This window comes from Herbaspirillum robiniae (assembly GCF_002213415.1).
Classification (GTDB): Bacteria; Pseudomonadota; Gammaproteobacteria; order Burkholderiales; family Burkholderiaceae_D; genus Herbaspirillum; species Herbaspirillum robiniae.
On sequence record NZ_NJGU01000011.1, the window covers coordinates 226,625 to 276,736 of the forward strand.

The 50,112-nt window shown below is 61.8% G+C and carries 48 protein-coding genes and 2 pseudogenes (1 of these 50 running past the window's edge); 18 read left to right on the top strand and 32 right to left on the bottom strand.

Going from position 1 to position 50,112, the window contains the following annotated elements:
• Together CEJ42_RS20235 and CEJ42_RS20240 are read right to left on the bottom strand one after the other, a co-directional pair.
• On the bottom strand, window positions 1–128 hold the start of the coding sequence (locus tag CEJ42_RS20235; protein ID WP_088752313.1) for an NAD-dependent succinate-semialdehyde dehydrogenase. It extends 1,279 nt beyond the left edge of the window; only the first 128 of its 1,407 coding nucleotides appear in the window; it begins with the start codon at window positions 126–128; the stop codon falls past the left edge of the window.
• A gap of 93 nt (window positions 129–221) precedes the next feature.
• Window positions 222–1,028, bottom strand: a complete 807-nt coding sequence (locus tag CEJ42_RS20240; RefSeq protein ID WP_079216874.1) for a helix-turn-helix transcriptional regulator — start codon at window positions 1,026–1,028, stop codon at window positions 222–224.
• A 663-nt stretch (window positions 1,029–1,691) separates the two neighbouring features.
• On the opposite strand from CEJ42_RS20240, the gene aspT reads away from it, so the two are divergent.
• The 4 genes from aspT to CEJ42_RS20260 all read left to right on the top strand — a co-directional run bounded on the left by aspT (window position 1,692) and on the right by CEJ42_RS20260 (window position 6,855).
• Window positions 1,692–3,380 (top strand): aspartate-alanine antiporter, encoded by a 1,689-nt coding sequence (gene aspT, locus CEJ42_RS20245; protein WP_079216873.1) that lies wholly within the window; start codon window positions 1,692–1,694, stop codon window positions 3,378–3,380.
• A 78-nt stretch (window positions 3,381–3,458) separates the two neighbouring features.
• On the top strand, window positions 3,459–5,114 hold the full coding sequence (locus CEJ42_RS20250; RefSeq protein ID WP_088752314.1) for a bifunctional aspartate transaminase/aspartate 4-decarboxylase: 1,656 nt from the start codon (window positions 3,459–3,461) through the stop codon (window positions 5,112–5,114).
• A gap of 120 nt (window positions 5,115–5,234) precedes the next feature.
• A complete protein-coding gene (locus CEJ42_RS20255; RefSeq protein ID WP_079219210.1) occupies window positions 5,235–5,483 on the top strand; it encodes a DUF3297 family protein in 249 nt (82 codons plus the stop codon).
• A gap of 229 nt (window positions 5,484–5,712) precedes the next feature.
• Window positions 5,713–6,855, top strand: coding sequence for a PEP-CTERM sorting domain-containing protein (locus CEJ42_RS20260; RefSeq protein WP_243397909.1), 1,143 nt, complete (start codon window positions 5,713–5,715; stop codon window positions 6,853–6,855).
• Between the two features lie 91 nt (window positions 6,856–6,946).
• On the opposite strand, the gene CEJ42_RS20265 is transcribed toward CEJ42_RS20260, so the two are convergent.
• Window positions 6,947–7,690 (bottom strand): IclR family transcriptional regulator, encoded by a 744-nt coding sequence (locus CEJ42_RS20265; protein WP_088752316.1) that lies wholly within the window; start codon window positions 7,688–7,690, stop codon window positions 6,947–6,949.
• Between the two features lie 77 nt (window positions 7,691–7,767).
• Here CEJ42_RS20265 and CEJ42_RS20270 point away from each other — a divergent pair, with 77 nt between their 5' ends.
• The 3 genes and pseudogenes from CEJ42_RS20270 to CEJ42_RS20285 all read left to right on the top strand — a co-directional run bounded on the left by CEJ42_RS20270 (window position 7,768) and on the right by CEJ42_RS20285 (window position 11,271).
• A complete protein-coding gene (locus CEJ42_RS20270) occupies window positions 7,768–8,979 on the top strand; it encodes a multidrug effflux MFS transporter (protein WP_088752317.1) in 1,212 nt (403 codons plus the stop codon).
• A 240-nt stretch (window positions 8,980–9,219) separates the two neighbouring features.
• A pseudogene (locus CEJ42_RS25310) lies at window positions 9,220–10,320 on the top strand (branched-chain amino acid ABC transporter substrate-binding protein).
• 63 nt (window positions 10,321–10,383) lie between these two features.
• On the top strand, window positions 10,384–11,271 hold the full coding sequence (locus CEJ42_RS20285; protein ID WP_088752320.1) for a GNAT family N-acetyltransferase: 888 nt from the start codon (window positions 10,384–10,386) through the stop codon (window positions 11,269–11,271).
• 110 nt (window positions 11,272–11,381) lie between these two features.
• Here the strand turns inward: CEJ42_RS20285 and CEJ42_RS24770 are convergent, their stop codons facing one another.
• From CEJ42_RS24770 to CEJ42_RS24780, 4 genes are all read right to left on the bottom strand, one after another.
• The gene (locus CEJ42_RS24770; protein ID WP_129587789.1) at window positions 11,382–11,987 is read right to left on the bottom strand and encodes a hypothetical protein; all 606 of its coding nucleotides are present in this window, start codon (window positions 11,985–11,987) and stop codon (window positions 11,382–11,384) included.
• Entirely contained in the window at window positions 11,980–12,210 is a 231-nt protein-coding gene (locus CEJ42_RS20290) for a hypothetical protein (RefSeq protein ID WP_088752321.1), read from the bottom strand. Before CEJ42_RS20290 ends, CEJ42_RS24770 begins: the two co-directional genes overlap by 8 nt.
• 44 nt (window positions 12,211–12,254) lie before the next feature.
• Window positions 12,255–13,211 (bottom strand): hypothetical protein, encoded by a 957-nt coding sequence (locus CEJ42_RS24775; RefSeq protein WP_129587790.1) that lies wholly within the window; start codon window positions 13,209–13,211, stop codon window positions 12,255–12,257.
• Window positions 13,212–13,794: 583 nt separating this feature from the next.
• The gene (locus CEJ42_RS24780) at window positions 13,795–14,154 is read right to left on the bottom strand and encodes a hypothetical protein (protein WP_129587791.1); all 360 of its coding nucleotides are present in this window, start codon (window positions 14,152–14,154) and stop codon (window positions 13,795–13,797) included.
• Between the two features lie 374 nt (window positions 14,155–14,528).
• Between CEJ42_RS24780 and CEJ42_RS20300 the strand changes: the two genes are divergently transcribed.
• Genes CEJ42_RS20300 through CEJ42_RS20320 form a run of 5 tightly spaced genes read left to right on the top strand, consistent with a single transcriptional unit; the run spans window position 14,529 to window position 17,177 of the window.
• Complete coding sequence (locus CEJ42_RS20300) at window positions 14,529–14,954, top strand: PAAR domain-containing protein (protein ID WP_088752355.1); 426 nt, start codon at window positions 14,529–14,531, stop codon at window positions 14,952–14,954.
• Window positions 14,954–15,466 carry a DUF4123 domain-containing protein gene (locus tag CEJ42_RS20305; RefSeq protein WP_088752323.1) on the top strand — a complete coding sequence of 171 codons (513 nt, stop codon included), beginning with the start codon at window positions 14,954–14,956 and terminating at the stop codon, window positions 15,464–15,466. Before CEJ42_RS20300 ends, CEJ42_RS20305 begins: the two co-directional genes overlap by 1 nt.
• Window positions 15,450–15,806 (top strand): hypothetical protein, encoded by a 357-nt coding sequence (locus tag CEJ42_RS20310; protein ID WP_088752324.1) that lies wholly within the window; start codon window positions 15,450–15,452, stop codon window positions 15,804–15,806. Before CEJ42_RS20305 ends, CEJ42_RS20310 begins: the two co-directional genes overlap by 17 nt.
• Window positions 15,806–16,525 carry a Tox-REase-5 domain-containing protein gene (locus CEJ42_RS20315; protein ID WP_243397910.1) on the top strand — a complete coding sequence of 240 codons (720 nt, stop codon included), beginning with the start codon at window positions 15,806–15,808 and terminating at the stop codon, window positions 16,523–16,525. The genes CEJ42_RS20310 and CEJ42_RS20315 overlap by 1 nt, the downstream gene beginning before the upstream one ends.
• Window positions 16,443–17,177 (top strand): Imm52 family immunity protein, encoded by a 735-nt coding sequence (locus CEJ42_RS20320; RefSeq protein ID WP_088752325.1) that lies wholly within the window; start codon window positions 16,443–16,445, stop codon window positions 17,175–17,177. Before CEJ42_RS20315 ends, CEJ42_RS20320 begins: the two co-directional genes overlap by 83 nt.
• Before the next feature lie 694 nt (window positions 17,178–17,871).
• On the opposite strand, the gene CEJ42_RS24785 is transcribed toward CEJ42_RS20320, so the two are convergent.
• The 3 genes from CEJ42_RS24785 to CEJ42_RS20330 all read right to left on the bottom strand — a co-directional run bounded on the left by CEJ42_RS24785 (window position 17,872) and on the right by CEJ42_RS20330 (window position 20,489).
• A complete protein-coding gene (locus tag CEJ42_RS24785) occupies window positions 17,872–18,306 on the bottom strand; it encodes a hypothetical protein (protein WP_129587792.1) in 435 nt (144 codons plus the stop codon).
• A 337-nt stretch (window positions 18,307–18,643) separates the two neighbouring features.
• A complete protein-coding gene (locus CEJ42_RS20325) occupies window positions 18,644–19,723 on the bottom strand; it encodes an ATP-binding protein (protein WP_088752326.1) in 1,080 nt (359 codons plus the stop codon).
• 10 nt (window positions 19,724–19,733) lie between these two features.
• Window positions 19,734–20,489, bottom strand: a complete 756-nt coding sequence (locus tag CEJ42_RS20330; protein ID WP_175354742.1) for a response regulator — start codon at window positions 20,487–20,489, stop codon at window positions 19,734–19,736.
• Between the two features lie 156 nt (window positions 20,490–20,645).
• On the opposite strand from CEJ42_RS20330, the gene CEJ42_RS20335 reads away from it, so the two are divergent.
• Both CEJ42_RS20335 and CEJ42_RS20340 read left to right on the top strand, forming a co-directional pair.
• The gene (locus CEJ42_RS20335) at window positions 20,646–23,750 is read left to right on the top strand and encodes an efflux RND transporter permease subunit (RefSeq protein WP_088752327.1); all 3,105 of its coding nucleotides are present in this window, start codon (window positions 20,646–20,648) and stop codon (window positions 23,748–23,750) included.
• Window positions 23,750–24,055, top strand: a complete 306-nt coding sequence (locus CEJ42_RS20340; RefSeq protein ID WP_088752328.1) for a hypothetical protein — start codon at window positions 23,750–23,752, stop codon at window positions 24,053–24,055. The genes CEJ42_RS20335 and CEJ42_RS20340 overlap by 1 nt, the downstream gene beginning before the upstream one ends.
• Window positions 24,056–24,335: 280 nt before the next feature.
• On the opposite strand, the gene CEJ42_RS20345 is transcribed toward CEJ42_RS20340, so the two are convergent.
• Complete coding sequence (locus tag CEJ42_RS20345; RefSeq protein ID WP_088752329.1) at window positions 24,336–25,202, bottom strand: serine hydrolase domain-containing protein; 867 nt, start codon at window positions 25,200–25,202, stop codon at window positions 24,336–24,338.
• A 97-nt stretch (window positions 25,203–25,299) separates the two neighbouring features.
• Between CEJ42_RS20345 and CEJ42_RS20350 the strand changes: the two are divergent.
• Together CEJ42_RS20350 and CEJ42_RS24790 are read left to right on the top strand one after the other, a co-directional pair.
• Window positions 25,300–25,755: pseudogene (locus tag CEJ42_RS20350) on the top strand (transposase); the annotation flags it as partial.
• 114 nt (window positions 25,756–25,869) lie between these two features.
• On the top strand, window positions 25,870–26,235 hold the full coding sequence (locus CEJ42_RS24790) for a winged helix-turn-helix transcriptional regulator (RefSeq protein ID WP_420840789.1): 366 nt from the start codon (window positions 25,870–25,872) through the stop codon (window positions 26,233–26,235).
• A 204-nt stretch (window positions 26,236–26,439) separates the two neighbouring features.
• Here the strand turns inward: CEJ42_RS24790 and CEJ42_RS20355 are convergent, their stop codons facing one another.
• The 4 genes from CEJ42_RS20355 to CEJ42_RS20370 all read right to left on the bottom strand — a co-directional run bounded on the left by CEJ42_RS20355 (window position 26,440) and on the right by CEJ42_RS20370 (window position 31,112).
• Window positions 26,440–27,480 carry a hypothetical protein gene (locus CEJ42_RS20355; protein WP_088752330.1) on the bottom strand — a complete coding sequence of 347 codons (1,041 nt, stop codon included), beginning with the start codon at window positions 27,478–27,480 and terminating at the stop codon, window positions 26,440–26,442.
• Between the two features lie 106 nt (window positions 27,481–27,586).
• Window positions 27,587–28,669, bottom strand: a complete 1,083-nt coding sequence (locus CEJ42_RS20360; RefSeq protein WP_243397911.1) for an alpha/beta fold hydrolase — start codon at window positions 28,667–28,669, stop codon at window positions 27,587–27,589.
• A gap of 1 nt (window position 28,670) precedes the next feature.
• Window positions 28,671–29,090, bottom strand: coding sequence for a lysozyme inhibitor LprI family protein (locus CEJ42_RS20365; RefSeq protein ID WP_165774475.1), 420 nt, complete (start codon window positions 29,088–29,090; stop codon window positions 28,671–28,673).
• Window positions 29,091–29,909: 819 nt separating this feature from the next.
• Window positions 29,910–31,112 carry an ammonium transporter gene (locus CEJ42_RS20370; RefSeq protein ID WP_088752332.1) on the bottom strand — a complete coding sequence of 401 codons (1,203 nt, stop codon included), beginning with the start codon at window positions 31,110–31,112 and terminating at the stop codon, window positions 29,910–29,912.
• A gap of 324 nt (window positions 31,113–31,436) precedes the next feature.
• On the opposite strand from CEJ42_RS20370, the gene CEJ42_RS20375 reads away from it, so the two are divergent.
• Window positions 31,437–33,062, top strand: coding sequence for an alkaline phosphatase D family protein (locus CEJ42_RS20375; RefSeq protein ID WP_088752333.1), 1,626 nt, complete (start codon window positions 31,437–31,439; stop codon window positions 33,060–33,062).
• A gap of 27 nt (window positions 33,063–33,089) precedes the next feature.
• Here CEJ42_RS20375 and CEJ42_RS20380 read toward each other — a convergent pair whose 3' ends face one another.
• The 4 genes from CEJ42_RS20380 to CEJ42_RS20395 form a co-directional block, all read right to left on the bottom strand.
• Window positions 33,090–33,644: a hypothetical protein gene (locus tag CEJ42_RS20380; protein WP_088752334.1), complete on the bottom strand. Its 555-nt coding sequence runs from the start codon at window positions 33,642–33,644 to the stop codon at window positions 33,090–33,092.
• Between the two features lie 223 nt (window positions 33,645–33,867).
• Window positions 33,868–34,665, bottom strand: a complete 798-nt coding sequence (locus CEJ42_RS20385) for an IclR family transcriptional regulator (RefSeq protein WP_079216848.1) — start codon at window positions 34,663–34,665, stop codon at window positions 33,868–33,870.
• A 141-nt stretch (window positions 34,666–34,806) separates the two neighbouring features.
• Window positions 34,807–35,532: an SDR family NAD(P)-dependent oxidoreductase gene (locus CEJ42_RS20390; protein ID WP_088752335.1), complete on the bottom strand. Its 726-nt coding sequence runs from the start codon at window positions 35,530–35,532 to the stop codon at window positions 34,807–34,809.
• Window positions 35,533–35,644: 112 nt separating this feature from the next.
• Entirely contained in the window at window positions 35,645–36,949 is a 1,305-nt protein-coding gene (locus CEJ42_RS20395; protein ID WP_079216846.1) for an MFS transporter, read from the bottom strand.
• Window positions 36,950–36,969: 20 nt separating this feature from the next.
• Between CEJ42_RS20395 and CEJ42_RS24795 the strand changes: the two genes are divergently transcribed.
• Window positions 36,970–37,248: a hypothetical protein gene (locus CEJ42_RS24795; protein ID WP_129587794.1), complete on the top strand. Its 279-nt coding sequence runs from the start codon at window positions 36,970–36,972 to the stop codon at window positions 37,246–37,248.
• Window positions 37,249–37,251: 3 nt separating this feature from the next.
• Here CEJ42_RS24795 and CEJ42_RS20400 read toward each other — a convergent pair whose 3' ends face one another.
• The 13 genes from CEJ42_RS20400 to leuS form a co-directional block, all read right to left on the bottom strand.
• Window positions 37,252–37,986, bottom strand: a complete 735-nt coding sequence (locus CEJ42_RS20400) for an SDR family NAD(P)-dependent oxidoreductase (protein WP_079216845.1) — start codon at window positions 37,984–37,986, stop codon at window positions 37,252–37,254.
• Window positions 37,987–37,989: 3 nt separating this feature from the next.
• Complete coding sequence (locus CEJ42_RS20405) at window positions 37,990–38,520, bottom strand: 2,4'-dihydroxyacetophenone dioxygenase family protein (protein WP_088752336.1); 531 nt, start codon at window positions 38,518–38,520, stop codon at window positions 37,990–37,992.
• A gap of 155 nt (window positions 38,521–38,675) precedes the next feature.
• On the bottom strand, window positions 38,676–38,816 hold the full coding sequence (locus CEJ42_RS25085; RefSeq protein ID WP_165774476.1) for a hypothetical protein: 141 nt from the start codon (window positions 38,814–38,816) through the stop codon (window positions 38,676–38,678).
• 150 nt (window positions 38,817–38,966) lie between these two features.
• Window positions 38,967–39,866: a LysR family transcriptional regulator gene (locus CEJ42_RS20410; RefSeq protein ID WP_088752337.1), complete on the bottom strand. Its 900-nt coding sequence runs from the start codon at window positions 39,864–39,866 to the stop codon at window positions 38,967–38,969.
• A gap of 80 nt (window positions 39,867–39,946) precedes the next feature.
• Window positions 39,947–40,786 (bottom strand): dioxygenase family protein, encoded by an 840-nt coding sequence (locus CEJ42_RS20415; protein WP_088752338.1) that lies wholly within the window; start codon window positions 40,784–40,786, stop codon window positions 39,947–39,949.
• 134 nt (window positions 40,787–40,920) lie between these two features.
• Window positions 40,921–41,334 carry a DoxX family protein gene (locus CEJ42_RS20420; protein WP_079216841.1) on the bottom strand — a complete coding sequence of 138 codons (414 nt, stop codon included), beginning with the start codon at window positions 41,332–41,334 and terminating at the stop codon, window positions 40,921–40,923.
• A gap of 160 nt (window positions 41,335–41,494) precedes the next feature.
• Window positions 41,495–42,754 carry a THUMP domain-containing class I SAM-dependent RNA methyltransferase gene (locus tag CEJ42_RS20425; protein ID WP_079216840.1) on the bottom strand — a complete coding sequence of 420 codons (1,260 nt, stop codon included), beginning with the start codon at window positions 42,752–42,754 and terminating at the stop codon, window positions 41,495–41,497.
• Window positions 42,755–42,855: 101 nt separating this feature from the next.
• The gene (locus CEJ42_RS20430) at window positions 42,856–43,461 is read right to left on the bottom strand and encodes a 2-hydroxychromene-2-carboxylate isomerase (RefSeq protein ID WP_088752339.1); all 606 of its coding nucleotides are present in this window, start codon (window positions 43,459–43,461) and stop codon (window positions 42,856–42,858) included.
• Between the two features lie 76 nt (window positions 43,462–43,537).
• Window positions 43,538–43,969 carry a CopD family protein gene (locus CEJ42_RS20435; protein ID WP_088752340.1) on the bottom strand — a complete coding sequence of 144 codons (432 nt, stop codon included), beginning with the start codon at window positions 43,967–43,969 and terminating at the stop codon, window positions 43,538–43,540.
• A 106-nt stretch (window positions 43,970–44,075) separates the two neighbouring features.
• Complete coding sequence (locus CEJ42_RS20440) at window positions 44,076–45,344, bottom strand: glutamate-5-semialdehyde dehydrogenase (protein ID WP_079216837.1); 1,269 nt, start codon at window positions 45,342–45,344, stop codon at window positions 44,076–44,078.
• A 121-nt stretch (window positions 45,345–45,465) separates the two neighbouring features.
• Window positions 45,466–46,485: a DNA polymerase III subunit delta gene (holA, locus tag CEJ42_RS20445; protein ID WP_088752341.1), complete on the bottom strand. Its 1,020-nt coding sequence runs from the start codon at window positions 46,483–46,485 to the stop codon at window positions 45,466–45,468.
• A gap of 19 nt (window positions 46,486–46,504) precedes the next feature.
• The gene (locus CEJ42_RS20450) at window positions 46,505–47,050 is read right to left on the bottom strand and encodes an LPS-assembly lipoprotein LptE (protein WP_088752342.1); all 546 of its coding nucleotides are present in this window, start codon (window positions 47,048–47,050) and stop codon (window positions 46,505–46,507) included.
• 25 nt (window positions 47,051–47,075) lie between these two features.
• Window positions 47,076–49,724 carry a leucine--tRNA ligase gene (leuS, locus tag CEJ42_RS20455; protein ID WP_079216834.1) on the bottom strand — a complete coding sequence of 883 codons (2,649 nt, stop codon included), beginning with the start codon at window positions 49,722–49,724 and terminating at the stop codon, window positions 47,076–47,078.
• Window positions 49,725–50,112 lie beyond the last annotated feature (388 nt).

Below are 50,112 nucleotides of genomic sequence, written 5' to 3' on the forward strand. Positions count from 1 at the left end.
GAGGCGTTGTCCTGCAGCAGGCGCTCGACTTCAGCCGGGGTCTGGAACGGGTAGGTGGCGATCAGCTCGCCGGTGGCGGGGTTGCGCGAGGTCGCGACGATGACGGGCGAGGATTGCTGGGTGGACATGTTTGCCTCCATGACGGTGAATGACAGTGGAAATGAATTGCACTGGCGTCACTGTAGGCAAATCGGCGCGGCTCAATAAGGCGTCTTGTTATCCTATGAGTGGGAGTCCCCGGCAGCGGGTTTGGGGATGTAGGTCACCAGCGACAGGTCGGGCCTGCCGGTCGGGGTCAGCGCCACGTAGTGGAATTCGATGTGGCCGCCGCCGGGGTGACGCAGCCGTTTTTCGCCTTCGTCGAATCCCTTGACGCTGGTGTCCTGCCACCAGCAGGCGAACTCCGGGCTCAATGCCGACAGCTCCTCCACCATGGCGTCGAACGGCGCCTTGTCCAGCGCCTGCGCGCGGGCGGCGCGGAAGGTGGAAATCATGCCGCGCGCCATCTGCTCCCATTCCAGGATCAGGGTGCGGTAGGGCTGGTAGAGAAACAGCAGGCGCAGCGTATTGCGCTCGTGCGGCTGCAGCGCGCCGTAGTCGACGAACAGTTCGGCGATCGGATCGTTCCAGGCCAGGATGTCCAGCCGCGTGTTGCGGATGTAGGCCGGCAGCGGGATGGCGCGCACCAGCATCTCCAGTCCTTCGCTGACCTCGCCGCCGGAGACCACCGCCGGCGCTTCGCGCAACGACAGCGCGAACAGGTGGTCCGACTCGACCTGGTCCAGCCCGAAGACCCGAGCGATGCGGCGCAGCGCGTCGGCCGAGGGCTGGATGTCGCGTCCCTGTTCCAGCCAGGTGTACCAGCTCACGCTCACGCCTGCCTGCAGCGCCACTTCCTCGCGCCGCAAGCCGGGCGTGCGGCGCGGGCCTTCCGGCAAGCCGAAATCCGCCGGCCGCAGGGCGGCGCGCCGGCTGGAAAGGAAGGCGCCCAGTTCGCGTCGTTCTTCGGGAGTCGGTCTTCTTGGCATGGCGTGCGGGTGGCGGATCTGAACCGGGGACATCGTCGATGAAAGCCCGGGGCTTGTCAAACCTGGCGCGCGTCGCGGCGCCGGTCGGCAAGCGCTGCGCGTCCTCCGTTGTGATCAAAAAGGCAAGTCAGCGCAAGTTCACCTGCGAGCGTGCCGGTTGACGTTCCTGTTTTTATCCAGCATCCTTGCCTCTCGAAATATAACTAGCCACGCGGCAATATTTCTTCTGGGAGATACGATGTCTCGTCCAGTGAGTTCGATCTACTGCCCTAGCAAAATCGCGCGCTTCACCAAAGCAGGCATGCCCGCCGGCGTTCGCCGACCGGTGCTTGCGTGAACCGAATCTGCCACGGGCCGTTCATGACGAATTCAGTTGTCGCTTCCTCTGCAGTCCATCATCGCCAACGCATCGCCAACGCATCGTCACGTGGCGGGCGCACGGGGGCGATGCGCACATCAGGCGCCGTGTTTGCGCGCGCCGACCCGCTGCTGATTTTCTTTCCCTGCGTTTTTCCCGGCGCACCGGCATGGCCGCCTGTGCGATCGCCGGCGCCGCGCCGTCTTTTCCATACCCCCCGTTGCGCATAGAGAATGCAGCAGCGGGCCGGAGGGCAGGGCGCTAGCATCAGTCGAAGGTTTTCACTGTATTGAAAGGTGGTAATCATGGAATGGCTGCACCAGTTATTTTCCCGGTCCCCTGAAATCGCATTGTTCCTGTCGCTTGCGGTCGGCTACTACATCGGCAAGATCCAGTTCGGCAAATTCCAGCTCGGCGGCGTCGCCGGTTCGCTGCTGGTGGCGGTCCTGGTGAGCCAGGTCGGCGTCACCGTCGATCCCGGCGTGAAATCGGTGCTGTTCGCACTGTTCATCTATGCGGTCGGCTATGAGAGCGGCCCGCAGTTCTTCAATTCGCTGGGCCGGCAATCCATCCGCGAGATCATCCTGGCCGCCGTGCTGGCCATCACCGGCCTGGCAACCGTGGTGGTCATGGCCAAGCTGTTCGGCCTGGACAAGGGGCTCGCCGCCGGCGTGGCCGCGGGCGGACTGACCCAGTCGGCCATCATCGGCACCGCCGGCGACGCGATCAACAAGCTGGGCCTGGCCGCGGAAGAGGTGCAGCGGCTGCAGGGCAATGTCGCCGTCGGCTATGCGGTGACGTATGTGTTCGGCTCGTTCGGCGCGATCCTGGTGTGCGTGAACCTGCTGCCGAAGTTCATGGGCCGCAGCATCCGGGACGACGCCGTGCGCGCCGAGACCGCCATGCAGGGCGGCGTGCAGGTGCGCGCGCCCGGACAGGAGGCGGCTGCGCCCGACCTGGTCGGCCGCATCTACCAGATCGGCGAGCATGCCGGCCTGACCATCGGGCAGCTGGAGCAGGAGCATGCCGCCCACGGCATCACCATCGAGCGCCTGAAACGCGACGGCAAGATCATCGAGGTGGCGCCCGAGCTGGCGCTGGAGCCCGGCGACATCGTGCTGGCGGTGGGCCGCCGCCAGGCCATGGTCGGCATCGTGCCGGTGTTCAGCAAGGAGCTCTACGCGGTGGAAGGCATGGAGCTGACCATGGAGCGGCGCGACGTGGTGCTGGCCAACAAGGCCTACCACAACCGCACCGTCGGCGACATCCGCGCCAACACCTCGCAGCAGGTGCGCCACGGCATCTATGTCGTGCAGATCCTGCGCATGGGCAAGGTGCTGCCGATGCTGGACGAGACCGTGGTGCAGTCCGGCGACGTGGTCTCGGTGTACGGCTCCGAGCAGGACGTCAAGCGCATCTCCTCGCTGATCGGCTACGTCGTCGTGCCCAGCGCCAAGACCGATTTCGTCTACCTGGGCGCGGGCCTGGTGGTGGGGCTGCTGGTGGGCCTGCTGACCGCGCGCATCGGCTCCATCCCGCTGACCCTGGGCAGCGGCGGCGGCGCCTTGCTCTCCGGCCTGCTGTTCGGCTGGCTGCGCGCGAAGAAGCAGACCTTCGGCGCCATGCCCAACGGCGCGGTGCAGATCCTGAAGGACCTGGGCCTGGCCGGTTTCGTGGTGGTGGTCGGTCTGTCTTCCGGCCTGCAGGCGGTGCAGACCGTGAAGCAGCAGGGCCTCACGCTGTTCGGCGTGGGCGTGGTGGTCACGGTGCTGCCGCTGATCCTCACCATGCTGATCGGCCGCTACGTGCTGCGCTACGACAACACCGCCGTGTTCGCCGGCGCGCTGTCGGGCTCGCGCAGCGCCAACCCCGCCTTCGGCGAGGTGCTGGACAAGGCCGAAAACGCCATTCCCACCGTGCCCTTCGCCATCACCTATGCCCTGGCCAACGTCTTCCTGACCTTGCTGGGGCCGCTGATCGTCGCGCTCGTGTAAGGCTTTTCCGCGTTGGACTTCCCCCTTTCCGCGCGCGCACCCGCGCGCGGGCATGACACCTAGAAAAGGAGCTGCACCATGGATTTCAGTGATCCCGAGAAGCTGTCCCTGCTGAGCCCGTTCGAACTGAAGGACGCCTTGATCCAGACCGCCGTCCAGAGCAACAAGCTGATGCTCAACGCCGGTCGCGGCAATCCCAACTTCCTCGCCACCACGCCGCGCCACGGCTTCTTCCAGTTCGGCCTGTTCGCCATGGCCGAGGCCGAGCGTTCCTATATCTACATGGACGGCGTGGGCGGCTTCCCCAAGCGCGACGGCATCGAGGCGCGCTTCGAGATCTTCGCCAAGAACAACGCCGGCGTGCCCGGCATCCGCTTCATCGAGGCGGCCGTATCCTATGTGCGCGACCAGCTCGGCATGTCCGCCGGCGACTTCATCTACGAGATGTGCGAGGCCATCCTCGGCTGCAACTATCCGGTGCCGGACCGCATGCTGCGCATGACCGAGCGCATCGTCGGCAACTACCTGCACAAGGAGATGATCGGCACCCATCCCTTCGTCGGGCATTTCGACATGTACGCGGTCGAGGGCGGCACCGCGGCGATGACCTACCTGTTCGGCAGCCTCAAGGCCAACCACGTCATCAAGGAAGGCGACACCATCGCGCTGGGCATGCCGATCTTCACGCCCTACATCGAGATCCCGCACCTGTCGGAATTCAACCTGGTCGAGCTGACCATCGACGCGCCGCAATCCAACAACTGGCAATACACCAGGAAGGAGCTCGACAAGCTGCTCGACCCCAAGGTCAAGGCCTTCTTCCTGGTCAACCCGAGCAACCCGCCCTCGGTGAAGATCGACGACAAGACGCTGGCCTACATCGCCGACATCGTCAAGAAGCGTCCCGACCTGATCATCCTCACCGACGACGTCTACGCCACCTTCGCCGACAACTTCACCTCGCTGTTCGCGATCTGCCCCTACAACACCATCCTGGTCTATTCGTTCTCCAAGTACTTCGGCGCCACCGGCTGGCGCATGGGCGTAGTGGCCACGCACAAGCAGAACGTCATCGACGAGCTGATTTCCAGGCTGCCGGAGAAGACCGCGCGCCAGCTCGACGAGCGCTACAGCTCCATCACCACGGCGCCGCGCACCATCAAGTTCATCGACCGCCTGGTGGCCGACAGCCGCACGGTGGCGCTGAACCATACCGCCGGCCTGTCGACGCCGGTGCAGGCGCAGATGAGCCTGTTCTCGCTGTTCTCCCTGATGGACGAGGCCGGCAGCTACAAGGCCGAGATGAAGCGCATCGTCCTGCGCCGCAAGGAAGCGCTGTACCGCGAACTGGGCCTGCCCATGCCCTACGATGAAAACTCGGTGCGCTACTACCACCTGCTGGACATGGAGTCGCTGGCCGCGCAGATGCACGGCGAGGAGTTCTCGAAGTGGCTGCTCAAGCAGTTGAAGCCCAATGAAGCCTTGTTCCGCCTGGCCGAAGAGACCGGCGTCATCCTGTTGCCCGGCAAGGGCTTCGGCGCCACGCATCCGTCCGGCCGCGTGTCGCTGGCCAACCTCAACGAATACGACTACGCCAACATCGGCCGCGCCATCCGCAAGATGGCGTCCGAGTACTTCGAGCTGTTCACGCAGTCCAAGGCGGGGCGGGTCCAAAAGGGCGGCAAGCAAGCCAAACCGGCCAAGCCTGCCAAAGGCGCCAAGGCCGGGAAATGAGGCGCTGAACACCGGGCGCCCCGATGCGGCGGGCCGCAGTCCGGCGGCCGCATGCGGGGCGGCGCGCCGGGCAGCACGGGGGAATTGTTTTGACCGATTTTATGGCCGATAATGGCGGCCATGAACGATACCGCAAACCGCCCCCAGCTCCCCGATCGCCTCTCGATCGATCCCCGCAGCCCGCACTACAATGCCGCCGTCTTCGAGCACGACGTCGGCATCAGGCTCAACGACAAGGAATTCAACAACGTCGGCGAGTACTGCATCAGCGAAGGATGGATCAAGATTCCCGCCGGCAAGGCGCTGGATCGCAAGGGCAATCCCATGATGACCAAGCTCAAGGGCAAGGTCGAAGCCTTCTATCGGTAAGGCCCGTTCTTCAACCGCAAGCCCCGCACCCGCGGGGCTTTTTTTATTGCCGTAGCGTCTGGAAATCAATGCGTCTTCCCGCCCTGGTCGTGGCGGGAGCGCTCCGGGTTTGCCATTTCCCTGCAGTTTTTCATCCAGGCCTCACTCGGGAATATCCCGATGGGCCACGCGCGATGCTTGCCTTACGATACGCGCGTTCAAGGATGCAGCGCATGAACGCCGATCGGGATTGAAAGCCGATTTCACCGATGGCCAACAGCGGCGCCTCGTCCCTGATATTCACTTCCCCCCGGAACCGCACCATTTGCCAACCGCACAAGCCTTGGCCCGGACGGTTTCGTTTGTCCCGGACGGGAAGCGATGGCCTGAGGCCCGCCTCGTCGCGATGACGCAGCTCAGCCATTGCGCCCATGTTCGTCGCATGAGAAATGCCAGAGAGATGTTTGAAGAACGCCCGAGAAACGATATGCCGAAGCCCAGCAAACCGAGCACCGCCGCAAACAGGTTCATCCAGTGTCTGATCGCCATCTCCTGCATGGCCAGTGCGATCGCTTCGGCCGCGGAGGCGCGCACCATTCTCTTCGTCGGCAACAGCTATACCTATGGACAGAATTCCTCGGTGCGCTACTACAAGGCCGATACCGTCACCGATTTGAACGGCCCGGGCGCCACGGGAAAGACCGTCGGCGGAGTGCCGGCGATCTTCAAGGCGTTCACGGTGCAGGCGGGGCTCGCCTACGCGGTCTCGGTGGAGACCGTCGGCGGCATCGGGCTGGACTATCACTACGCCGAGAAACGGCATGCCCTCGACCAGCCCTGGGACGTGGTGGCGCTGCAAGGCCTGTCGACGCTTGAAGGCAAACAGCCCGGCAATCCGGAAATCCTGAGGGTCTCCAGCAAGAACCTGGTGGACATGTTCAGGGCCAGGAATCCGCGCGGGGAAGTCTGGATGACGGCCGTCTGGAGCCGCCCCGACAAGGTGTATCCGGAAGATGCTCCCTGGCACGGCACCCCGATCGACAGGATGGGAGCGGACATTTCGGTGGCCTACAACGCCGCCGCAAAGAACGCCAACGCCAGCGGCGTGATCGAGATCGGCCTGGCCTGGAACCGTGCCATCGCCACCCGCGTCGCCGGCAGCAATCCCTACCTGGGCATGCCGTCTTCGCAGATCAATCTCTGGTCCTGGGACAATTTCCACCCCAGCGACTACGGCTACTATCTAGAAGCCCTGATGCTCTTCGGAAAAATCACCGGGAAAGACCCGCTGTCCCTGGGCGAAAACGAAGCCGTCGCCGAGGATCTGGGCTTTTCAAAGAGCCATGCGCTTGCCTTGCAGAAGATTGCGCATGACCAGTTGTTGGCCAAATAGCCGATCTCGGCAACGTCTGTAGAAACCGTGTGGCTGGTGATTCGGTGACGCCGGTGCCGGCCACTGGCCGGCGACAGACCCTTCATCAAGATCAGCCCCCAAGCTCCTCCAGCCGGCGTTGGCAATGCCTGACGCACTCGGCCAGCGCCTTCTCCGTCTGGCCGCGTTTTGCGGCGAAGCGCGCAACCGGCAGCACCACCGAAATCGCCAGCTTCACCCCGCGGTAATGGCCGACCGGGAGGCCGACTGCGCAGGTGCCCATCGCATGTTCTTCAAGATCGCAGGAGATGGCGCCGCGGCGGATGGCGTCGACCTGCTTGAGCAGCAGCTCCACCGAACCCAGGGTGTTGGGCGTGAGCCGCTGCAGGTCTGCATTGCCGTAGAGGCTGCGGATCTCCTCGTCGGTGCACAGGGAGAGCAGCGCTTTGCCGTTCGACATCGAATAGGCGGGATAGGCCGCGCCCAGCGCCGGCACTGCGCGGACCGGCTGATCGGAGAGGAAACGGTCCATGAACAGGACCTCGCCGTTGACCAGCGTGGATATGTCGATGGTCTCGTGGGTCGCTTCAAACAGGCCGTACATGTCCGCGCGCAATTCGCGCGCGATGCCCGGGCCGGGCAGTTCGGCCAGGCGACGCAATCCCCAGCCGGGGCGCACGCCACCGGCACCGGCCTGCACCAGGTGTTCCGACTCCAGCGCGTTGACGATGCGTTGCACGGTCGAGCGCGCCAACCCGGTGGCGGCCGCCAGCTGGCCCAGGCTCAGGCCGTCCGGATTGGCCGACACTTCACGCAGGAGCGCCGCCGCGCGAGAGATTACTTGTATGCCTTCCATGTTTGTCCCCGATCGAGTTCAGGTAGATTGTACCGTATTGTGGTACAGTGACTGTATCGCATTGTGGTACATCTCTTATGAAACGTCTTGTCATTCCAGTCACTTCCCCCTTGTTCGTCGTCATGCTCGGCGTGCTCGCGGCCTTGCCGCCGCTGGCCATCGATATCGGCTTGCCGGCGATTCCCAATCTGCAGGCGGGCTTTGGCATCAGCATCGGCGAGGCCACGCAGACGCTGACGGTTTTCCTGTTGGGGTTTTCGATTGGCCCGGTGTTGTTCGGGCCACTGTCCGATCGCTACGGCCGCAAGCCGGTGCTCCTGTTTGGCGTCGGGCTGTTCTCGCTGGCTGCATTCGCCTGCGCGCTGGCCTCGACCATCGGCCAGTTGCTGGCCGTGCGCTTTGCCCAGGGGATCGCCGCCGGCGCCGCGGCTGCGCTGCCTGCTGCGATCGTGCGCGATGTGTTTTCCGGCCGTGAGGCCTTGTCGCGCCAATCCTATGTGGCGCTGGTCATGGGGGTGGCGCCCCTGGTGGCGCCGCTGATGGGGGCGGCCTTGCTGCAGGCGGGCGACTGGAAACTGATCTACGAATCCCTCGGCCTGCTGGGTACCGCCTTGTTCTTCCTCGCCTTTTTCGGCTATGTGGAAACCAAGGACCTGACGGCGAAGGCCAATCAATCCGGCAACGTGCTCAAGGTCGCGGCGGCGGCGTACGCCAGCCTGTTCAGGAACCGGCATTACCTGCTCAACGCCGGCCTCTTGGCGACGACCTTCGGGACAATGTTCGCTTACATCACCGGGTCCTCGGCGGTGTTCATCGACATGCTGGGATTGCCCGGCACCACCTACGGCGCGATCTTCGCGGTGACTGCCGCCGGCACCATTTGCGGTGCTGCCTCCAACGGCCGTCTGGTCAAGGTGCTGGGAGAGGACAAGCTGTTGCGCAGCGGCGTGTGCGGCAGCTTTGCGGTCAACATGCTGCTGCTGGCCTGCGCGCTGTTCGGCGCCCGGTCGCCGGTGCTGATCACGGCGTGTGTATTCGGCAGCAACTTCTTCAGCGGAATCGTGATGCCCAATGCGACCCACCAGGCATTGCACTCGGTGGGCCACATCGCCGGCAGCGCATCGGCGCTGCAACGCTCGCTGCAGTTTCTCTCCGGCGCGGGCGCCGGCGCCTTGGTGGGACTGATCGCGGGGAATCAACTGATGGGGATGGCGATCGTGATGGCGCTGTTCGCCTCTGTCGGCGTCGTGTTGCTGCTCATGAGATCGGGGCGGCAGTTGGCGCACTGAGCTGGCCAGGCAGATGGGCGCGGCCTTGGCGCATCCATGGGGCCGGGTCATTTCCCATGAACCAGGATCGCGTCGCCCTTTCCTGATCCGCGTCGTTCCGATGATCTGCAACAGGTGATCCGCTGCTTTGAGTTAGACTCAAAGCAAGTACCGCTCGCCCCAAGGGTGGACGCTTCGGAGACACCGATGCCGCATGGAAAAACCTTGTGCTCGCGCCTCATCGCCGGTGGCTTGCTGCTGATGGCGTGCTTCACGGCATGTGCCCAGGATGCACGCGTGGCCAGGTTGGGTTACGCCGCGCGACTGAGTGACCCGTTGGCGCAAAGCGCGCAGCAGGGCGTCGAACTGGCGGTGGAGGATGCCAACGCCCAGTCTTTGCGCTCACGCGACAACTGGCGCTTCGAGCTGCTGGCGCAGGATGACCGCAGCAACGCCAACTTCGCCGTCAATGTCGCCAGGTATTTCATCAAGGCGGGCGTCGCCGGCGTCATCGGCCACTGGAGCAGCGACTCGGCACTGGCGGTGGCGCCCTTGTATGAGCAGGCCAACATCCCGCAGATCAATTTCACGTCGACCAACAGCCAGCTCACCGCGCAGGGATACACGCAGATATTCCGCATGGTGGGCGGCAGCGACGACGTTGCCGCAACGATGGCCGATGTTGCGCTCAGCAGCCTGCAGAGCAAGAACCTGGTCGTCATCGGCAATGCCTCATCCTAAAGCCGGGCCTTGAGCAAAGCTTTCCTGGCGCAAGTGGTCGAGCGTAGCGGCCTGGTCGTATCCAGTCTGTTCGTGAGTCGCAACACGGCAGACTTCAACGCAGTCCTCAAGTCCGCCATCGAGCAGAACGCCGACCTGATCGTGTTTTCCGCGCAGTTCACGCAGGCGCATGATTTTCTGAAAAGCGCCAGGCGCCTGGGTGTGAAAACCCGCATCCTGATGGTGGGCGGCGCCAGCAATGTAGACTTCTCGGCCGAAGACAATGGCGGTCTTTATGTTCTCGAATATGACGTCCCACAGGAGAACTGCGCCCGCTGGAAAAGCTTCGAGCAGCGATTTCATACCCGCTTTGGCGCGCCTCCCAGCACCTACGCCCGCTACACTTACGATGCCGCCACCATGCTGGCGCAGGCCGTTCGACTGAACAACTCTACCGACGGCCAGTCGATTGCCGCGGCGTTGCGCAAGATGCACTTTGTCGGCCTGGGCGGCGACATCGAATTCGACGCCGCCGGCAAGCTGCTCAAGCCAACCTATACCCTGTATCACGCGCAGCGGGCGCAATGGCGGGTAGTGCGTTTCTATCCGGCAGAGGCGCATCCGCCGGCACGCTGCAATTAGGCGATGCGTGCCTGCTCGGCATGATGCTCCTGTCGCTCACTCATGTTCAGTTGGAACTGAAGAATGCTGAATCATATTCAAAAAGCGGGCACCAAAGGCCACACCACCTTGCGGCCCATGCGCGCAACTGACCTGGAGGCGTGCCATGGTTTGAGCCAGCATCTGAAATGGCCACATCGGCTGGTCGACTGGCATTTCCATCATGCAGTCAGCCGCGGGTGGGTAGTTGAGCGGGAAGTTGACGATGTGGGCCGAGTGACATCGGGCAGCGGCATGCTTCACCAGTGCGGCCCCGATCACGCTACGCTGGGATTGGTCATCATCAGCGATGCGCTGCAAGGCCAGGGCCTGGGGCGAGCCCTGATGCAGCAACTGCTGGCTGACGCCGGTGAGCGTGGCGTCATCCTCAACGCTACGGCGGCCGGGCGGCCACTCTATGAAAAGCTGGGCTTCCTGGTTGTCGACACGCTGAGTCAGCATCAGAGCGCCACCGCGAAGGCGCCGCAGTTACCACTGGCGCCAGGCAGCCATATCCGGGCGCTGCTGGCCGAGGAAGTGCCGGCGCTGCTGGCCCTGGACCGCCACGCCAGCGGAATGGACCGTAGCGCCCTGCTAACGGCCCTGCTCAAGTTCGCCGAGGTGGCGGTTCTGGAAAGGGATGGCCAGATCGACGGCGTAGCGCTTCTGCGCGCTTTTGGACACGGTCACATGATCGGCCCGGTGATTGCCATCAATCCTGAGGATGCCAGGACATTGATCAGCCATTGGGTCAACGTCCGCCCTGGCGCCTTCCTGCGCATTGATGTTCCGGGCAAGAGCGGCCTGAAGCCTTGGCTGCAAGACATCGGTTTAAGCTGCGTGGACGATGTGGTGACCATGTGCCGAGGTCGCCAGCCTCAGGGCGGCGCACAGTGGCGCACCTATTCCCTCATCAACCAGGCGCTGGGTTGATACGCCGGCCAACCTACCACTGGCATTAAAAAGTGGAGGCTATCCCAATCGAGAAGGTGTGCATGAAGAAGTAGATTACGTCGGTTCCTGGCCGATAGTCGACTCACGATCTACAAATCGGTTTTAGACCTGCTGATACTGCGTCCGATCATATAACCAGCGATAGCCGCCAAGAGAGAGACAAGCCATTGTTCTTTGCTATCGAGATAGTAAGGCGCCAAAACGGTATTTAGTGCTAACCAAGTCCCCCCAAAGGCAATCAGAGCACTGATGACACCATATGTGGTGCGATCGAGCGGCGTCATGTTGGTCTTTGTACTCAAAGACGGTTTCTTATTCAATGGCGAATCTAACTGGCAATTCTTCAACCGGAAATTGAAATGCAATGTCCTGTCCCCCACAAGCCACTTAACAGGAGTTTCTGGTCCGACATTGGCTGCCCAGGTCGGAGGGGAAGATGGATAAACCTCTGCAACTTGGCGATCGTCAATCTCGACGCTTAATCGATCGTTAGTAGATGAATACTGTAGGAAATTTGATTCACATATTGTTAATAGCAGGGTTCCCATCGTAGCTTTTGAGTCAACCTCATAGATGGCTTGAAGCTGGTTTGCCTGGTCATCAGCAGAACAGCAGGCTTGGCGGAGAACGTTGATTCGCATGCTTAAATTAATAAGGTGGTCGGCTTCTGGTCGATCGCAGACATCATTATCCAATCAACTCCAGTTCAATATCCAGCGGTTGAAAAGCTATTAGCCATTGAGTAATTCCGGCATCGTCACTGCATTCCAGCTCATAGCCAGGCGGTTCTGTATAGACCTCGATGATTACTGCAATATCACCTACAACGGGCAAACGCAGATTGAACTGGTCTTCCACCGCCTTAGGCGGCACGTTCCATCCCTTCAGCTTCACCACATCGTATTGTTTGAATTTCATTTTTTCTTTCGAGGCGGATGGCGGCTATTGGCCGGTTGCGGATATCAAGCATCGCTTTCTGGAAACGATATCCACTTCTCCTGTTCGTCGATTCTATAGACCACCGGGTAAGGCGGAATCGAGACGTCGACAATGTTCGGCCACAAGATTTTGACGTTCAAACAATATCGCGGCAGTAGCAAATAGCGCCGATCCGTAAGATCAATGACAATGGTCTCTCGCTCTATAGGTTTGGCCATCCATGAGAACGCAACGTAGCGGGAGTCGGATGAAATATAGATCGGGCTGCCCCATGCCAAGCCAGGGAAAGGTGCTCCGTCAATTCTGATGGAATGATAAGAGTCTCCGTGCGGAGGTTCGCCGACATACAAAAACTCGAACTCATGGCGACCGTCGGGAGTGCTGAGCACAAAATCTCCCATAGAAAATGAGGACTCGAGATTCACCTTGTCGAATGAAATTCTCGTGACCGCCAATCGTCTTTTTTCCAGTTCCTCCAATATGAATTGACCACGTCGTGCCACGGACGCTGAAGCGTCTTTGGAGAAACGAAGAGCCAAAGCCCGGACTGGAAACGCTGGGTCGTTCATTTTCCTGACAAGTGCCTCTGACGCCACGTTTCGCACAGTGGCGGAGCGATCCCGCGCAGCAGTATTCATGTCTGTCATCAACGACCGAGCGATGCTCAGGGACCTCGATTCATGGACATGTTCCATGCGACCTTCGCAGTACCGTATGTCTACCCATTCCCAGCGAGTACCAGCGACCCACGTAGCCTCGCCAGCCAGCAAAGTTCTGTATGCCTTGGCACGTACGGCGGGTTGAACAGCACGTTGCGCAATTTCCTCCAGATCACCGTCTAAAGCGGGCGTTCGTAAAATCTGGCTCAGAATCTTGACCATTGGCCCCGTTGGGGAGGAAATGATCCTATTCCTGAGTTCATCGGCAACTCCTTCCACCGCGATGAGATCAGTGATGGTCTTTTTCGCTAATTCGTCCATTCGTCCCCATGAGGACCATGTGGGGAGTACAGAGCACAACGCATCCGCAATGTGTCGAGGCATGGTGTATTTCGCACAGACCGGTATCATTGCCCGAGCCGCAGACCTGACTTGCTCAACCCAATCGTTCAGGCGTCGAACAGCAAGCGTAAAAAGAAACCCATTTGGCGCAGTTGTATTTAATTTCCACACGGCGTGTTCACGAACATGACCATTGGCGCTGCAGAGGTCTGTCCAGTTCAAAGGCGGTGTGGGAATGGCCTTGTTCTCCTGAAAAAACAGAAATAGTGAGCGTAATCTACCGGTCCTTACACTTGGAGGCGCTTCTCTGACGAACCAGAGTTCCTGGCGAATTATTTGCTCCCAGCGAGCCATGCCTGATAGGGGCAAAAGATTCGTTATGTGAATGAAGTCCGATCTTTCGCTGGCCCCGTCGATTGTAGTTCTTCGTCGTTCTGCCAAGATTGCGACGCTTGCTCGCAGCCGATCTTCTATGGTTGGATTCTTTTTTATAATGATCAGTCCTCAATTCTTCATGTGGAAGGTGCTCAAATTAGAAGAATAGCAAGTCTGCTTCTGGCCGTTAGCCGACCTGCCAATCATAGGTTTCACCTTCATCGCCTACAATTTCTGCCCCCAGTGCGGTAGCGAGTTTGGCTGCTGCAATATGTGCAGGGTCACTCGCCATGCTAATAGTCGCGGTCGCTCTAAATGAAATCTGGCCACGCACGAAATGAAAACATGTCGCCCATTCCCCTGACTCTAAAAGAATCTCTGCGACGCCATCACGGTTGGCCATGGAAATGACTTCCCCAGTTGAAGGATTCACGGCGGACGAGTCATTATTGGCGAGCCTAACGCCATCCAACTGAATCACTGCGGTCTGCCACTCCGCGATGGTCAGTTCATGTGACCTTCGCTCGATGTGAAGTTCGTAAGCCATTTTTCTTCTTTATTTGAGTTGTTATCAATGGATAACCGGCAGCACCGTTTCATGCAGTCTGCTTCTGGCCGATACCGGTCGTTCAATTCTGTGCAGACTACCAAAAGTAAAGCCCACACATGTGGGCCTTTTCACAGTCACCCGAAGAGATCAAGGACCGTAGCTCGCGGCATTACCCATACCACTGGGTGCGACGCTGATAGCTGCGCCGGGCGTCGCGAGGTGGCCACCCGTCTGATAGGCGCCGCCTCTTCCGGCATTCCGATGCACCCAACATTGAATTCCCACAAAATGGGAACCTCGGTCATTCTTCCAAGTCGAATCGCCTCATAGATGCTCTGGTGCAATTGCCTAAATCTGAGTGCGGAGTGAGCGTGAGCCGATCCTTCATTGTTGTTGGTGATAAGACAAGTCACGGCGGTACCGTCATCACCGGCGACCAGTCATTTCTTCTTTATGGCAAGGCGGTTGCCCGTGTGGGCGATCTGACCACATGCCCCAAATGCAAAGGCACCTACCCCATCATCAGTGGGGCCGGCGACATGAATTCGCTCGGACAAGCCCCTGCGCGCGAAGGTGATCGCACGGCCTGTGGAGCGACCTTGATTTCCAGCCAAGTACTGGTCTCCCACGCCGAAAAAACGACCTCGGGCCCCACGGCCCATGCTGACGCCAGCATCGCACCTATGGCCACCGCGGCAGCGGCGCCCTCAGCCGCAGTACTGAAGGATAGCGGAATTTGCCTGAGCTGCATGGCCAAGGCCGCCACAGCCGGTGCATCGATGATCGTGCGCGACTGATGATAGCCGCCGACCTCATAGCTCGCCTGGAAGCGCTGCGCATCGATCTGCCCGACCTTCGTCTGCACGCACTCATCGATGGCCTGCTGTATCACCACAACCCGTCGCATGCTCCCCTTCCTGGCCAGTCAGGCGTCTTGTCGCTGCTGGCTGGCACGATCGACGACATGCTTTCTGAGGCAGGTCCGTGGCTCATCGACCCGCAACATGCCACGCCCGGGCTGTGGAGTGCCGTCGAGCGACTTGAAGCCAAAGCTCCGGCTGTGACATGGATCATTTCGCCAATGGCGATCGATGCCCTTGGCGCCATGTTGGGTGATCGCCTGAACCTGCGATTGCCTGATGATCGGATTGCCATGCTGCGATTCTGGGATCCACGCGTGCTCGCAACGCTTGGTCGAGACCTGAATGAGGCGCAACGCCGCGAATTCTTCGGCGACATCGTCGAGTGGCACCTGCTGCTCGATGGTCGTCGCGTCCATATTGCCCGCCACCATGCTGACGCTCACTGACGCCCAATACCAGACCTTCCTGGCACGTGATACACAGAATTTCGTGGCGGCCGTGGCCGACCAGTTCCTGGTCAAGCGACCGGAGATGCTGGCCGATCCCGGGCGCACCGAAATCATTGCGCGCATGCAGACCGCCTACGACACTGCGCAACAACTCGGCTTCACATCCACGCCCCACATGGTTTACATGATGTATCTCGAGGCCGACGGCCCGGGTATGTTCGCCGACGAGATGATCCGCCATTACCTGACTCGACCAGGCGCCACGCCAGAGCAACGGCTTGACGATTTCGATGCGCTCTTGAAAGAGTATGCACGGCGCCTGAAAGGAGAAAAATAATGGTAGGCATAGCAATCAGAATCGGGACGGTGGTCGCCGAACGTGCCGCTCCCTATATTCTTCGTGCGTTGCCGCCAATTCTCGGTGGAACTGGCGGTGTTATTGTCGGCGATCAGCTATCAAAGGAACTGGAGAATAAGCAAGAAGAAGCAAGCCGGGCAAAATCATCTCCAATCGCCAAGGCCGACGCAAGTGTTCAGTCCAAAGAGAAGTGCGAAGCCTGCCCACCCATGGCGGGCGTACCTATTACCAAGAACTTCAAAGAGCATAGATCCTGGATGGACTACCAGTTGCGCATCACAGGCATGCCATCAGGCCCCGGCTTCTTGACGGAATGGTTGTATGCACGTAGGGAATTCGATGGTTTCAAGCCGGCTGAGTGCTTGCTGATAGAGACGAAAGCTGGTTACGATCAGTTTTTTAATGACGATGAGGAATTCGATTATCCGTTCCAGCGGGGGATCATGAACAAGATGTTGGGGCAGGTACGTGACCAGAACGATGTTGCCGTGCCTCGCCCCCCCCGTACAACTCCGATGGTACTTTATGGAGCCGTCTTCTTATGCTTATATGCGGCCGCTGATCTTGCGTATTTCACCTACTATTCAAGTCGTCTACGAACCCTAAGTGTCCGCTATGAATCGTTATTCCATCGAGATATTTTTTCCTGCGCCAATGCATGCCGTCACGCTGGAGCAGAGGCTACATATTGCCTATGAATTGTTCTCCTGCCTCGGGAGATACGATCCACTTTTATTAGCCAAAGAATGGCTTGTGGCGACAGGAGATAGAGATGGTTCTTTTCGCTATCCTGCATTCGAGAATGACAAACCAAGCACCGCTCTTCTCGCCTACTACAACGAACAGAATCGCGGTAAGGCGGCAGATGATGCACGCCACATTACTTTATGGAATGGACAATTAGAACGAGGTTTGGGGGCGTCTTTCACTGATCAATACAATCATAAACGCAGTGAACCAGAAAATATCAGCTTGGCAGTGCACGACATTGGGCGCTGGAAAAATTGGGAAGCCGCTGCCGACGTCATCAAGACCAGCGTAAATCTGTATAAACCACGTGCCATGTTTATACAGCCGGCGCGTTACGAACCGGTATTCCTCGATAAGCCAAGCGTAGGCTGGATGCTGTATCTGCCTCGCGTATTGACACCAAGCGAGGTACCCGAGGCCCGCCACCTCGAGCCCGTGCTGGATGCTGACGGCAAGCGCCTGGGCACGATCGTGATCAGCATCACCGATGGCATCCTTGACGTGAACAACCCTGAGCACATCAACCTTGCTCATGACATCGAGATCCGCCTCGCCGATCAAGACCTGCTGCCGCGATATCCACTACTGTCAACGCAATGAGACAGGAGCAGCGTTTTCCCGCCCCGGCCGATGGCTGATCGAGATGCCGAATACTTGTGAGAAGCAGCTCTGTTCGGATCATCATTTGGCCTTGGTCACCGGAGACGGCGCGTGCGAGCATCTGAAAGTCTGCTTCTGGCCGATTGCGGACTTCTAGTCCCACCTTTAGGTAAGATACGTTATTAGACGAAACTCTAGAACGGGGGGCGGTCCCTTGGCGTCCCGGGAATACCCCTATATCCGTTTCCCAAAATGGATCTTATCCTGCAATACAGAGGGCATGGGGCCTTTTGATAGACATCGAAGGACAACCAACTCTTAGAGGCGGCAATGACAAAATTTTGGGTTACCTATACGCGTGATGAGCAACCAACAACCCGAGAAATTCAACTCGAAGTTGATGATCGGGCATTGAGCTGCGACATCGTGATGCGCGCGCTGGGAAAGTTCTTGAATCCCTCCGAGCAATGGCCCTTCGCCGTTGATCCAACGGATTGTCTCGACAGCGCGAGTCTCGATGTACGAGCAGTCAGGTTACAAAGATCATCTGGCGCCCGCCGGTACTTGAAGATCACTTCTTTATCGTACCGCCCCGAAGGAACTGTTCTTCAGTTTTCCTGCTGATACTGACGCCCAAAAAGAAAGCCCGCTTCCGCGGGCTTTTTCTTTTCGTGACTTCTGATCATCGGACATTTCAATAGGAGATCGTAATTTCCTTTCGCTGCTCGTCTTTAGTGACAACAGGCTCTATCGCTCTGTACGACGGACTATCGCACGCGCTCGTAATTTTTCCTTTTTCTCCGCGCACCGCGGAAACGAAAATTTTGCACGTCACCACCACAACTGCGGAGATTGCCATTTTCGCGTTAGTCGCCGCATTAATGGAGTGCAGGCAAAAACTTGCAGTCGTGGCCAATAAGGCAGTGGCAATCCATTTGCGTGGGGGCACGATTACTCCAGGAACATCGAATTTGGATATCGTCAGGGCGCGGACGATTAGGCATTCAGCCTCAAACGCGACTACGTCGTTGGAGTGATTTTGTACTTCGTGGATTTTTAGAACTACCCTGGGCAGCAGCGCGAATGGCATTGCGGCGAAAAAAAACAGGGACAACTTATAAATGTGCACCGTAGTCCCTACCTCTAATTTATATCAATTCGTGAGGCATATTAGGGATAACTAACTGGTGCAGATATAGGGATAAACCCTAGAGCGCCCCGCCCTGCACCGATTGTGAACGAGGCGAAACGACATCGCACCTCGCTTTTTTCTTCGAAAATTCCGCTCCGCAATTCCAAATCGAGCCGCGCCCTCATTGGCCTTGCGGGCCGCTATTTTTCTGAATTGCGGAGCGAAATATTGAGTAACCCATTGATTTTTATGGTTTTCCTCGCAGATTCGTAATCAGTTTTCCCTGCACTGGCAATGGCCGCTTTTGGCGGCGGTTTCAACCGGCGAACGAACACTACACCGGCCAGCGTATCGTGAAGCAAGAACCTCCCATAGAAGAGGTCTCGTGGAAAACAGTTCCATTGTGGGCACCGGCGATGGCCCTGACCACGGCAAGGCCCAGTCCGCTACCCTTCTGATGAGCACCTGGCGGCAGGGTGCCACGCTGGAAAGCGTCGAAGATGGTTTGCGCGTCGGCCGGGGCTAGCCCAGGACCGCTGTCCTCGACGCTCAGGCTATGCATGCCCGCATCGGTCAAGGCCCTGACCGTCAACATGCCCGGCGTGGCATGCTGCAGGGTGTTTTCAAGCAGCGCCAGCAAGGCTTGCCGGATGCGCACGGGATCGCATACCGCCTGCTGCGTATCCAGCGCCAGCGACAAACCAAAACCCTTTTCCAGCAGCGCCGATTCGCAGGCTTTGACCACCGTCATCACTTCCTGCCGCAGGTCGGTCTGTTGCAACTGCAATTGCAGGTGCCCGCTGTCGGCCAGGCCGACCACGCGAAGGTCCTCGATCAGCCGGCCCAGGCCTTCGACCTGGGTCAGCAGGCTGGCGAACAGCGCATGCTCGGGCCGGAAAATGCCTTCCGCCAGGCCCTGCAGGCGGCCGCGCAGGATGGTGACCGGGGTGCGCAGTTCATGCGCGATGGCGGCGTTCCAGAAGATGCGCTCCTGCTCCGCGCGCTGCAGCCGTTCGGCCATGGCGTTGAAGTCGCCAACCAGCTGGGCGGCCTCGCCCAGCGAATGATCGTCGGTGGCGGCGCGCGCCGCCAGGTCGCCTTGCGCCACCTGGCGCAGGCTGGTCGCCACCGAGTTCAGCGGCGCCAGGATGCGGCGCGAGAGGCGCACGGCGACCCACACCGCGATGGCCAGGCCGGTCAGCGTGGTGGCGATGATCCAGCCCCATTCCGCCGGCGACGGGAGCCAGCTGTCAGGCGCCGACAGCCCGGCCGGGTAGAACATCCACAGCGTGGCGTAGAAGGCGTAGGAGCCGAGCAGCACCATCATCATGACGGCCAGGACCAGGATGGCGACCGAGCTGACGATCTGGCGGCCCAGGCCCCTGGAGCGGACGACGACGGACAGGAGATTCATGGCGCGCGCCTCAGAGGCCCTGGTGGAAGCGATAGCCGACGCCGCGGATGCTGACCGGCACGCCGGCGATGCCGAGGTCTTCCAGCTTCTTGCGCAGCTTGCTGACGTGGCTGTCGACGGTGCGTTCCAGCGTGTCGCCTTCGGGCAGGCAGGCCGTCAGCAGTTCGGCGCGGCTGAACACGCGCCGCGGCGCGCGCGCCAGTTGCGCCAGCAGCCTGAATTCGGTCAGCGTCAGCGCCAGCGTGTGCGAACGTCCGTCGATCTCGGCCACCGCTTCGTGGTGCTCGAAGTCGATGACGAAGGGGGCGACCCGCAGGATGCGGCGCTCGTCGCGCTGCTGGCGCGGCAGGCTGCGGCGCAGTACCGCCTGTACCCGCGCCACCACTTCGGCCGGGTTGAACGGCTTGACCACGTAGTCGTCGGCGCCGATGCGCAGGCCGGTGAGCTTGTCGACATCCTGGTCCAGCGCGGTCAGCATGATGACCGGCGTGTCGCCGCGCTGGCGGATCTGCGACAGCACCTGCCAGCCGCTGACCTGCGGCATCTGGATGTCGAGCAGCACCAGATCGGGCTTGAGCGCCAGGTGCAGTTCCAGGGCGTGGGCGCCGTCGGCGGCATGCACGCTGCGCATGCCGCTGCGCGCCAGGTAGGCGGCCAGGATCTCGGCGATCTCGGGCGCATCCTCGGCGATGAGCACCAGCACGTTGGCCTCCTGCACGATTCCGGCGGGACCGGCCTCGCCCGGCGCTGCCGCATTCTCTGACATTGTTTTCCTCTCCATCAAAACTCCACAATTGCGCAGCGCAATCCTCATCTTCGCCGGGCAGAATCCGCGCTTGCCTGCGATTGTACTGTCGGGTCGCCGCGCGCAGCAAAGAGACGCTGCCGGCGCCGTATCGCAGGCCGACTCCAGGAGTGTTGCATGCCCCAGTTCTTCATCAGCCGCCCCATTTTTGCCTGGGTGGTTGCCTTGTTCATCATCCTGCTTGGCGTGATTGCCATTCCGCAACTGCCGATTGCGCGCTATCCCTCGGTCGCGCCGCCCACCGTCTCCATCAACGCCAGCTATCCGGGCGCCACGCCGCAGGCGATGAACGACGGCGTGATCGGGCTGATCGAGCGCGAGCTCTCCAGCGTCAAGAACCTGCTGTACTTCGAGTCGTCGGCCGATACCTCCGGCGCCGCGCAAATCACCGTGACCTTCAAGCCCGGCACCGATCCCGAGCTGGCCCAGGTGGACGTGCAGAACCGCCTCAAGGCGATCGAGGCCCGCCTGCCGCAGGCGGTGCGGCAGAACGGCGTGACGGTGGAGTCGGCGGCATCGGGCTTCCTGCTGATGGTCAGCCTGACCTCCTCCGACGGCCGCCTGGACGAGGTCGCGCTGAGCGACTACATGGCGCGCAACATCGTCGAAGAGCTGCGCCGCATCGACGGCGTGGGGCGCGTGCAGCTGTTCGGCGCCGAGCAGGCGATGCGCATCTGGGTCGACCCGTTCCGGCTGAACGCCTACAAATTGTCGATGAGCGACGTCAGCGCCGCCATCACGCAGCAGAACGTGCAGATCGCGCCCGGGCGCCTGGGCGACATGCCGGCGCTGCCCGGCCAGCAGATCGCCGTGCCGCTGACCGTGCAGGGGCAGTTGCAAACGCCGGCGCAGTTCTCCGCCATCGTGCTCAAGGCCAAGGATGACGGATCGCGCGTCACTCTGGGTGACGTCGCGCGCGTCGAGCTGGGCGCGCAGTCCTACGGTTTCTCCAACCGCGAAGACGGCAAGGCCGCCGCGGTGGCGGCCGTGCAGCTGTCGCCGGGCGCCAACGCGGTGCGCACCGCCGAGGGCGTGCAGGCGCGCATGGCCGAGCTGCGCAGCAGCCTGCCATCCGGCGTGCATTATTCCTTGCCGTACAACACCGCGCCCTTCGTCAAGATATCCATCCAGAAGGTGGTGCAGACGCTGATCGAGGCCATGGTGCTGGTGTTCATCGTGATGTACCTGTTCCTGCAGAACATCCGCTACACGCTGATCCCGGCGATCGTGGCGCCGATCGCCCTGCTCGGCACGCTGGCGGTGATGCTGGCGGCCGGCTTCTCGGTCAATGTGCTGACCATGTTCGGCATGGTGCTGGCGATCGGCATCATCGTCGACGACGCCATCGTGGTGGTGGAAAACGTCGAGCGCATCATGGCGCATGAGGGACTGGGGCCGCGCGAGGCCACCCTCAAGGCGATGAAGGAGATCACCGGCGCCATCGTCGGCATCACGCTGGTGCTGACGGCGGTATTCATCCCCATGGCGCTGGCCGGCGGTTCGGTGGGGGTGATCTACCGCCAGTTCACGCTGTCGATGGTGGTGTCCATCCTGTTCTCCGCCTTCCTCGCGCTGAGCCTGACGCCGGCCTTGTGCGCCACGCTGCTCAAACCGGTGGCGCCGGGCCACCATGAGAAGCGCGGCTTCTTCGGCTGGTTCAACCGGGCGTTCGCGCGCATGACGGCGCGCTACGAGTCGCGCCTGGTCGGCCTGGTGACGCGCGGCGCGCGTGTGATGCTGGTGTTCGTGGGCCTCTCGGCCATCCTGTTGTTCGCGCTGCGCTCCTTGCCGTCGGCGTTCTTGCCGGAGGAAGATCAGGGATATTTCATGGCCTCCTTCCAGCTGCCCTCCGACGCCACCGCCGAGCGCACCTCGAAGGTGGTCGAGCAGTACGAGCGTTACCTGAAGACGCGCCCCGACATCGGCGCCAATCTGTCGGTGCTGGGGTTTGGTTTCTCGGGCTCCGGCCCCAACGCGGCGATGGCTTTCACCGAGCTCAAGGACTGGAAGCTGCGCCAGGGATCCAATGCCGCCACCGAAGTCATGCACGCCCAGGCCGCGATGGAGGGCAGCTCGGACGGCGTCGTCATGAGCCTGATGCCGCCGGCCATCGAAGAGCTGGGCAATTCGTCCGGTTTCGCCATGCGCCTGCAGGACCGCGCCAACCAGGGCTATGCCGCATTGAAAGAGGCCGAGGCCAGGCTGCTGGAACTGGCCGCGCACAGCAGCAAGGTCAGCGGGGTCTATCCGGACGGGCTGCCCGCCGGCGCCAGCATCCGGCTGGAGATCGATCGCCAGAAGGCGGCAGCGCTGGGCGTGTCCTTCGGCAGCATCAGCGACACCCTGTCGGCCGCGATGGGCTCCCTCTACGTGAACGATTTCCCCAACGAAGGCCGCATGCAGCAGGTCATCGTGCAGGCCGATGCCGCCTCGCGCATGCAGATTGAGGACGTGATGAAGCTCCACGTGCGCAACGCCGGCGGCGGCATGGTGCCGCTGGCCGAGCTGGTCAGGCCGGCATGGCAGACCTCGCCCACGCAGATGGTGCGCTACCAGGGCCTGCCGTCCGTGCGCATTGCCGGCAACGCCGCGCCCGGTGTGTCGAGCGGCGAGGCCATGGCCGAGATGGAGCGGCTGGCCGGGCAGCTGCCGCCCGGGTTCGCCGTGGCCTGGACCGGACAGTCGCTGCAGGAACGTTTGTCCGCCGCCCAGGCGCCGATGCTGATGGCCCTGTCCATGCTGGTGGTGTTCCTGGTGCTGGCAGCCCTGTATGAGAGCTGGTCGATCCCGCTGTCGGTGATGCTGGTGGTGCCGCTGGGCCTGATCGGCGCGGTCGCGGCGGTGCTGTTGCGCGGCATGCCCAACGACGTGTTCTTCAAGGTCGGCCTGATCACCGTGATCGGCCTGTCGGCCAAGAACGCCATTCTGATCGTGGAGTTCGCCAAGCAGTTGCGGGAAGACGGCATGAGCCTGGTGCAAGCCGCCGTCAAGGCATCCGCCTTGCGCCTGCGGCCTATCCTGATGACCTCCATGGCATTCGCCCTGGGTGTGGTGCCGCTGATGCTGGCCGGCGGCGCCAGCGCCGAGACGCAGCAGGCGATCGGCACCGGCGTCTTTGGCGGCATGGTCAGCGCAACCGTATTGGCGGTGTTCTTTGTGCCCGTGTTCTTCGTATTCGTACTGGGCTGGGCGGAGCGCATGCGCGGCAAGGAGGTGCACTGATGTGTCCACGCGCCGACCTGCGCCTGTACGGAAAAGCGCGCGCCGCGCGAGGTGGGCCGCAATCAATGGTTCACCATGCGCAATACCGGTGCCATGACATCCGCGTCGTCGCCACGCAGAATCCGCACGGCTGGCAGATGACGCTGCACATACTGCACCAGGGCAAGCGCGTCGTCCGCCTTCACGAGCCGGCCCAGTTGTATCTGGACTTTGCGCATGCGCGTATCGCCGGTCTGTTGCTGGCGTATGAGACGCTGGACCTGAGGCTGGGTGAGCAATGTGATCGTCGACCGGAAAGCTCTTGAGGCAAGCCGGGATGCTGCATGCCATTTTCTTCGCATGACCGCTCGCGCCACCGGTTACGGATGTGCGGCGGCAGTCGCGCTCGGAGATTGAAAAAGCCACCTTGAGAGGTGGCCTTTGTATGGTGTTGTCGAGATTCGAGCTCTTATTTTTTTCGCAGGAACAAGTCGTACTAAAGAGAGAGTTGGCAAGGCATTGTGGAGCCGGCCTTTTTGATTGTCGACGAGGTGAAGGTCGGTTAATGGCCGATAACGGACGATTACGTCTAGAAAAAAACGAACACTACCGTGCAAGTTTAGATACGACCATTCTTTCTACATCGATCCCGTCTGCCGAGGTGGAAAACGCAGCACATGTCACTGGCACGGGATCTGTCGTGTGATAAACGGCAATGTCGCTCCCGGGGCCACCACCGCTGTGCCCAATCACAAATAACTTGTTATCGGTTCCGCCGGCCATCACGCCAAGTCCATACCCAGGTGACGTCCATGGTCGGCCAGAAATCGGGCCACCTAATGTTCGTACCTGCAGCATCTCTTTGAGAAGATAATCAGGCACAAGCGAACCACTCATCAATTCTTTCAAAAATACGACTGCATCCGTCAATGGTCCCACTGCTAATCCGTGGTAAACCCATGCAGGATGGTAGCCATGAGTGTCTCCCATGACGACATCTGATAGGTCAGAAGGAAGATTTGCCACCCGAGTTTTGGAAAGTTTTAGTGGGCGAAAAATCAATCGACTTAGTACTGAATCGAGTGTTTCATTTAATTCGTGTTCGATGAGCAGACGTACATGGAAATAGCCAATGTTGGAATAGTTCCATTTGCTGCCGGGTGTCGACGCCGCATTTAATTTTTCGACTCGCGCCAACATTTCATCAATGGCCCAAGGGGGCGTGCCAGCTTTTACAGATGAATGATATTCCGCGAGAGAACCGTAATCAGCGAAACCAGCTTCATGCCGTAGCAGTTGCCGCAGCGTGTAATTTTGCCCGGGACAGAATTCATCGAGTGACAAAACTTTGTCTCTTACCAAAATAAGTGCGGCTGCAGCAATCACGGTTTTCGTAAAACTCCACCAGGGAACAATGGCAGGAGTCTCCTCATCCGAAATGAGTTTATCGTTTAGGATTAATGCATAGGTCATGGAGGAAGTATAGCTGGCCAGCTATGTCTGTTCTTGGCGGCGTTTTCAACCGGTGAATGCAACATACTAAGGCTATGCGAATAGCAGGAGTGTTGCAATGGGACGCCGAACCAGGATCATCTACACCGATAGCCAGAAGGCGCTGATGTGGGATCGTTGGAGGAAGGGAGACTCGCTCCAGCAGATCGCTCAGCTATTTGAACGCAATCATTCCTCGGTTTCCAGAATCCTTGCCGCCAGCGGCGGAATCAGGCCACCTCCGCGCAAACGATCCAGCAATGCCTTGAGCTTGGCCGAACGTGAGGAAATATCTCGTGCCATGGTTGCGGGTCAGTCGATACGGGCTATCGCCAGGGACTTAGGGCGTTCGCCCTCAACGATCAGCCGGGAGCTAAGTCGCAATGGTGGCTCCGATCACTACCGCGCATCAGACGCCGACCAAGCGGCCTGGGATCGCGCGCATCGACCTAAACCTTGTAAGCTAGTGGAGCATCGCCATCTGGCCCGGCTCGTTGCCATCAAGCTGCGCCAGCAATGGTCTCCCCAACAGATTGTTGAATTGCATCCAATATTGACCCATTTACCCCAGAAATTTGCATCCTAAGTTGACCCATGTTTAGACCACAATCCTGCTCATGACAGCGAGCGGGAGAACGGAGTGATAAACGTGGCCCTACTTGGAATTATTCGTCGCTGGTATATCCGCGACCACATCTCGATCAGAGAAATCTCTCGCCGGCTAGATATATCCCGAAACACTGTCCGTCGCTACATACGGTCTGGAGCAATTGAGCCCGCCTATCCGCCCAGGAAATCATCAAGTGCTCTAGATGAATTCGTGCCCCGACTCTCTGCTTGGCTCAGCGCCGAGGCTGTCAAATCTCGTAAGCAAAGACGAACTCTAAAACAGATGTTCCTCGACTTAAAAGAACTGGGATATGAAGGGTCGTATGACCGAGTAGCAGCCTTCGGAAGGCAATGGAAAGTGGGTCAAATGGAGAGGGTCAATTCTGCGAGCAAATCAACATCGTAATGACTATTTCTTGATTCACGGTACTGGTTAGAGAAATCCAGCCCATAGTCACCATGTCTGTATCGCCGGAGAAAAGCACAGTTGGAAATTTTTTACCGGTCTTTTCCGAGGTTAACCAAAGAATGGTTTCGTGCATTGATGTCATTTGAAATTTCTATTCACTTTTAGATCCATATGCAAAACGTGCGCTCCTGGCCGATGGATCTACTTACTTCCAGCTTGTGTTGGCTCTTGGCTTTGTATTTCTAGACTACGCTGAGCTTGAGCTTTGCGGGCTAGCCCCTCCATATCTGGATAGTCGTTGGCCACGCCACTGTACGTCTTGAAAATGTACGAGGTAGATAGACCGATCATGCAGTCTTCGACAACCCGATTCCCGACGCCGACGGTACCGTGATGTGACAGGCCGCTGCCGTGGACCAAGATATGCGTGACCGGCAATCCGCGTTTTTGCGCTTCTCTTACGTAGTACGCCTGTGAGCTATATCCCACTTCAGCATCAGTTGGGTCAGTGGTGACGAACATGCGGAAGCCAGGCATCGGATGCACACGATCAAGCTGTTCCACCGGATCCCATATTTCAGCCATAGACTTGCCCGTGTAGTCACTGGTCCGGCCTGCGGCGACGACACGATGCTTGACTGCCGTGGCCCCCGAAGAGGGCACGGCACACAATACATCTCTGCGCTCAGCAATTAAGGCCGCGACTAAGCCACCACCTCCCGACTGGCCCACCAAACCGTATTCTTCGATTCCATATTTGGATTTGATCGCATCTAGCGCAGCATTGACCACCAAAGTCTCATATTGAGTGCGCCTGTTGTGTTGGCTACCACTACTTCCTTCCGTGCCAGGCCTTCCAAGTACGAGATATGGGGTTCCTCCACGGTTCTGTTCGCGCTCAGCTCGCGCAATGCGCTTGCCCGGCGTGAGATCTGCATACGTGGGATAGGCGCCACTAGTAGAAAGAAAGTCTCCTTCCATGTACACGATCGCTCTTCGTACTACACCTTTACGAAATTCTTGGGATGGGTAGTAACGAATGCATTCTCGGAAAGAGGGCCCGGTAACCCATACTGCATCAGTAGTACGGGTGCACTGTTCGGGGGTGGATGTTGATCCTGAGGTCGCTTCCAATCCAGAAAAATGGTCGTCTAAGCCGTAGTTCTTAACTGTGGACGAACATCCACATAAAAGTGCAGCCGCCGCCACAAAGAAATGACCTGCCCCTAATTTTGTTTTCATCGCTCAACAATTAATACGGTGAGAAAGCATGCATCGCTGTAGAAATGCGTCACCACACACGGCCCCCGCATTTAGTTGCCGTTATGCGGGGAACGGCTTTTGAATATCACCTCGGCATACGCTGGGCTCGTGCTTTGCGCGCAAGATCGTCCATATTCGGATTGTCGTTAGCCATGCCACTGTAAGTGCTGGAAATGTAGTTAGTGGACAGTCCTAGCATGCAGTCCTCAACAACCCGGTTACCAATGCTGTATGTTTGATGATGTACAGGCCCCGTTGCGCGCACGATCAACTGTGTGATCGGCAAGCCAATTTGCTGCGCAGCTTGGACATAGTGTTCCTGCGAGCTAAAGCTGACATCACTATCGTCTTTGTCGCTCGTAACGAACATGCGGAAGTCTGCCTTGGGATGAACGCGCCCGAGCTGTTCGATCGGATCCCATATGTCCGCCGTCGACTTACCTGTGTAGTCACTGGACCGACCTGCGGCGGTAATGCGATATTTGACAGCGGTTACCCCTGATGAGGACACCGCGCATAGAACATCCTTGCGTTCGGCGATCAAGGCTGCCACTAAGCCGCCGCCCCCTGATTGGCCAATCAGGCCATATTCTTCGATTCCATACTTCTCTTTGATTTTGTCTAAGGCAGCATTCACAACAAGCGTCTCATACTGGGTGCGCCTCAAATTCTGGTTACCACTGCTGCCGTCCGTACCTGGGCGTCCCAGTATCAAGTAAGGAGTACCACCGCGTCTTTGTTCCTGGTCTGCCCTCTCAATGCGTTTGCGCGGCGTGCCTGCCTGATAGGTGGGACTGATTCCCTTTGCGGAAAGCACATCTCCTGCCATAAAGACAATGGCGCTACGTACTGGCCCTGTCCGCAAGTCCTTGGAGGGGAAATAACGAATACATTCCTGAAATGTTGCTCCTGTAACCCATACGGCGTCGCTCGTCCGCGCACATTGGTCAGCCGTGGAGCCTGCGCCTGAAAGTGCTTCTGAGTCAGAAAAATGTTCGTCCGGACCATAGTTCTTCACGGTAGATGCGCAACCGCAAAGAAGTGCGGTGAGAATTGCTATGAAGCTTCTTGTCATTTGCATTGCCTTCATTGCTTTCAGGTTCGTCAGTTGGATTTCACCTCTTTCTTTTTGGCTGATAGTGACTATCAGCCAAAACGAATTTTTCAATCTATTCACCTTCAAATAACTTGTCGTAATCGTCCAATTGCAAAGCACGTGCTCTAGTCAGCTCCATCCAATATGAGGTCGCGGTCATTTGAAACATCGTCCCCTGCTGAGCGGCAATAATTTGGGAAATGACCTCACCATCGGCATCTCTGAATTTGAGCCATGTTCGTTGGGAGGTGCGTAGGATTTCCTTCTGATTAGCTGGTAAGCGGCTTATCAAATGCTGATATGACCTATTCAATTCTTTGTCCCACATCTGCCTCGCTTGATTCGTGGCTTCCCTTATGCCGACTGTAGATGGATCCTTGTCGATGGCACGTTGAAGCCAGATATCAATGGGATGTGTTTTTTCTTGCGCATAACCCGCTGCACACGCCGAAAAGAGGAACAAGAACGAAAGCGTCTTTATGACTTTAAGCATATCCAATCCCATTAATTCTGTAGCTGCAGACTATCTTGAATAAGTCTTGCAATCATTCGATTGCTTAGTATCTCTAGCCGTCGCCTGACCATCCACGTAGGAAAGTCGTAAAGGCCTAATCGTGTAGTAGCTTCCGCCTTTCGACCGATCAACAAAACAAACATCAATACTTTGAGAGCGCATGCCCGTGTTACGCCGAAGAATGGTCAAGCTATAAAACCAATCATCGCCGTCAAATTCCGCCACATCGCTTGTCACCCGCGTAGGCGTCATGGAAAGATCAGCGAAAGATATGAATGGATCATCACTTGTCATTCTCGGCCGGAGCGAGCTTCGGAACGAGCGCAAATTGAGTCGTTCAACAAGGAACGCAGGGATGTCATGACTTGGAAAAGGGGCGGCTTGGGCTTCGCCCATTACGCTGGCAAACAAGAGAAGTGCAAAAAGCGCCTTCATACATCCCCCGTATTTATTTTTGGCAGATTCTAAGGGGATTCGCTATATACATGCTGACGAATTGCTGACAATACATCCAGGACGTGCGACACGTCCGCGGGGAGAGCGAGGCGCTATTTAATTAGTACCAGTCAGGCGCAGCAGAAAGGGAGAGACGTCCGCTCCTGGCCGATTGCAGACATTAGTTACAATCGCGCTTTGACATTAAAAAGGCCACCGTACAGGTGGCCTTTTCATTGGAGCTGATTCTTTTTGCGATTGTGCTTTCAGTACAGTATCAAGGAGTCCGACAGACTTTACTGTGCTCGACAGACTTTATTCCGGAAATACAGACTTTATTTTTATTTATCACTATCACTATCACTACCAGCTAGTCTCACGCTCCGCCGTCGAAGAGATCTTGTGAACCGCGAGATCGGCGCCTTCGAATTCCTGCTCGGGATCCAGGCGGATGCCGACGGTTTTCTTCAACGCGCCATAGACGATCCAGCCGCCGGCCAGGGCGATGGTGATGCCCATGGCGCTGCCGATCAGTTGCGACATGAAGGACACGCCGCCGCGTCCGCCCAGCGCCTGCAGGCCGAAGATGCCGGCCGCCAGGCCGCCCCACAGGCCGCACAGGCCGTGCAGCGGCCATACGCCGAGCACGTCGTCGATCTTCCACTTGTTCTGCGTGCGGGTGAACATCCACACGAAGATGGCGCCGGCGATGCCGCCGGTGGCCAGCGCGCCCAGCGGGTGCATCAGGTCCGAGCCCGCGCATACCGCCACCAAGCCCGCCAGCGGGCCGTTGTAGGCGAAGCCGGGGTCGTTCTTGCCCATCAGCAGAGCCACCAGCGTGCCGCCGGCCATGGCCATGAGCGAGTTCATGGCGACCAGGCCGTTCATCTTGTCCAGCGTCTGCGCGCTCATCACGTTGAAGCCGAACCAGCCCACCGTCAGGATCCAGGCGCCCAGCGCCAGGAAGGGGATGTTCGAGGGCGGGTGCGCGGCGACCGCGCCTTCCTTGCTGTAGCGGCCGCGGCGCGCGCCCAGCAGCAGCACCGCGGGCAGCGCGATCCAGCCGCCCACGGCGTGGACCACGATGGAGCCGGCGAAGTCGTGGAATTCGGCGCCGAAGGTGGCGGCCAGCCAGGCCTGTATGCCGAAGTGCTGGTTCCACGCGATGCCTTCGAAGAAGGGATAGACCAGGCCCACCAGCACGGCGGTGGCCACCAGCTGCGGGTTGAACTTGGAGCGTTCGGCGATGCCGCCGGAGATGATGGCGGGGATCGCCGCGGCGAAGGTGAGCAGGAAGAAGAACTTCACCAGCTCGAAGCCGCTGCGCTGCGCCAGCGTCTCGGCGCCGGCGAAGAAGGACACGCCGTAGGCCACGTAATAGCCGATGAAGAAATAGACGATGGTCGAGACCGCGAAATCGGCCAGGATCTTGACTAGGGCGTTGACCTGGTTTTTCTTGCGCACGGTGCCCAGCTCAAGGAATGCGAAGCCGGCGTGCATGGCCAAAATCATGATGGCGCCCAGCAGGATGAACAGCGCATCTGCGCCGTTTTTGTGATCTTCCACCTGAAAATCTCCCAAAAATTGTGCAACTGAGGAATCGAAAGTCGCTTCTAAAGCAAATTTCGTTCCATTTTGGTGAATTCGATCTAGTGGATTGATTTGAAAAGACTTTTATTTTCAGTTTCTTGCCGGAAAACGTGTCTTCGCACGAAGTTCGTGCGAAACGGGTGCCGTCATTCATACGACGGCGGCATTTTGGTGCATCGCTGGCCGCTTCGAAAAAATCACAAAAACAAATGAAAATCGCCGCACGGCCGGCGGTTTCATGGAACGGTCACAAGCGATTGCTAAATTGCAACTCCTCAGCCACCGCTAACAGGAGTTGCCATGCCAGACCACAAGGATCCAGCCGACCGCGGCCGCCGCCGTTTCCTGCGCGACAGCGCCGTCACCACCGCAGGTGCGGGCGCCATGCTTGCCGGCGTGTCGGCCGCGCAGGCGCAGTCCGCCGCTGCCGTTACCTCGGAACGCCTGCGTCCGCAGCTGCCCGGCGGCGTGATGAGCGGCGACGTCACGCGCGACTCTGCCATCGTGTGGAGCCGCACCGACCGCAACGCGCGCATGCTGCTGGAGTATTCGGTCAACGAGAATTTTGCCGGCGCCACCCGCATCCAGGGGCCGCTGGCCCTGGCCCGCAACGACTACACCGCGCGCGTCGACCTGCGCGCCCTGCCGGCCGGGCAGCGCGTGTTCTACCGCGTGCGCTTCCAGGACCTGGTGCACGAGTCGGCGCTGAGCGAGCCGCTCGCCGGCAGCCTGGTGGTGCCGGCCGGCGCCGCTGACAAGGCGCCCAGGGACATCACCTTCGCCTTCTCCGGCGACGAGGCCGGGCAGGGCTGGGGCATCAACGAGGGCTGGGGCGGCTACCGCATCTACGAGAGCATGCGGCGTTTCCGCCCCGACTTCTTCATCCATTCGGGCGACCAGATCTATGCCGACGGGCCGATCCAGGCCGAGGTGAAACTGGACGACGGCAGCCTGTGGCGCAACCTCGTCACCGAGGCCAAGTCGAAGGTGGCGCAGACGCTGGACGACTATCGCGGCAACTTCGCCTACAACATGCTGGACGCCAACAAGCGGCGCTTCTGCGCGGAAGTGCCTTTCCTGGTGCAGTGGGATGACCATGAGGTGCGCAACAACTGGTATCCGGGCCAGGTGATCGGCAAGGAAGAGACGCGCTACGACGAGCGCCGCCTGGATGTGCTGGCGGTGCGCGCGCGCCAGGCGATGTTCGAGCACAACCCGTTTCGCATCGACAGTGCCGATCCGTTCCGCATCTATCGCGCCTTCAACCACGGGCCGCTGCTGGAAGTGTTCATGCTGGACGAGCGCAGCTACCGCGGCGCCAATTCGCCCAACCGCCAGCAGGGCGGGCGCGACGCCGATTTCCTCGGGCCGCAGCAGATGCGCTGGATCAAGCAGGCGCTGCTGCGCTCGCGCTCGACGTGGAAAGTGATCGCCAGCGACATGCCGATCTCCATCGTGGTGCCGGATCTGAATCCTGACGTGCCCAAGGGCACTTTCGAGGCCTGGGCCAACGCCGACAACGGCAAGCCCTCGGGCCGTGAGCTGGAGGTGGCCGAGCTGCTGCGTTTCATCAAGCGGCATGACATCAAGAACGTGGTGTGGGTCACCGCCGACGTGCACTACGCCTCGGCGACCTACTACACGCCGGAGCGGGCGCAGTTCACCGACTTCAAGCCGTTCTGGGAATTCGTCGGCGGGCCGCTCAACGCCGGCACCTTCGGGCCGGGCGAGATCGACCGCACCTTCGGTCCGGATGTGCGCTACGTCAGCATCCCGGCCGACATGAAGCAGAACCGTTCGCCGGCCGACCTGTTCCAGTTCTTCGGCATCGGCAAGATCGATGCAAAGACCAGGGCGCTGACCGTGACGTTGCACAACGTCGACGGCAAGGAACTCTACAAGGTCGAACTGCCGCCGGAGGCCTGAGCGCCTCTCGCGTTGTCCGGGGCGGGATCAGAAGCCGGTGTCGGTGCCGAAGCTGCCCGAGCTGCTGCGCCCCGACCCCATCCCGCCCATTCCACTCATGCCACCCATGCCGCCGCCCATGCTGCCCGAGGGCGCGCTGCCGCGCCGGCTGCCATGGCCGCCGGCGCCGCCGCCCGCACCCGGGCCGTCGGCCGCGCGTTGCATGCGGTCGGCGATGTAGTCCTGCGCCAGCTTGCGCTGGTGGTCGTCCAGCGCGTCGGCCATGGAGAACCAGGCCTCGCGCAGCTGGCGCGCCTCCTGTTCGGCAGCCGCGCCATCCTCGTCATAGCCGTGCGCCAGATCGCGGAATTCACCGCCGGGCGTGCGCAGCAGCTGCTCGGTCTGCTCCTGCAGGCGGGCGCGCCGCTGCTGGCGCTGCGCCAGGATGGCGCGCGTCTTCTGTTCGGTCTGGCGCCACAGGATCTGCTGGTTGGGCGTGAGCTGGAGATCTTTTTCCAGCTGCTCGCTCATCGGCAGGATGTCGGTGGCGATCAGGTCCACCAGCGGCGTGGCGGCGGCCGGCAGGCAAACGGCGAGGGCCATGCCGAAGCCGGCGACGCAGAGGGCTTTGTGCAGCGCGGACAGCGGGGGAAATGAGGGCAGTGCGGGGAGGGAGAGTTTCATCTTCGCTTGGTCGGGATCAGGCTGGCGGCGACATGCCGCGGGCAAAGCGAAGATTTAAGCAGCGCGGCGCGGCGCCGTGGGCGGGTGAAGCATCCGGTAACACTTCATTGATGCCGCCCGGCGGGATGTGAAGACGGCGCGCTCAGCCGGGGCCGGCCAGCTTGCGCGAGATCTCGGCGCAGGTTTCCAGCAGCGGGCGGATATAGGTGCCGTGGGCATCTTCCTGGCGGCGAAACAGCGGGATGCTGATGCTGATGCAGGCGGCCGGCACGCCGTCGGGCCCCATGATGGACGCACCGTAGCAGAAGATCTGCGCTTCGTTTTCCTCGCGGTCCTCGGCATAGCCGCGCGCGCGGGTGTCGGCGATCTCGGCGCGCAGGGCGTCGAGGTCGGTGATGGTGTGTTCGGTAAAGCGTTCCATTCTGATGGCGGCCATCAGGCGCTCGCGGCGTTCTTCTTCCAGGGCCGCCAGGTAAGCCTTGCCGACCGAGCTCGAATAAAGCGTCACGCGGGTGCCGATGCGCGAGGTCATGCGCACCGCCTGCGGGCTTTCCAGTTTCTCGATATAGACCATGCCGGCGTCGCTGGGCAGGGCCAGGTGCACCGTCTCGCGGGTGGCGTCGCGCAGCGCGCGCAGGCTGTCGATGGCGGTGGCGCGGATGTCGCTGCGGTCCCAGGCGCGGCTGGCCAGGTTGATCAGGCGCGGGCCGACTTCGAACTGTTTGGTGCGCGGATTTTCCACCACCATGCCCTCGGCCATCAGCGCGGCCAGGATGCGGTAGACGGTGGGGCGCGGATAGCCCGACAGCGCCGACAGCTGGGCGATGGTCAGCGGCGCGTCCTGGTCGGCGATCAGCTGCAGCACGGCGACGAACTTGGAGAAGGCGGCGGTGCCGGCGATCTTGGTCTGGTCTTCCGTGGCTTTATCTTGTGCGGACATGGGCGGTAGGCGCGGGTCGGTTCGGGTGGCGTATTGCAGGGTACGGCGGCAGATTATAGCGGAGCGGGTTTGCCCGCCATCGTAAAAAAGCCCGCGCCGGCATGGAGGTGCAAGCGCGGGCAAATGGCATGCAATCGGTACTCAGGAAATCAGGTAACCGCCGTCGACCGGCACGATGGTGCCGGTCATGAACGACGCCGCCGGCGTGCACAGGAAGGCCACCACGTTGCCGATGTCTTCCGGCGTGCCCCAGCGGTTAAGCGGCGTGCGCGCCAGGATCGGGCCGGAGCGCGCCGGGTCGTCCTGCAGCGCCTGCGTGAGCGGGGTGGCGATCCAGCCGGGTGCGACCGCGTTGACGCGGATGCCGTCGGCGGCGTAGGCAATCGCCAGCGACTTGGTCAGCTGGGCCACGCCGCCCTTGCTGGCGCTGTAGCCCGGCACCAGGCCGCCGCCGAAGAAGCTGAGCATGGAGGCGGTGTTGACGATGCAGCCCTTGGATTGCTTGAGCAGCTCGCGGGTGGCGGCGCACACGCGCATGGTGCCGGTCAGGTTGACGGCGATGACCTGCTCGAAGACCTCGGTTTCCAGCTCGGCGCCGCGCTTGATGATGCCGGCGCAGTTGACCACGATGTCGAGCCTGTCGATATTGGCGACGGCGGCGCGCACGCTCTCTTCGCTGGCCACGTTCATCTCGATCAGCGAAACGCCGGTGTCCTTGAATTCATCGGTGGCGAACGGCGGCAGGCCGGCGGCGATCACCTTGGCGCCCATCGCGGCCAGCTGGCGCGCAATGGCGCCGCCGATGCCTTGCGTGCCGCCGGTCACCAGCGCGGTCTTGCCCTTGAAGAGATCGGGAGTGAAGCTCATGTCGTTTCCTTTGTGTCTGTGATGCGGGGGACTGGCTGGATGGCATCGCCGGTGCGGGCGGCGATGCCATCGGGTCAGGCTCCTGCGCTTGCCGGGGCAAGCGTGGCCTTCATCAGGCGTGCGAATCGATCGGCTTGTCGACCACGAACATGTACACCAGCGCTGCGGCGAAGGCCACGGCGGCGCTGATCAGCAGTGCGTTGACGAAGGAGTGGGTCTGGTCCACCACCACGCCGGTGATCACCGGGGCCAGCGAGCCGCCCAGGTAGCCGCCGAAGTTCTGCATGCTGCCCAGCGACGCCACCAGGCGACGCGGAATGGCCACCGACACCAGCGCCCAGGCGCCACCCGAGGCCATGTTCACGAAGGCCATGGCCAGCGAGATGTAGACGATCGCCATGGTGGTGCTCGGGGTGTAGGCGGCCGGGATGGTGAAGGCGCCGGCGCCGATCAGGCCCGCGCAGATCGGCCACTTGCGGCTGCGGATGGCGGGCATGCCGCGCTTCATCAGGCCGTCGGCGATATAGCCCGAGGACAGCATGCCCAGCGTGCCGAAGATGTAGGGAATCACCACCACCCAGCCGGTGCGCGCGATCGACAGGTGACGCTCGTGCTCCAGGTAGGCCGGCAGCCAGGTCAGGTACAGCCAGACCATGTAGATCACGCCCATGAAGCCGAACAGCATGCCCCAGGTGGTGCGGAACTTGAACAGGCTCTTCCACTCGGCCCAGGTCAGCTTGGCGTTGGCGTTCGGATCGTTGTCGTTGTCGTCGGCCAGGTACAGCACTTCGGACGGCGTCAGTTCGACCTCGTTGCGGTTGCGGTAGAAGATGTACCAGCCCACCGACACCGCGATGCCCAGCACGCCCATGATGACAAACATCATGCGCCAGCCGAAGGACAGCATCAGGATGGTCAGGATCGGCGGCGCCAGGGCCGGGCCGATGGTGGAGGAGGCCACGAAGATGCCGGTCGGGCCGCCGCGCTCACGCATGGCGAACCACTCCGACACCACCTTGGCGCCGGCCGGGAACTGCGGCGCCTCGCCCAGGCCCAGGAACACGCGGGCCACCAGGAACTGCTGCAGCGAGTTGACGAAACCGCCCGCCAGCTGCGCCACCGACCAGATGAACATGCCGGCGCCCAGCATCACGCGCGCGCCGAACTTGTCGAGCATGGCGCCGATGGGCAATTGCGAGAAGGCATAGGCCAGCGAGAAGGCCGACAGCAGCAGGCCCATCTGCGAGGCCGACAGGCCCAGCTCCTGGCTGACGGAATGGTTGGCGATGGACAAGGTGCTGCGGTCGAGGTAGTTGACGATGCCTGCCAGCATGAGGAACGTCAGCGCGACGAGCTGCACGCGTTTGAGCCGTGGGCTCTTTTCGGGCTTGGCGCCCGGGTCTTTCTGGACTTCCATGAAGTGCGTCTCCAAAGTGAATGAGTAAGCCATTTGGTCGCTTCCTGCCCGACGCCGTCTTTGTCGCGACGCTTGATGCGGAAAGCTTTGTGTTTGAAGCGATGCTGTCGTCACCGGCGTTGTGGATTGCCGCCTGTGCGTCTGTGGTGGAATGCGACTTGCCGTCGCGTTCCGTCCGGTGCGGCGCATACCCCCGTGGTAGTCGCCGCAATCGCCCCGTGCCCGGATCATTCTGTGCCGGAGCCGCACTGGCGGCTCCGGGCGTGTTGCTGTTGCCGATATTGCTGGTGGTGCGGTAATGCTCAGTAGGTCGCGCGACCGCCGGAGAGGTCGAACACCGCGCCGGTGTTGAAGGTGCAGGAGCCCGAGCACAGCCAGGCCACCATTTCCGCCACTTCGTCGACCGTGCCCAGGCGGCCCATCGGGCTCTTGTTGATCATGTTCTGCACGTGCGCCGGCGCCATCTGTTCCAGCAGCTGCGTCTTCACCGCCGCCGGCGCCAGCGCGTTGACCAGCACGCCGGCGTTGGCCAGCTCCTTGCCCAGCGACTTGGTCAGCGCCAGCACGCCGGCCTTGGCTGCGCTATAGGCCGAGGCGTTGGGCGTGCCTTCCTTGCCGGCCAGCGAGGCGATGTTGACGATGCGGCCCGAGCCGGCCGCGCGCATGGCGGGCACCACGCTGCGGCAGGCGTGGAACACGCCCAGCAGGTTGACGTTGACGATGCGGTGCCACTCGGCCACGTCGTACTCGTCCAGCGGTACGGTGGAGCCGGCATAACCGGCGTTGTTGACCAGGAAGTCGATGCGGCCCAGGTCGGCCAGCAGCTGTTTGGCCGCGGCGTCGGTGGAGGCCGGGTCGGCGATGTCGACTTCGTACTGGCGATAGGGCGAGGCGGGATTGGCCTTCAGGTCCCAGCACACCACCTGCGCGCCGGCCTTGGCCAGGCGCTCGCTGATGGCCGCGCCGATGCCGCCGTTGCCGCCGGTGACGACGGCCACGCAACCCTTGAAATCGTAGTGCGCGTTTGCGTAGGCCATCGCTTATCTCACGAACTGGTTGACGTAGTCGCTGCCCAGGCCGACCGCTTCGTAGTGCTTGCGGCACATGTCCAGCTTGGTATAGACGTCCTCATAGCCCTCGAACTTGCCCCAGGGGTCGCAGTAGAACATCACGCCGGTGATGTGGAAGTAGGTGATCATTTCTTCCACGTCTTCGGGCACGTACAGGGTGTGGGTTTCGCCCGGCGGCTCGAACACGTAGCTGCCCTGTTCGGCGATCCAGTTGTGCTCCAGGTAGCGCCACTTGCCCTTCAGGACCATGCCGTGCACCGGCGCCGGATGGCGGTGACGCGACAGCACGCCCGACTTGCGCACGCGCAGCAGGTTGGTCCAGTAGCCCTGCGAGACGTTCAGGCACAGCGGACGGAACCAGACGTTCTCGGCCTGCGGCACCCAGATGCGCTCGTCCTCGGGAATCGCGGGATTGACCACGATCTCCAGCGGGGCTTCCTTGGGATTGGGGTATTGGTAGGGCATCAGCTTGTCGGATGCGGCGGGCATGGCAGCGCTCATTGGGTTCTCCTCATTGATTCGTCTTGCACAGCTAATGTTCATAATATGGACATGTAGTCTGTAATGTGGTCACTTTGAGCGATCAGCCACGGGATGTCAAGACGGGGTTTGTCGCTGCGGCTGCCATGAAAGCGAGCATTTGTTCTTGATCGGGATCAAGAGCGCCCGGCCTTTTCCCTGTGAAATTCGGGCCGGGGGTAGCCGCCGACAAGCCGGTTCAATGCGAGCCGGATTTCTATGCGCGCCGGAAAAAAGTCGCTGCCTGGTGACAAAATGCCGACCAGTCCAATGGTCATACCAATTCGTCGAAGGCCGGGAGTGTAATGCAGGGGCGCCGGAAAAAGCGGGCGCGCAAAGATGAAAATTGCGCGCGCGCCGCGTTCATCCCGGTGGACGGGAAGCGGGCGGCGGCGCGGGAGAAAGCGGCCGGCGCGCGGCCGGCGGGATCAGCTGTTCCAGTGGACCTGCTGGAAGGCTTCCGAGAGGAAGTCCAGCATGGCCCGGACCTTGGCCGGCAGGTGGGCGCGGCTGGGGTAGACCGCGTAGATGCCCAGTTCGGGCGAGGTGTAGTCGGTCAGGATGGGCACCAGCTGGCCGCTGCGCAGGTGGCGGTCGATCATGAAGGTCGGCTGGCGGGTCACGCCGATGCCGCCCAGCGCCGCTTCCACGCAGCTGTCGCCGTTGTTGACGTGCATGCGCGAATTGACCTTGACGTTGACCGGGCCCTCGGGGCCGGTGAACTGCCAGTCGTCCTTGCTGGCGTTGTAGCTGTAGCAGATCGCCTGGTGCTGGGCCAGCTCGTGCGGATGCATCGGCGTGCCGTGCTTTTCCAGGTAGGCCGGCGAGGCGCAGACCTGCAGGTTGGTGGTGGTCAGCTTGCGGTGCACCAGCGTGGAGTCAGAGAGGCGGGCGATGCGGATGGCCATGTCGTAGCCCTCGTCGATGATGTCGACGATGCGGTCCGACAGCGTGATGTCCAGCGCCACGCCGGGATGGCGTTCGAGGAACATCGGCCACAAGGGCGCCAGGTGCAGCACGCCGAAGGTGAGCGGGGCGTTGATGCGCAGCAGGCCGGTGGGGTTGGCGGCGCCCGCCGAGAGCAGGTCGTCGGCCTCTTCCAGGGCCGCCACGATCTGCTTGCAGCGCTCCAGGTAGAGCGTGCCGGCTTCGGTCAGCGAGAGACGGCGCGTGGTCCGCTGCATCAGCCGCGAACCCAGCCGCGCTTCCAGTTCAAGCACGGTGCGCGACACCGCCGCCTTGGAAATGCCGAGCGCGTCGGCGGCCTTCACGAAGCTGCCCAGTTCGGCCACCGCCACGAAGCATTCGATTTCCCGCAGTTTGTTCAAATTCCCTGTCCCCGCTATTGCCGTGTTCTTCGGAACGGCGCCGCGCGAGCGTCGTTCCGCGGCTTGCGGGGACGGATGGCTCAGGCGGCCGCCGGTAGTTGCGCCAGCAGCGTGGAGGCCGAGCCGAAGGCGAAGGCGTCCATGCGCAGGCTATGATACGTCGAACCGCTGTCCAGGTGCACGAACTGCGTCCAGTCGTCGGCCGCGCCCATGGCGAAGAACAGCGTCAGCAGATGCTCGTCGCTGGGATGGGTGCGCACCGCGTGCGGCGCGGTGGTGCGGTAGCCGAACAGGCCTTGCAGGTCGCCGGCGCGCATGCGCTCCAGGAACCAGTGCAGGAACTCCACCGTGTGCGGTGCGTCCGGCGCATCCGGATCGTTACGGCGCAGCTCGCGCAGGTTGTGCGTGAAGCTGCCGGAGCCGACCAGCAGGATGCCTTCCCGGGCCAGCGGCGCCAGCAGCTGGCCGACGCGGAAATGATAGTCGGGCGGCATATGCGATTGCAGCGAGAGCTGGATCACCGGCACGTCGGCCTGTGGATAAAGATAACGCATCGGCACCCAGGTGCCGTGATCCAGGCCCCAGCTGCCGTCGGCGCCGGCTTCCACGCCACCGTCGCGCAGCAGGCGGGCGACGTGCTCGGCCAGCGCCGGCGCGCCCGGCGCCGGGTAGTCCAGCTGGTAGAGCGCCTGCGGGAAACCGCCGAAATCATGGATCACCTGCTGCTTGAGCAGGTTACCCACGCGCGCGGTCATGGTTTCCCAGTGCGGGGAGACCACCACGATGGCCTTAGGCCGGGGCAGTGTGCTTCCGATGCCCGCCAGCAGCGGTCCGGTGCGGCCGGGTTCCACGGCCAGCATGGGCGAGCCGTGCGAGACGAACAGCGAGGGCAGGTGGTGCTCGAGGGCGGAAGCGGTCATGGCGGTTCTCCGTTGGCCGCGCGCCCGCCGGTGCAGGCGGACATCGCGGCGGTGCAATCAGATCAGGTTGAATTCATTGAAAGGCGCATGCCGGGCGCGCGGCCCGGCGTGCAGGTTCAGATGCTGGCGCGGGCTTACTTGCGCTCGTCGCGCTTGATGGCATAGGCGCCGTCGCCCAGCAGGAAGACTGCCACCAGGCCGACGATCCACAGCGCCAGGTATTCCCAGCCGCCCTTGGGGTTGGTGAAGAAGAAGCCGGCCGGGCCGTGCACCAGCACGATCGCGCCCAAGAGGTCCAGCGCCAGCGGGATGGCCAGCCAGCGGCCGTAGAAACCCAGCACCAGCGCGATGCCGCCCACCACTTCCAGCAGGATCACCGGATAGGCCAGGAAGCCCGGCACGCCCAGCGAGGCGAAGAAGCCGACGGTGCCGGCCGGCGTGAAGACGAAGATCTTCAGGCCGGCGTGGACCAGGAAGAAGATGCCCATGGTCACGCGCAGCAGCAGGGCGGCGTAATCGGCTTTGGTGTTGGTGGTAACGGTAGTCATGGTTTCCCCGGATGAGTGTCGTATGGATGAATCAGCCGCCTTTGCGAAAGCGGCTGCCTTGACGACACTTTAGGGAAAGATGCGCAGCGGATAAATCGGTCTGGGCGGGATGGATTGTCCATGCGGCGTTGACAATCCCGCCCCGGGCGCATTCCCGGACTCAGTCCTCGGCGTCGCGCGAGGCCTGCGGCTTGGCCTCTTCGCGGCGGTTGTAGCCGGCCACCATGTCGAAGCGGAACAGGCGGCACTCCAGCGCGCCGTTGAAGAACGGGGTCTTGCGCGACTCCTTCAGGCGCATCAGCTTGGGCAGGCCCAGGTCGGCCGAGAACAGGAACACGCTCCAGCCGGCGAAGCGCTGCTTCAACGTGGTGGAGAAGGCGCTGAAGAACTGCACGAACAGCTCCTCGGTCGGCAGCGCGCGGTCGCCGCGCACGCCGATACGCTCGCCATAGGGCGGGTTGGACAGCATGATGCCGACCAGCGGCTTGCCGTCGGCGTCGACCGGCGCCTTGATCTCCTGCGCCTCGATCTGTTTCAGCGGCACTTCGAACTGGATGCCGGCGCGCTGCAGGTTGTGGCGCGTGAGCTCGACCATGTCGCCCGAGATGTCGCTGCCGAACAGCGTCGGCACGGTCGGCAGCGGATTGGGCTTGAAGTCGCCCTTGATGGACAGCCAGGCTTCGGCGTTGAAGTTGCTGAACTTCTCGAAGGCGAAACGGCGGCGCGCGCCCGGCGGCACGCCGGCGATCATCTGCGCCGCTTCGGCCAGGATGGTGCCGGAGCCGCACATCGGATCGAACAGCGGCACGCCCGGCTTCCAGCCGGAGGTGCGCAGCAGGCCCGCGGCCAGGTTCTCGCGCAGCGGCGCGTCGCCGGTCTCTTCGCGCCAGCCGCGCTTGAACAGCGCCTCGCCGGAGGTATCGAGGTAGACCGTGTAGTTGTGGGCGTCGACGAAGCCGGCGATGCGCATGTCGGGCGTCTTGGTGTTGACCGAGGGGCGCAGCTTCACCAGGTCGAGGAAGCGGTCGCAGATGGCGTCCTTGATCTTGAGCGTGGTGAATTCCAGGCTGCGCAGCGGCGACTTCACCGCCGTCATGTCGACGCGGATGGTGTGGTTGACCTTGAACCAGTCTTCCCACGGTTGCGCCAGGGTCAGGTCGTAGATGTCGTTTTCGTTCTTGTAGGCGCCATGCGCCATGCGCAGCAGCACGCGGCTGGCGATGCGCGAATGCAGGTTCAGCTGGTAGGCCGCCAGCAGCGTGCCCGAGCAGTGCACGCCGCCGGGCACCTGGTTGTGCACCTTCAGCGCCGCGGCGGGGCCGGCGTGCTGGGCGATCTCGTTGAGCTCTTCGGCCAGCGCCGCCTCCAGGCCGCGCGGGCAGGGGCAGAAATAGGAATAGGTGGTCTGGAACGATTGCATGGGGGTACCTTTTGTCCGTTGTGAAACTTGTTGTCAAAAATAAAGACGCCGGACCGCCTTGATGCGGTCCGGCGCCATTTTACCGCTGAAGCCCTGCGCCGCTACTTGCCGGCGAACGCGCGCTCGACGAAGTCCAGCCGGTCTTGGCCCCAGTAGCCTTCGCCTTCATAGATGAACCACGGCGCGCCGAACACGCTGGCGGCGTTGGCCTCGTCGGTGAAGCGGTCGAACTCGGCCTGCACGCTGGCCGTTTCCGAAGACTTCAGCAGCGCCGCGCCGTCATGGTCGAGCGCGTTGGCGATGGCCACCAGGGTGTCGTTGTCGGCGATGTTCTTCTGCTCTTCCCACACCCCGCGCATGACGGCGCCGGCCAGCCGGAGCGAAGCCGCGGTGCCGTGCGCCAGCTGGGCGGCGATGATCATGCGCGCGGCGGTGTCGCTGTTGACCGGGAAGTAGGTCGGCTGCAGGACCATCGGCTTGCCGAGGAACTCGCTCCAGCGCGCCAGTTCCTTGAGGCGATAGGCCTGGCGCTGCGGCGCGCGCTTGGCCAGCGGCAGGCCGCCGGAGACGCCGAAGATCTTCGACAGGTCGAAGGGCTTGGGCAGGATCTGCACATTGTATTTTTCGGCGAGCGCGACGAAGCGCTCGTGGCCCAGGTAGGCGAACGGCGAGTGCGGCGCGAAGAAGTATTCACAGACTTTGCTCATGACCGGCTCCGGATGGCTGATGAGAGTGGATGATGTACGACCAGAAACAGACTGCACGCCCGGCGAAGGGCGTCGTTCAGAACGGCTTGACCACGACCAGGATCACGATGGCCAGCAGCAGCAGCACCGGCACTTCGTTGAACCAGCGGAACCAGACATGGCTGCGGGTGTTCTTGCCCAGCTCGAACTTCTTGAGCAGCGCGCCGCAGGCGTGGTGGTAGCCGATCACCAGCACCACCAGGAACAGCTTGGCATGCAGCCAGCCGTTGCCCGGGACGCGGAAGATGGCAAACGTATACATCGCATGCAGGACCCAGATCCCTGACCCCAACGCCAGCAGCGCCATGATGCCAGTGAAGCGATAGAGGCGTTGCGCCATGCCAAGCAGGCGCTCGCGCGCCACTACTTCGGTCTCCTGCGCCAGGTTGACGTAGATGCGCGGCAGGTAGAACAGGCCGGCGAACCACGAGGCGATGAAGACGATGTGCAGGGCTTTGATCCAGAGCATGGGTTTCCTTGACGACGATGTTGGGTTGGACGCGCCGGGCCGCATGATGGCAGCCGCGTGTGTCCGCCTGATTACTTCGGCCTGCCGGCGCCGGGCCTTCGGCTCATTACTGGCGCACCTGGCCCTGGCCCAGCACCACGTACTTGAGCGAGGTCAGGCCTTCCAGCCCGACCGGGCCGCGCGCATGCAGCTTGTCGTTGGAGATGCCGATCTCGGCGCCCAGGCCGTATTCGAAACCGTCGGCAAAGCGCGTCGAGGCGTTCACCATGACCGAGGCCGAATCCACTTCGCGCAGGAAACGCATGGCGCGGGTGTAGTCCTCGGTGATGATGCTGTCGGTGTGCTGGGAGGAGTGCGTGTTGATGTGCTCGATGGCTTCGTCCATGTCGGCCACCACCTTCACCGACAGGATCGGCGCCAGGTATTCGGTGTCCCAGTCTTCCGGCACGGCGTCTTTCAGCTGCGGGTAGCCGGCCAGGATCTCGGCGGCTTCAGGATCGCAGCGCAGCTCGACTTCCTTGACGCGGTACAGCTCGGACAGCGGCGGCAGGATGGCGGCGGCGATGCCGCGCGCCACCAGCAGGGTTTCCATGGTGTTGCAGGTGCCGTAGCGGTGGCACTTGGCGTTGAAGGCCACGTCCAGTGCACGGCGGGTGTCGGCCTTGTCGTCGATGTAGACATGGCAGATGCCGTCCAGGTGCTTGATCATCGGCACCTTGGCTTCCCGGATCAGGCGTTCGATCAGGCCCTTGCCGCCGCGCGGCACGATGACGTCGACATACTCCTGCATGGTGATCAGCACGCCCACCGCGGCGCGGTCGGTGGTCTCGACCACCTGCACGGCGTCTTGCGGCAGGCCGGCGCCGGCCAAGCCTTCCTTGACCAGCTTCGCCAGCGCCTGGTTGCAATGGATCGCTTCCGAGCCGCCGCGCAGGATGGTGGCGTTGCCGCTCTTGATGCACAGGCCCGCGGCGTCCACCGTCACGTTCGGACGGGCTTCGTAGATGATGCCGATCACGCCCAGCGGCACGCGCATCTGGCCGACCTGGATGCCGGTGGGGCGGTATTTCATGTTGCTGATCTCGCCGATCGGGTCGGGCAGGGACGCGATCTGCTCCAGGCCTTCGGCCATGGTGGCGATGGCCTTGTCGGACAGCGTCAGGCGGTCCAGCATGGCCTCGGCCAGGCCGTTGGCGCGCGCGGCGTCGAGGTCCTTTGCGTTGGCCGCGCGCAGCGCGTCGGCGTCGCGCCGGATGGCGGCGGCGATCAGCAGCAGGGCCTGGTTCTTGGCGGCGGTGTCGGCGCGGGCCATGGCGCGCGACGCTGCGCGTGCCTGCCGGCCGATGCGGTTCATGTAGAGATCGATGTTTTCCATGGTTCTTCCCTCGGCCGTGCCGCGCGGCCCAGCCATGTCATTTGCATTCGTTGGTGTCCCGCCGGTACAGGCGCCGGGGAACCGGATTGCCGATTTTATGCCGGCCGGCCGCCGGCGCCGTTCATCGGCCGCGCGCCAGCTTCAGGCCCAGCTGCGTCAGCGCGTCCCAGGGATCGCCGGCGAAGGCCTTGGCGCGCAGGCCCTTGACCATGCGGTCCACCAGCGCGGCCTCCTGCAGGGCGCTTTCCAGCGCGGTCAGGCTGATGCGGCGCAGGGCCGGTTCCATCAGCTTCTCGCGCGGGCCCCAGATGCGGTATTCCTTGAGCAGCGCGCCCACCGGTTTGCCCTGCGCCATGCCGGACTTGAGTTTGAGCAGCGTGCGGATCTCTTCGGTCACCGCCCACAGCACCAGCGGCAGCGCTTCGCCTTCGCCTTTCAGGCCGTCCATCATGCGCGTCAGGCGCGCCACGTCGCCGGAGAGCATGGCTTCGTTGAGCTTGAAGACGTCGTAGCGGGCCACGTTCAGCACCGCGTCCTGCACCTGTTCGAAGGACAGCTTGCCGGCCGGGTACAACAGGCCCAGCTTCTGGATTTCCTGGTGCGCCGCCAGCAGGTTGCCTTCCACGCGGTCGGCGATGAAATCCAGGCAGGCGCGGTCGGCGCTCTGCTGCTGCGCCGTCAGGCGGTGCGCGATCCAGCCGGGCAGCTGGTTGCGCTCCACCAGCGGGATGTCGATGTAGACCGCCGCCTGTTGCAGCGCGCCGACCCAGGCCGCCTTCTGCGTGGCCCAGTCCAGCTTGGGCAGGCTGATGATGGTCAGGTTGTCGGGGCTGAGGCTGGCGGCGTAGTCCTGCAGCGCTGCGCCGCCGTCACGGCCGGGCTTGCCGGTGGGGATGCGCAGTTCGATCAGTTTCTTGTCGCCGAACAGCGATTGCGACTGGTTGGCCGCCAGCAGCTCGCCCCATTTGAAGCTGCGCTCGACCACCAGTACTTCGCGCTCGGTAAAGCCGTTGGCGCGCGCGGCGCGGCGGATCTTGTCGGCCGCTTCCAGCGCCAGCAGGTGCTCGTCGCTGGCGATCACATATAGCGGCGCCAGGTTCTTGCCGAGGTGCGCGTCGAGGGCGTCGTGCCGCAGTTGCATGGGGTCCGTGCGCCCTGGATCAGGAGTCGCCGTCGGCGGCGGCCTTCTCGGTCGAGATGGCCGACTTCGAGGCCGACAGGCGGCGCAGGATCTGCTGCACCAGGTCGGATTGCATGTCGCGGTACAGCAGCGCTTCTTCCGCCTGTTTCGCCAGTTCCTGGTTTTCGTCGTAAGTGATCACGCGGCGCAGGGTGATGGCCGTGGGCGGGATCATCACCACGCCCTTGGCATCGCTCACCGAGAAGGTGAAGCGCTGGAACAGCGCGTATTCACGCACGCGGCCGTTGGTATTCAGGGTCAGCACCTGGCGGTCGCGGGTATCGGCCAGCACCTTCAGGTTGGCCTCGGCTTCCTTGACGTCGTCCACCACCTTGGCGCCGCTGGCCTGGATGTTGCGCTTGAGCTCGACGCCGACCGCCGAATTGGGCGCAAAGCCCAGGTAGATGGTCTTGAACGGCAGGTCGGCCGCGCCGCGCAGATGGAAGCCGCAAGCCGCCAGCGTCAGGCAGGCGGCCAGCATCGCCAGCCATTGCAGCACGCGTTTGCTTTGTCGGAAAGAGTGCATGGATATCCGTTGTAGGGGTTGAACGTCAGACCACGATGTTGACCAGCTTGCCGGGCACCACGATGACCTTCTTCGGCTCGCCGGTGAGGAATTTCTTCACGTCCTCGTTGGCCAGCGCGGCAGCCTCGATGGCGGCCTTGTCGGCTTCCTTGGGCACCGTGACGTCGCCGCGCAGCTTGCCGTTGACCTGCACCATCAGCTTGATCTCGCTTTGCTCCAGCGCGCCGGCGTCGACCTGCGGCCATTCGGCGTCCAGGATGTCGCCAAAGGACTTGGCATAGCCCAGTTCCTGCCACAGCACGTGGGTGATGTGCGGCGCCACCGGGTTGAGCACGCGCAGGAAGACCGAGAAGCCCTCGGCGATCACCGCGTTGGCCGCGGCGCTGTCGTCCAGCTTGGCGCCTTCCAGCGTGTTGAGCATCTTCATGCAGGCCGACACCACGGTGTTGTACTGGATGCGCTTGAAGTCGTGGTCGGCCTGTTGCAGCACCTTGTAGACCTCGCGGCGCAGTTCCTTCTGCTTGTCGTCCAGCGCGGCGGCGTCCAGCTTGCCGGCGGCGGCGATGCGCGTGGCGTTGTTGAAGCCGAAGGCCCACACGCGACGCAGGAAGCGGTTGGCGCCTTCCACGCCGGCGCCCGACCATTCCAGGGTCTGCTCCGGCGGCGAGGCGAACATGGTGAACAGGCGCGCGGTGTCGGCGCCGTACTGGTCGATCTGGGCCTGCGGGTCGATGCCGTTGTTCTTGGACTTGGACATCTTCTCGGTGCCGCCGATTTCCACCGGTTGGCCGTCGGCCTTCAGGATCGCCGAGACCGGGCGGCCGCGCTCGTCGTGCGTCAGCTCGACGTCTTCCGGATTGATCCAGGTCTTCTTGCCGGCCGCGTCTTCGCGGTAGTAGGTTTCGTTCAACACCATGCCCTGGGTGAGCAGGTTGGTGAACGGCTCGTCGAACTTGATCAGGCCGAAGTCGCGCATGACCTTGGTCCAGAAGCGCGCGTACAGCAGGTGCAGCACGGCGTGCTCGATGCCGCCGATGTACTGGTCCATCGGCATCCAGTAATCGTTGCGCGAGTCGACCATGGCGTCATTGCTGCCCGGCGAGGTATAGCGCATGTAGTACCAGGACGAGTCCACGAAGGTGTCCATGGTGTCGGTTTCGCGGCGCGCCGGCTTGCCGCAGCTGGGGCAGTCGACCTTGAGGAACTGCTCGTGCTTGTTCAGCGGGTTGCCGCTGCCGTCCGGCACGCAGTCTTCCGGCAGCACCACCGGCAGGTCCTTCTCGGGCACCGGCACGTCGCCGCAATCCGGGCAGTGGATGATGGGGATCGGGGTGCCCCAATAGCGCTGGCGCGAGATGCCCCAGTCGCGCAGGCGGAAGGTGACCTTCTTCTGGCCCACGCCCCTGGATTCCAGGTCGGCTGCCACGGCGTCCACCGCAGCCTGGTAGGCCAGGCCGTCGTACTTGCCGGATGCGATGGTCTTGCCGCTTTCCTTGTCGCCGTACCATTCTTCCCAGGCGTCGCTGGAGTAGGTCTTGCCTTCCACGGCGATGACCTGCCTGATCGGCAGGCTGTATTTCCTGGCGAACGCGAAGTCGCGCTCGTCGTGCGCCGGCACGCCCATCACGGCGCCGTCGCCATAGGTGATCAGCACGTAGTTGCCGACCCACACCTCGACCTTGTCGCCGGTCAGCGGATGGGTGACGTAGAGGCCGGTGGGCATGCCCTTCTTTTCCATCGTCGCCATGTCGGCTTCGATCACGCTGCCTTGCTTGCATTCGGCGATGAAGGCCTGCAGCGCGGGATTGTCCTTGGCCGCCAGCGTGGCCAGCGCGTGTTCCGGCGCCACGGCGCAGAAGGTCACGCCCATGATGGTGTCGGCGCGGGTGGTGAAGACGTACAGCTTGCCGTCGTTGACCAGGGCGCCGTCGTCGCCCTTGATGTCATGCGGGAAGGCGAAGCGCACGCCGGTCGACTTGCCGATCCAGTTGGCCTGCATCAGACGCACGCGCTCGGGCCAGCCGGGCAGCTTGGTCTCGACGTGTTCCAGCAGTTCGTCGGCGTAGTCGGTGATCTTGGCGTAGTACATCGGGATCTCGCGCTTTTCGATCAGCGCGCCCGAGCGCCAGCCGCGGCCGTCGATCACCTGCTCGTTGGCCAGCACGGTCTGGTCGATCGGGTCCCAGTTCACGGTGCCGGTCTTCTTGTAGATGATGCCTTTCTCGAGCATCTTCAGGAACATCCACTGGTTCCACTTGTAGTACTCGGGACGGCAGGCGGTCATTTCGCGCGACCAGTCGATGGCCAGGCCCATCGACGCCATCTGCTTCTTCATGTAGTCGATGTTGGAATAGGTCCACTGCGCCGGCGGCACGCCGTTGGCCATGGCGGCGTTTTCGGCGGGCATGCCGAAGGCGTCCCAGCCCATGGGCATGAGCACGTTGTAGCCGCTCATGCGCAGGTAGCGGTACATCACGTCGTTGATGGTGTAGTTGCGCACATGGCCCATGTGCAGCTTGCCGGAAGGGTAGGGCAGCATCGAGCAGGCGTAGAACTTCTTCTTGTCGCGGCCTTGCTTGTCCTTTGCGTTTTCGACGGTCTTGTAGGCGTCGATGGCGTTCCAGTGCTGCTGTGCGGATTGCTCGACTTCGGCTGGGCTGTATTTATCTTGCATGACGTGATGAAACGAATGAATGCGGTTGGAATTCGAAACCCTGCATTATACCGGCTCGCAGGCCCCCCGACGCTGCCGGGCGCGATGTGGCCGGGGCGGACGATGTAAAGAGCCCGCCGGGGAATATTTCAAGGCGGAAACAAAAAAGCCCGCCTTCATCGAAGGCGGGCAAACGTCCCTCAAGCGAGGGCACAGGGAAGACGGTCAGGAGCAGTGCGGCGGCGCTGCGTCCGCGCAGTTACAGATACTTCACTTACAGGTACTTCACCTCGATGGTGGCCGAACCGTCCAGGGAGATGTCCTGGGTCAGGTTCAGGTTTTCGGGTTTGTTCAGCACAGCGGTCACGCCGATGGTGCCGGAGACCACTTTGTACGAGCCCGGCGCGGT

Excerpts from the sequence above, each read along its gene's own strand:
- CEJ42_RS20240 (WP_079216874.1), bottom strand. The coding sequence starts at position 1,028 with ATGCCAAGAAGACCGACTCCCGAAGAACGACGCGAACTGGGCGCCTTC.
- aspT (WP_079216873.1), top strand. The coding sequence starts at position 1,692 with ATGGAATGGCTGCACCAGTTATTTTCCCGGTCCCCTGAAATCGCATTG.
- CEJ42_RS20250 (WP_088752314.1), top strand. The coding sequence starts at position 3,459 with ATGGATTTCAGTGATCCCGAGAAGCTGTCCCTGCTGAGCCCGTTCGAA.
- CEJ42_RS20255 (WP_079219210.1), top strand. The coding sequence starts at position 5,235 with ATGAACGATACCGCAAACCGCCCCCAGCTCCCCGATCGCCTCTCGATC.
- CEJ42_RS20265 (WP_088752316.1), bottom strand. The coding sequence starts at position 7,690 with ATGGAAGGCATACAAGTAATCTCTCGCGCGGCGGCGCTCCTGCGTGAA.
- CEJ42_RS20270 (WP_088752317.1), top strand. The coding sequence starts at position 7,768 with ATGAAACGTCTTGTCATTCCAGTCACTTCCCCCTTGTTCGTCGTCATG.
- CEJ42_RS20285 (WP_088752320.1), top strand. The coding sequence starts at position 10,384 with ATGCTGAATCATATTCAAAAAGCGGGCACCAAAGGCCACACCACCTTG.
- CEJ42_RS20290 (WP_088752321.1), bottom strand. The coding sequence starts at position 12,210 with ATGAAATTCAAACAATACGATGTGGTGAAGCTGAAGGGATGGAACGTG.
- CEJ42_RS24775 (WP_129587790.1), bottom strand. The coding sequence starts at position 13,211 with ATGGACGAATTAGCGAAAAAGACCATCACTGATCTCATCGCGGTGGAA.
- CEJ42_RS24780 (WP_129587791.1), bottom strand. The coding sequence starts at position 14,154 with ATGGCTTACGAACTTCACATCGAGCGAAGGTCACATGAACTGACCATC.
- CEJ42_RS20305 (WP_088752323.1), top strand. The coding sequence starts at position 14,954 with ATGATAGCCGCCGACCTCATAGCTCGCCTGGAAGCGCTGCGCATCGAT.
- CEJ42_RS20310 (WP_088752324.1), top strand. The coding sequence starts at position 15,450 with ATGCTGACGCTCACTGACGCCCAATACCAGACCTTCCTGGCACGTGAT.
- CEJ42_RS20315 (WP_243397910.1), top strand. The coding sequence starts at position 15,806 with ATGGTAGGCATAGCAATCAGAATCGGGACGGTGGTCGCCGAACGTGCC.
- CEJ42_RS20320 (WP_088752325.1), top strand. The coding sequence starts at position 16,443 with ATGAATCGTTATTCCATCGAGATATTTTTTCCTGCGCCAATGCATGCC.
- CEJ42_RS20325 (WP_088752326.1), bottom strand. The coding sequence starts at position 19,723 with ATGAATCTCCTGTCCGTCGTCGTCCGCTCCAGGGGCCTGGGCCGCCAG.
- CEJ42_RS20330 (WP_175354742.1), bottom strand. The coding sequence starts at position 20,489 with ATGTCAGAGAATGCGGCAGCGCCGGGCGAGGCCGGTCCCGCCGGAATC.
- CEJ42_RS20335 (WP_088752327.1), top strand. The coding sequence starts at position 20,646 with ATGCCCCAGTTCTTCATCAGCCGCCCCATTTTTGCCTGGGTGGTTGCC.
- CEJ42_RS20340 (WP_088752328.1), top strand. The coding sequence starts at position 23,750 with ATGTGTCCACGCGCCGACCTGCGCCTGTACGGAAAAGCGCGCGCCGCG.
- CEJ42_RS20345 (WP_088752329.1), bottom strand. The coding sequence starts at position 25,202 with ATGACCTATGCATTAATCCTAAACGATAAACTCATTTCGGATGAGGAG.
- CEJ42_RS20355 (WP_088752330.1), bottom strand. The coding sequence starts at position 27,480 with ATGAAAACAAAATTAGGGGCAGGTCATTTCTTTGTGGCGGCGGCTGCA.
- CEJ42_RS20365 (WP_165774475.1), bottom strand. The coding sequence starts at position 29,090 with ATGCTTAAAGTCATAAAGACGCTTTCGTTCTTGTTCCTCTTTTCGGCG.
- CEJ42_RS20375 (WP_088752333.1), top strand. The coding sequence starts at position 31,437 with ATGCCAGACCACAAGGATCCAGCCGACCGCGGCCGCCGCCGTTTCCTG.
- CEJ42_RS20380 (WP_088752334.1), bottom strand. The coding sequence starts at position 33,644 with ATGGCCCTCGCCGTTTGCCTGCCGGCCGCCGCCACGCCGCTGGTGGAC.
- CEJ42_RS20385 (WP_079216848.1), bottom strand. The coding sequence starts at position 34,665 with ATGTCCGCACAAGATAAAGCCACGGAAGACCAGACCAAGATCGCCGGC.
- CEJ42_RS20390 (WP_088752335.1), bottom strand. The coding sequence starts at position 35,532 with ATGAGCTTCACTCCCGATCTCTTCAAGGGCAAGACCGCGCTGGTGACC.
- CEJ42_RS20395 (WP_079216846.1), bottom strand. The coding sequence starts at position 36,949 with ATGGAAGTCCAGAAAGACCCGGGCGCCAAGCCCGAAAAGAGCCCACGG.
- CEJ42_RS24795 (WP_129587794.1), top strand. The coding sequence starts at position 36,970 with ATGAGTAAGCCATTTGGTCGCTTCCTGCCCGACGCCGTCTTTGTCGCG.
- CEJ42_RS20400 (WP_079216845.1), bottom strand. The coding sequence starts at position 37,986 with ATGGCCTACGCAAACGCGCACTACGATTTCAAGGGTTGCGTGGCCGTC.
- CEJ42_RS20405 (WP_088752336.1), bottom strand. The coding sequence starts at position 38,520 with ATGAGCGCTGCCATGCCCGCCGCATCCGACAAGCTGATGCCCTACCAA.
- CEJ42_RS25085 (WP_165774476.1), bottom strand. The coding sequence starts at position 38,816 with ATGACCATTGGACTGGTCGGCATTTTGTCACCAGGCAGCGACTTTTTT.
- CEJ42_RS20415 (WP_088752338.1), bottom strand. The coding sequence starts at position 40,786 with ATGACCGCTTCCGCCCTCGAGCACCACCTGCCCTCGCTGTTCGTCTCG.
- CEJ42_RS20420 (WP_079216841.1), bottom strand. The coding sequence starts at position 41,334 with ATGACTACCGTTACCACCAACACCAAAGCCGATTACGCCGCCCTGCTG.
- CEJ42_RS20425 (WP_079216840.1), bottom strand. The coding sequence starts at position 42,754 with ATGCAATCGTTCCAGACCACCTATTCCTATTTCTGCCCCTGCCCGCGC.
- CEJ42_RS20430 (WP_088752339.1), bottom strand. The coding sequence starts at position 43,461 with ATGAGCAAAGTCTGTGAATACTTCTTCGCGCCGCACTCGCCGTTCGCC.
- CEJ42_RS20435 (WP_088752340.1), bottom strand. The coding sequence starts at position 43,969 with ATGCTCTGGATCAAAGCCCTGCACATCGTCTTCATCGCCTCGTGGTTC.
- CEJ42_RS20440 (WP_079216837.1), bottom strand. The coding sequence starts at position 45,344 with ATGGAAAACATCGATCTCTACATGAACCGCATCGGCCGGCAGGCACGC.
- holA (WP_088752341.1), bottom strand. The coding sequence starts at position 46,485 with ATGCAACTGCGGCACGACGCCCTCGACGCGCACCTCGGCAAGAACCTG.
- CEJ42_RS20450 (WP_088752342.1), bottom strand. The coding sequence starts at position 47,050 with ATGCACTCTTTCCGACAAAGCAAACGCGTGCTGCAATGGCTGGCGATG.
- leuS (WP_079216834.1), bottom strand. The coding sequence starts at position 49,724 with ATGCAAGATAAATACAGCCCAGCCGAAGTCGAGCAATCCGCACAGCAG.